The sequence below is a fragment of the Kitasatospora sp. NPDC127116 genome, from assembly GCF_042677365.1.
GTDB classification, from domain to species: domain Bacteria; phylum Actinomycetota; class Actinomycetes; order Streptomycetales; family Streptomycetaceae; genus Kitasatospora; species Kitasatospora lactacystinica.
Window position 1 is genome coordinate 1 of record NZ_JBHXTL010000016.1, and the last position, 57196, is coordinate 57196.

The window sequence follows — 57196 nt, forward strand, 5'->3', positions numbered from 1 at the left end:
GCCGCCCCCCCCCCCCGCGGCCGGGGCGGGGCCGCCGTCGTGTCCGGGTCCTCGCGGCAGCGGCGGTCCTACACTGGCCCGCTGTGAACGAAACACTCGGGGACGCCGCGCTCGTCCTCGTCTTCATCCTGCTGGGCGGGTTGTTCAACGTCGCCGAGATCTCGCTGATCTCGCTGCGCGAGGGCCAGATCCGGACGCTGGAGGGGCTCGGCACCCGGCGCGCGGCGCGGGCCGCGCACCTGGCGGCCGACCCCAACCGCTTCCTGGCCGCCGTCCAGGTCGGCGTGACCTGCATGGGCTTCCTGTCGGCCGCCTTCGGCGCGGACACCCTGTCCGGCAAGGTCGCCCCGCTGTTCGTCCGGGCCGGGCTGTCCGCGGGCGTGGCCGACGCGGTGGCCCTGGTCGGTCTCACCCTGGTGATCAGCTACGCCTCGCTGGTGCTGGGCGAGCTGACCCCCAAGCGGATCGGCCTGCAGCGCGCCGCGTCCATCTCGGTCATCGCCGCCCCGGTGGTGGACGTGATGTCGGTGGTGCTGCGGCCGGTGATCTGGCTGCTCGGCCACTCCACCAACCTGATGGTCCGGCTGCTCGGCGGCGACCCGGCGGCGGGCCGCGGCTCGATGAGCTCCGAGGAACTGCGCGGCCTGGTCGCCGCCAACACCGAACTCGGAAGCGACGAAAGGGCGTTGATCGCCGATGTGTTCTCCGCCGGAGAGCGTCAGCTGCGCGAGGTGATGGTCCCGCGCACCGAGGTGACCTTCCTGGACGCCGAGCGCCCGCTGGCCGCCGTGCGGCACCAGGCCGACACCTCCCCGCACTCGCGCTACCCGGTGGTCGAGGGCAGCGCCGACGCGGTGGTCGGCTTCGTCCACGTCCGCGACCTGTACGGCGCGCGCGGCGAGCAGGCCGTCAAGGTCCGCGACCTGGCCCGCCCGGTCAAGCTGCTGCCCGGCACCAAGCTGGTGCTGGAGGCGATGGGCGAGATGCGCCGGGAGGGCCACCACCTGGCCATCGTGGTGGACGAGTACGGCGGCACCGCCGGGATCGTCACCCTGGAGGACCTGGTCGAGGAGGTGATCGGCGAGATCCGGGACGAGTACGACCGCCCGGAGGCCGCCCCCACCCGCCGGCTGGCCGGCGGCGGCGTCGAGCTGGACGGCCTGCTCAACCTCGGCGACTTCGCCGAGGAGACCGGCGTCTCCCTGCCCGAGGGTCCGTACGAGACGGTGGCGGGCTGCCTGGTCGCCGCGCTCGGCCGGCTGCCCCGGGACGGCGACCAGGTGCGCGTTCCGGTCGAGGGCGGCGGCGGGGTGCTGCTGACGGTGGCCAAGGTCGAGGGCCGGCGGATCGCCCGGGTCGGGGTGAGTGCGGTCACACTGGCCGAACCTCCGGGGGCGGAGGTTTCCTGAGCGAGCGGTGGAACTGGAACAATGGCGCGCATGGTCAACGCAGCGGTCACCGGTCCGGCCAAGGACCGTCCCCGGGTGCTCTCCGGCATCCAGCCCACTTCCGGCTCGTTCCACCTCGGCAACTACCTGGGCGCGGTGCGCCAGTGGGTCGACCTGCAGAAGGAGAACGACGCCTTCTACATGGTCGTCGACCTGCACGCGATCACGGTGCCGCAGGACCCGGCGACGCTGCGCGAGAACACCCGGATCTCCGCCGCCCAGCTGCTCGGCGCGGGCCTGGACCCGGACCACTGCACGCTCTTCGTCCAGTCGCACGTGCCCGAGCACGCCCAGCTCGCCTGGGTGATGAACTGCCTCACCGGCTTCGGCGAGGCCTCGCGGATGACCCAGTTCAAGGACAAGTCCTCCCGGTACGGCTCCGAGAGCACCACGGTCGGCCTGTTCACCTACCCGATCCTCCAGATCGCGGACATCCTGCTCTACCAGGCGGACGCCGTCCCGGTCGGCGAGGACCAGCGCCAGCACGTCGAGATCACCCGCGACATCGCCGAGCGGTTCAACTCGCGCTACGCCCCCACGTTCACGATCCCGAAGCCGTACATCCTCAAGGAGACGGCGAAGATCATGGACCTCCAGGACCCGGGCATCAAGATGAGCAAGTCGGCCTCCTCGGCCAAGGGCCTGGTCGGCCTGCTGGACGAGTCGAAGGTCAGCGCCAAGAAGTTCAAGAGCGCCGTCACCGACACCGGCACCGTCGTCTCCTACGACGAGGAGGAGAAGCCGGGCGTCTCCAACCTGCTGCGCATCCACTCCGCGCTCAGCGGCCGGTCGGTGGACCAGCTGGTCGAGCACTTCGAGGGCAAGATGTACGGCGCCCTGAAGACCGAGCTGGCCGAGCTGTTCGCCGAGTGGGTCACCCCCTTCCAGGAGCGCACCCGGGTGTTCCTGGACGACCCGGCGGAGCTGGACCGGGTGCTGGCGATCGGCGCCGAGAAGGCGCGCGCGGTGGCGTCGGTGACGCTGGAGACGGTGTACGACCGGATCGGCTTCCTTCCGGCCGCCAAGCGGTGACTCCCCTCACGCACCTGCCCGGTGGTGGCGACCTCCCCGAGGTCGTCACCATCGGCGTGTCCGTGAGCGTCCCGGACCCGTACGGCGCGGCGGTCCAGGACGCCCGGGCCGGGCACGGCGATCCGCTGGCCCGGTCGATACCCACCCACGTCACCCTGCTGCCGCCGACCGAGGTGCCCGCCGAGGCGCTGCCGAAGATCGAGGAGCACCTGGCGGCGGTGGCGGCCGCGCACCGCCCGTTCCGGATGCTGCTGCACGGCAGCGGGACCTTCCGCCCGGTCTCCCCGGTGGTGTACGTCCGGGTCGAGGAGGGCGCCCAGGAGTGCCGGCTGCTGGAGGCGGACATCCGCTCCGGCCCGCTGGCCCGCGAGCTGGCCTTCCCGTACCACCCGCACGTGACGGTCGCCCACGGACTGTCGGACGACGTGCTGGACCAGGCGTACGAGCAGGCGCGCGACTTCCGGGCGGACTTCCCGGTGGAGGGCTTCGGCCTCTCCCGGTTCGGCGCGGACGAGGTCTGGCGGCCCTGGCGGAGCTACCCGTTCGGGTGAACCTGGGCGTCTCCTGGCCCCGCATTCCCGCCTAGCCCCGCCGCCCGGCCTCCCCGCCCGGCCCCGCCTCCCGGCCTCCCCGGCCGCCGAGTTCGAGCATCCGGTCGACCACCCGGCGGGCCGCGCGGCCGTCGTCCAGGGCGCAGTGCTCGGCCCGGAAGCGCCGGTAGCGCTCGGCGTAGTCGGGCGGCGGTCCGCCGTCGCCGTCGGCGAGTCCGCGCAGCGCGCCGAGCAGTTCGGCCGAGGTCGGCACCAGCGGGCCGGGGGCGTTCGCCTCGAAGTCGAAGGAGAAGCCGCGCAGGGTGTCGCGGTAGTGCTCCAGGTCGTAGGTGAAGAAGTACATCGGACGGCCGGTGATGGCGAAGTCGAACATGATCGACGAGTAGTCGGTCACCAGGACGTCCGCGACCAGCAGCAGTTCCTGCGGGTCGGGGTAGTCCCCGCAGTCGTACAGGAAGCCGTCGCCGGCGCCGGGCAGCGGTTCGCGCACGTGCGCGTGCGGGCGGACCAGCAGCACGTGGTCCGGCCCGAGCAGGCGCCGGGCGTGGTCGAGGTCCAGCCGCAGGTCGAGCCGGAAGCCCTCGCCGTCGCCGCGCTGCTGGTCCTCGCGCCAGGTCGGTGCGTACAGCACGATCCGCCGGCCCTCGGGAACGCCGAGCCGGCGGCGGACGGCGGCGACGGTCCGCGGGTCCGGTCGGGCGAGCACGTCGTTGCGCGGGTACCCGGACTCCAGCAGCTCGCCGGCGTAGCGGAAGGCGCGCCGCAGGATCGGGGTGGCGAACAGGCTGGGGGAGAGCAGCAGGCTCCACTGCGGCGTCTCCCGGTCGAGCGCCGCCAGGTAGCCGCGGTCGGCCAGCCAGGGGCTCTCGACGTCGTGGGCGATCCGCTTCAGCAGGGAGCCGTGCCAGGTCTGCACGACGACCTGGCCGGGACGGCGCTCCAGGAAGTCCGGGAAGTGGGTGTTGCCGACCAGGTACCGGCAGGTGGCCAGCGCGCGGTACCACTCCGGGCTCCAGCTGCGCACCGGGACGATCCCGGGCGGCACCTCGGCCTGGGCGTCGTCGACCACCCACAGGTGCTCCAACCGGGCGTTGCGGCGCACGAGTTCGGTGTGCACCGCGCGCGGGGAGTCGGCGTAGCCGCGGCCGCCGAACACGTCGTACAGCACCGCCTCGCGCAGTGGCGCGCGGCGGGCGGCCGGGTAGCGCTCGGTGCGCAGCCGGCGCTGCGTCCAGGCGCTGCGCTCGGTGGCGGTGAGCACCGGGGTGGAGTCCACCACCAGGGTGTCGTGCCACCGGCGCTGCAGCAGGACCCGCTTGCCGCCGGCGGTGGTGGCGGCGGGGACGGCGGACAGCGCGGCGGGGGCGGCGAGCAGCGGCCGGCCGTCCCCGGGGCGGGCGACCGGCTCCAGGGCGGCCTCCCAGACGCCCTTGCGCAGCGGCAGCGCGACGCCGTCCGAGCCGGTCCGGGCGGCGGGCACCCGGACCCGGAAGCGGCCGTCCGGGCCGGTGGCGACCGGGGTGCGGACCTCGCTCGCGGAGCCGGCGTGCCGCAGCACCAGTTGCAGCCGGTCCGCGGCCGGGTCCGGGCAGCGGCCGGACAGTTCGAAGCCGCCGTCCCGTACGGCGATCCGGTCGACCAGGCCGGCCGCGGGCTGGACGCAGAGCTGGAGCCGGCCGTCGGCGAGGTGCTTGAGGTAGAGCACCCGGTCCGGGACGCCGGGCAGCGGGTGCTGGCCGGCCACCGGGCCGCCGCGCTCGTCGAGGCAGAGCTGTTCGGTGCCGCCGTCGGGGCGCAGCAGTTCGGCGTCCCAGTGCTCCAGCCTGCCGCTGCCCCGCCCGTCGGCGGTGAACGGCCGGTACGGCACCCGGACGGTGAAGGTGTTGCCGGTGCGGGCGAGCGGCTGCTCGACCACCGCGTCGCTCTCCCGGTGGCGCAGCCGCAGCACGGTGCCGGAGGGGCAGGCGTCGGCGACCCCGCCCAGGTCCAGGCCGTCGGGGGCGGGGGTGGCGCGGGTGATCCGGACGGCCGGGCGCTCCAGCCGCAGCCGCAGCCGGCCGTCGGCGAAGAACGGCTGGAGCCGGACGCCGTCGTCCACCCAGTGGGCCGGCGGGTACTCGCCGGAGCCGCACCAGTGCGGGGCGAGGGCGCCGTACCGGCGGCGCACCCGGGCGGGGCGGGGGCGGGTGAAGAGCGTGGCCTCGATCCGCCAGTCGCCGAGCAGCCAGTGGTCCCCGCGGCGCAGCCGGCCGGGTGCTATCAGCGCGGTGAAGCCGGACCAGTCGTGGTTGTGCTCGGACTGGGCGCTGTCGTCGGTGACCTCGGGCATCCGGCGGGGGCGGGAGCGCAGGTGCAGCGGCGGCTGGGACCGGTTCTGGTGGCGCAGGGTCAGCCAGGTCCAGGCGGAGCCGGGGCGGGCGGTGTCCTGGCCCTTCGGGCGGGCGAAGCCGGTGAGCTCCAGGCCGCGGCCGTGCCAGCGGGCGCGCAGCAGCCCGAAGACGACGTCCTCGTCCTCGGCGGGGCGGCCGGCGGTCACCCGGGGGGCGGCGTGCGGCAGGACCAGCCGCGTGAGCACAGGCATGGCGGTGGGAGCCCTTCGGAAGGGAAGTCAACATCCCATCCAGAAATGGCGCCGGGGTCAATTGCACGCTTTTTCGAATGCCCCGGGGAATGCATTTCCGGGAACGCCGGTTCGAATTCGGATCCGGTGTTCCGGTCCTTTCCGCCGGGCCCTTTTCGGTCCCTTCCGCCCGGACGCACAGGTGCCCGGACACAAGCGGGCGCGGCGGCTACTCCTTGCGGAGCATCGCGTCGACCACCCGGGCGGCGGCCTTGCCGTCGTCCAGGTCGCAGTACGCCTCGCGGAACGCGGTGGCCCGGTCCGCGTACTCGGCCGTGATCCCGTCCACCCGGCCGAGCACGGAGACGAGTTCCTCGGAGGTGGCCGGCATCGGGCCGGGCGCCTCGGCCTCGAAGTTCAGGCTGAAGCCGCGCAGGTTGTCCCGGTAGTGCTCCAGGTCGTAGGTGAAGAACACGATCGGCTTGCCGGTCGCCGCGAAGTCGAACACGCTCGCCGAGTAGTCGGTCACCAGCACGTCGGCGATCAGCAGCAGCTCCGCCATGTCGGGGTAGCTGCCGACGTCCCAGATGTAGCCGTTGCCGGCGCCCGGGATCTGGCCGCACATCAGGTGGTGCCGGCGCACCAGCAGCACCTGGTCGTCGCCGAGCGCGGCCCTCGCCGCCGCCAGGTCGATCCGCAGGTCGATCTGGTAGCCGTCCTGCGGCCGGCGCCGGTCCTCGCGCCAGGTCGGCGCGTAGAGCACGACCTTCTTGCCCTCGGGCAGGCCGAGCCGCTCCCGGACCTGCTCGGCGGTCTTCTCCCGGTCGGAGGCGAACAGCAGGTCGTTCCGGGGCGAGCCGCTCTCCAGGATCTCGCCCTTGAAGTCGAAGGCGCGCCGCAGCACCGGGGCCGACCAGCGGTTGCCGGCCACCAGCAGGCTCCAGTTCGGGACCTCCCGGGCCAGGCTCTTGAGGTACTTGGAGTCGGTGAACCAGACCTTCTCGAAGTCGAAGCCGATCTGCTTCAGCGGGGTGCCGTGCCAGGTCTGGACGACCACCTGGTCGGGACGGCGGACGAAGAAGTCGGGCAGGTGGGTGCTGGCCACCACGTACTTGGCGGTGGCCAGCGCCTCGTACCACTCCGGGCTGCGGTACCGCAGCGCGGTCGCGCTCTGCGGCAGCTCGGCCTGCATGTCGTCGTTGCCCCACAGGTGCTCCAGCGGCAGGCCGCGGCGGACCAGTTCCTCGTGGACGGCCCGGGGCGAGCCGGAGTACGTGCCGTACTTGCCGGTGTGGTACACCACCGTGTCGCGCACCGGCAGCCGTCGGGCGGCCGGGTAGTCCACGCTCTGCAGCTGGCGCTGGCGGAAACCGGCCCGCTCCTCGGGCAGCAGCACCGAGTCCGATTCCAGCGACAGGCCGTCGTGGTCGCGACGCTCCAGCAGTATCCGCTTGCCGCGGGACTCCACCACGACCGGCAGGACGTCGAAGCAGTCCGGGGTGACCAGCGCGGCGGCGTCCGGCAGTTCGGGCACCTGCACGCCGACCGGGCGGAAGACGACGTGCCAGGTGCCCCGGGAGAGCGGCACCCGGCCGGCGAAGGAGGCGGTCGGCACGGCGGGCAGCGCGGTGCGGAACCGGCCGTCGGAGATCTCCACCGGGTAGGCGTGCTCCTCCTCGCGCCACTTGTGACGGACCACCAGTTCCCAGCGGTGCGCGCCGGGCAGCGGGAACGAGCCGCTCAGCAGGAAGCCGTCGGCGCCGCGCGAGGACACGTCGTCCACCAGCGGCTGGAGCACCTGGTCGGTGAACTGGAGGTGCCCGTTGGGGGAGGGCTTGGAGTAGAGCGCCCGGCGCTCGGCCACCGGGGCCTGCGGGTTCAGCGCCAGGTGCAGCCGCTCGGGCGCGTTGCGGTCGTCCCAGGCCAGCGGGACGGTGCTGCCGTCGGCCAGCAGCAGGGAGCCGTCCCAGTGGTCGCGGCTGCGCTCGGCGGCCACCGGGTCCAGCTCGGCCCAGGCCTCGCGGACGGCGGTCAGCTCGGCGACCGGGGCGAGCGCGGTGAACGGCTGGAGCGAGCCGACCGGAGCGCCCAGCTCCAGCGGGAACGTCACGTGGCGGTCCGACTCGGCGTGGGTGAGCCGCAGCCGCGCCCCGGCGAAGCTCGGGCCGGAGCGGGCCGCGCCCGAGACCTCCAGCCGGTCGCCGTGCGCGGCCAGGCCGGTCACCCGGGCCTTGACCGTCTCCACCCGGAGGTAGACGAAGTTGTCCCGGATCCACGGCACGATCCGCACGTCCGGCTCGACCCAGTGCGACGGGAGGAACTGCGCGCTGTCGCTCCACCCGGCCGAGATCCGGCCCTTGTAGACCCCGCCCTTGCCGGCGCCGGCCACCAGGACGCGCCAGTTGCCGTCCTTCCACTGGCCGCGGTGCCTGAGCCTCTTCGGGTCGATGGCAACGTTGAAGCCGGACCAGTCGCAGCTGTACAGGTCGTGCTGGCAGCTCGCGGTGGCCTCGGGGCTGTACGTCGTCCTCATCGGCACCGCGATGACCCGGCGGCCCTTGGCCTCGCGCAGCACCAGGGTGCGGACCATGTCGTGCTTGCCGGCCGCGCCCAGCTGCTCCGGGTAGGCGTGCCCGGTCAGCCGCAGCTTCCCGTCCTCCCAGACGCTCCGGTACAGCCGACTGCGGATGACCAGCGAGTTGTCCAGCTTGAGCACCCCGGCCGGCACGCTCTTGCGCCCGCCGCGCAGGAACGGGTAGTCGGCGTACGGGCGCAGCAGGCCGCGGGCCTGGACGCCGCCGCCGCTCTCGCGCTCGTACGTGATCTGGTCGACCAGCTCGTCCATCCGGCCCGACAGGGTCAGGTGGTACTTCAGCCGCACCGGCGCGCGCAGCCGGCCGACGTGGTCGGAGCCGATCGCCCGGAGCAGCCGGCCGACGTGCTGGAGGTAGGCGTCCCGGTAGTCCTTGTCCCCCTCCACCAGGGACGAGAAGAACATCGGGATCTCCTCGACGAGGGTGTTCTCGTCGTAGGAGCGCAGGTACTCGGCGAAGCGCGGCTCGGTCTGCTTCATCAGCCAGGCGCGCACCAGCTCGACCGAGGCGACCCGGTCGATCAGGCCCTTGGGGTTGGTGCGCATCTGCGTGATCGACATCTCGCCGACCTCGCGCTCGCGCCAGTGGTAGATCGGCTCGGAGAGCACGTCCACGCTCTTGGCCAGGTAGTGGTGCGGCACGCTGACCGGCGCGTCCTCGTACAGGATGCCCTCGGGGTAGAGCAGGCCGGCGCCGTCGAAGAACGAGCGGCGGTACACCTTGTTCCACGCGGTGCGGTCGGTGACCAGCGCCGGGATCTCGGTGATGTGGGTCTTGAGCCTGGTCTCCTTGAACGGCTTCAGGTGGCCGCCGGACTGGTAGTAGCCCACGGCGCGGAAGCGCAGCACGTTGCCGGTGCAGAAGTCCGAGCCGGTCTCGTCCAGCGTGTTGATCATCAGCTCGTACGCGCTCGGCGGCATCGAGTCGTCGCTGTCCACGAAGCACAGGAACTCGGAGTCCGGGTCGATGTGCCGGATGCCGGTGTTGCGGGCCGCGCCGAGTCCCTTGTTCACCTGCCGGACCAGCCGGAACCGGGAGTCCTCGGCCGCGTACGCCTCGGCGAGCGCCGCGCTGCCGTCCTTCGAACCGTCGTCGACCATGACGCACTCGAAGTCCGTGAAGGTCTGGGCGGCGATCGAGTCGAGGCATTCGACGAGGTAGCGCTCGACGTTGTAGATCGGGACGACGATGGAGAGGCGGGGAGCCATCGGCTACGCAGGCCTTTCTCTGGAGGAGCGTGGCAGCCCGTACGGGGCCTGGCCGCACTTGGATCGGTGCGTACGTGCGCCCCCGATCCTACCTCCGGGGACCTCGCCCACCCCGGGACCACTACGCTGGGTCCGTGTCCCGTTTCAGCGTGATCGTCCCCGTGTACCAGGTCCAGGACTACCTCTCCGAATGCCTCGATTCGGTACTCGGCCAGGACGGCCCGGACTTCGAACTGATCGCCGTGGACGACCGCTCCCCGGACGGCTGCGGCGCCCTGCTGGACGAGGCCGCGGCCGCCGACGCCAGGGTCCGGGTGCTGCACCTGCCGGAGAACGTCGGCCTCGGCCGGGCCCGCAACGCCGGCCTGGAGGTCGCCACCGGGGACTACGTGATCTTCCTCGACAGCGACGACACACTCACCCCCGGATTGCTGAAGGGCATCGACGAGCGGCTCACCGCCACGGGTGACCCGGACATCCTGGTTTACGACTACGCCCGCACCTACGCCGACGGCCGGATCACCCGGGCCGCCTCCGCCCACGTCTTCGGCGCCGCCTCCCCGGACGTCTTCGACCTCGACGCCCGCCCCGACCTGCTCGACCTGCTCCAGGTCGTCTGGAACAAGGCCTACCGCCGCGGCTTCATCGCCGAACAGCGGCTGGTCTTCCCGGCCGGCTACTACGAGGACACCCCCTGGACGTACCCGGCGCTGCTCGCCGCCGCCCGGATCACCCTGCTCGACCAGGTCGGCGTGCACTACCGCCAGCGCCAGGAGGGCGGCAACATCCTGGCCACCGCCAGCCGCAAGCACTTCGACGTGTTCGCCCAGTACGACCTGGTCTTCGCCTTCCTCGACCGCCGCCCCGACCTGGAGCGCTGGCGCCCGGTCGTCTACGGCCGGATGCTGCACCACCTCAACACCGTGGTCTCCAAGCCCGGCCGGGTCCCGCCCGGCGACCGCCGCGAGTACTTCCGCCGGGCCGCCGGGCACTGCGCCCGGCTGCGGCCGGCCGGCTACCGGCCGCCGGCCGGCGTGGACGGCGTGCGCACCGAACTGCTCAGCCACGGCCGCTACGGGGCCTACCAGGCCGTCCGCGCCCTCGCCAAGGCCCGTCGACTCGTCAAGCGGTAGCCGCGGGGCGTCCTGCCGGTCCTCGCCGGGTCCGCCGAAACCCACGGGACACCCACCCGGGGCCTGACGCCCATTCGGGGGACAGGGCCGGTATAACCGGTGGGTGGACTTCCTGACCCGTCTGCCGGTCCTCGGCCCGCTCGTGGCCCGGGTGCTGCGCAGCCGCCCGTACCGGGTGTACGAGTACTTCTCCGCCGCCCGGGGCAACCGGCTGGCCGGCGCCGTCACCTTCTTCGGCTTCCTCGCCCTCTTCCCGCTGCTCACGGTGGGCCTGGCGATCGCCGCCGCGGCGCTCAGCGACGACCGGGTGCACGAGCTGCAGAAGCACATCTCCGACCAGCTGCCGGGGCTCTCGGACGCGCTCAACCTGCCGGCCCTGGTGTCCAACGCGGGCACCGTCGGGCTGGTCGGCGGGGCGCTGCTGCTGATCTCCGGCCTCGGCTGGGTGGACACCATGCGCACCTCGATCCGGGACCTGTGGCAACTGCCCCAGGAGGAGGGCAACCCGGTGCTGCGCAAGGCCTGGGACGTGGCGGTGCTGGGCGGCCTCGGCCTGGTCTCGCTGTTCTCACTGGCCGCCTCCGCCACCGGGACCACGCTGGCCGGCCGGATCGCCGACGCGATCGGCCTCAACAGCGGGTACCTGCTCACCGCCGTCGGCGTGCTGATCGCCATAGCGTGCGACATGCTGCTCTTCGCCTACCTGCTGGCGCCCTTCCCCGGCATCACCGACCAGCGCCGCCGGGACCTCGTGCAGGGCGCGCTGATCGGCTCCGTCGGCTTCGAGCTGCTGAAGATCCTGCTCGCCTCCTACCTGGGCTCGATCGCCGGACGGAGCCTCTACGGGGCGTTCGCCACGCCGGTCGCGCTGCTGCTCTGGATCAACTTCGTCTCCCGGCTGCTGATGTACTGCGTGGCCTGGACGGCGACGGCCGACCCGCAGGCCGCCCGGGAGCGGACCAGGGCGCACGGGCGGACGCTGCTGGAAGCGGCCGACAAGGCGGAGGCGGCGGCCCGGGCGGACGCCGCGGAGCAGGCCGCCCGGGCCCGGAAGAAGGAGAAGACGGAGGGAAAGGGAAAGGGGAAAGCCCGGCCCCAGGACTGAGGCCGGGCCCTGCCGCGGGCCGGAGTTCAGCTGCCGGATCAGCCGGTTCGGCCTCGTCGGCGGATCAGCCGGCGGAGCGGCGCCGCAGCACCAGCGCGCCGTACCCGAGCGCGACACCGGCGAGCACCACGGCCGACCAGCCGACGACGCCGAACCGGCCGCCCCCGCCCGCCGCGGTGGGCGCCGCGGCCGCCGGTGCGGCGGGGTGCGGCGGCGGCGCGGGCGTGCCGTCACCGCCGCCGGCCTGGCCGGTCGGCTCGGCGCCGCCGGGCGGGAGCTCGTCGACCAGCCGGCCGACCGGCTGGACCTTGCCGGCCGCGGCGAAGCCCCAGTCCAGCAGCGCGGCCGTCTCGTCGTACACCTTCTGGTAGCTCGACGGGTGCATCACCGTCACCAGCAGGGTGCGGCCGCCGCGTTCGGCGGCGCCGACGAAGGTCGAGCCGGCGTTGGTGGTGGTGCCGTTCTTCACGCCGATCAGGCCCGGGTACTTGCCCAGCAGCCGGTCGGTGTTGGCGATCCCGAAGCTGCCGCGCTGGCCGGTGTTCCGGTCGACGGCACCCGGGAACATCGCGTCCCGGGTCGCGCAGTACATCCGGAAGTCCGCGTTGCGCAGACCGGCCCGGGCGAACAGCGACAGGTCGTAGGCCGAGGACACCTGGCCGTCCATGTCGTAGCCGTCCGGGGAGATCACCCTGGTGTCCCGGGCCTGGAGCGTGTCGGCGCGCGTCTGCATCTCGGCGACGGTCTGCTGCACCCCGCCGTTCATGTGCGCCAGGACGTGCACCGCGTCGTTGCCGGAGCTCAGGAAGACCCCGCGCCACAGGTCCTCGACCCGGTAGTCCAGGTTCTCCTTGATGCCGACCAGGCTGCTGCCGGGGCCGATCCCCTGGATCTCCTCGTCGGCCACCCGGTGCACCGCGTTGCGGTCGAACTTGGGCAGCACGGTGTCCGCGAACAGGATCTTCAGAGTGCTCGCCGGGGGCAGCCGCAGATGCGGATTGCTGGCCGCCAGCACCTCCCCCGACGCCGCGTCGGAGACTATCCAGGACTGGCCGGTGAGGTCGGAGGGCAGCGGCGGAGCGCCAGCCATCGGGGCGACCTGCACCCCCGGGAGCCCGAGCCGCTCGCCGCCGATCGCGACCGACGGGGGCGGCTGCTGCGGGGCCGCGCCCGCCGGGGCGGCGAGCAGTACCGGCAGGGCCGCGGTGACCGCGGCGCACAGGCGCGCGAACGTGAGACGGGGTGTGGGCACCAGCAGACCGTACCCACTCACGGTTCCCGGCGCCCTCCCCCCGGGGCCCGTCCACCGCAGGAGGGGCCCGCCCTACGCCGATCGGCGGCCCGCGCATACTGGGGAAGCACACCGCCTTCACACGCCGAGGACCCCCATGAAGCTCAGCCGCCGCACCTCCTGGTTCCTGACCGCCTTCGGGGTCTGGTCGATCATCATCTGGACGACCTTCGTGAAGAACCTCTGGAAGGACTCCGGCGGCCAGGCCTTCACCAACGGGGACCACTCCCAGCCCACCGCCTTCTTCTGGGTCCACCTGCTCCTCGCCGTCACCTCCTTCGCCCTCGGCATCGCCGTCGGCACCATCGGCGTGCGCGGCCTTCGCGCCACCACCCGCCGCACCCCGGCCACCGACTGAGAATCCCCGTTGCCACTGTCGGCCCCCACTGGCAGGATCCTCACCGCTCGTGCACGTCTCGAACAGATCTGCCGACAGAGGGTGGGGATTCCTTGAAGAAGCACACGCGTTCACGCGGGCTCGGGGGGCTGGTCGCGGCGACCGTGGCCGCGGGCCTGCTCACCGTGCCGACGGCGGCCGTGGCCGACACGGCACCGACCGTCCTCGGGACGGAACAGGGCGGTGACTACGTCACCAGCGCCTGCGACTCGACCACCGTCCCGCTCTGGAGCGGACGGACCATGTACGGTCCGAAGCTCGTCGCGAACGTCACCGGCACCAGTGCCCGGTTCAGCGTCCGGGACGAGACCACGGGCGCCCAGGACCCGGTGTACACCGGCGAGGCCCGGGCCTACGGACAGTGGGCGAGCGTCAACGCCCCCGGTCTGCTGGACGGGCACAGCTACGCCTGGCACGCCTGGGCCCTCCAGGACACCCAGGCCTCCGCCCCGTCGGCGGACTGCCGCTTCACCGTGGACACCACGAGCCCGACCGTCACGGCCTCCTCGACCGACTTCCCGGCGAGCGGCCCCGCCACCAAGTACGCGGGCCAGACCGGCACCTTCGTCCTCACGGGGCTCGACCCGGCGCCGGCCGGCGGCCAGGCGTCCGGCGTCGCCTGCATCCGGTACGGCTTCCGCACGCTGGGCGTCGGCGGCTGCGACTCGTCCGACGCGGTCAAGCCGGCGGCCGACGGCACGGCGACCGTCGGTGTGCGTGTCCTGGACTGGGGCACCAACATCCTCAACCTCCAGGTGATCGACAACGCCGGCAACGTCAGCTACGGCAGCTACACCTTCTCCGCCCCCTCGAACCCGAACCCGCCGAGGGTTCCCGGAGACGTCGACGGGGACGGTGTTCCGGACGTCCTGCTGCCCGACTCCGCCGGCAACCTGCAGATCATCAGCACGGGCTCGGGCAGCACCGTGCCGTCCGCCACGATCCGTGCCGACTGGTCGCCGGACAGGACGTCCTGGGCCGGGCACCAACTCCCGCACCGCGGTTGGGACTCCAGCGCGCACGCGCCGATGGACGACCTTCTGATCCACGCGAACGGATCGACCGCCCTGTACTTCTACAGCAACCAGGACTACCTCTCGTTCACCCGGAGTCAGACGTCGGTGGGCCGGCCGACCAACTGCCAGAACGCCGCGGGTGCCGCCACCGCCTGCCCCACGACCTTCGCCTCCGACTGGGGCAAGGCCGACCAGCTGGCGCTGATCGGCTCGCTGGACGGCAGGACGGTCTCGTCACTGCTGACCGTCGAGGACGGCAACCTCTGGCTGTTCGCCAAACCGGGCTTCTCCTACCGTCTGTCCACCGCCCGGCAGCTCACCGACAACGGTTCGTGGGCCGGTTACGACCTGGTCGCCCCGGGCCCCGACTCCGTCGGCGACCTCGCCCTCTGGGCGCGCGACCGGGCCACCGGCGAACTGCACGCGTATCCGATCCCGAAGCAGGCCGACGGCAGCCGCGACTTCTCCGCGCTCGCCGACCCGAAGGCGAACGTCGTCGCCACCGGCTTCACCGCCGCCGCCTACCCGACGCTCGGCAGCTCGGGCGACCTGAACGCGGACGGCCGTCCGGACCTGTGGGCCGAGACCGCCGACCGGCACCTGCTGTACTTCTCCGGCTGGAGCGATCCGACCGACGTCGGCGCCCTGCGCTGAAACGGGCGAAGGCCCCCGCCCGATCGGAGGATCGGGCGGGGGCCTTCGGGGTGTCGGGCGGGGCTCAGAAGCGGCGGGTGACCAGCGCCCGCTTCACTTCCTGGATCGCCTTGGTGACCTCGATGCCGCGCGGGCAGGCCTCGGAGCAGTTGAAGGTGGTGCGGCAGCGCCACACGCCCTCACGGTCGTTGAGGATCTCCAGGCGCTGCTCGCCGCCCTCGTCGCGCGAGTCGAAGATGAAGCGGTGCGCGTTGACGATGGCGGCCGGGCCGAAGTACTGGCCGTCGTTCCAGAACACCGGGCAGGACGACGTGCACGCGGCGCACAGGATGCACTTGGTGGTGTCGTCGAAGCGCTCGCGGTCCTCGGCGGACTGCAGGCGCTCCCGGGTCGGCTCGTTCCCCTTGGTGATGAGGAACGGCATGACGTCCTTGTACGCCTGGAAGAACGGGTCCATGTCCACGACCAGGTCCTTGAGGACCGTCAGGCCCTTGATGGCCTCGATCGTGATCGGCTTCTCCGGGTCGACGTCCTTGATCAGGGTCTTGCACGCCAGCCGGTTGCGGCCGTTGATCCGCATGGCGTCGGAGCCGCAGATGCCGTGCGCGCAGGAGCGGCGGTAGGTGAGGGTGCCGTCCTGCTCCCACTTGATCTTGTTGAGCGCGTCCAGGACGCGCTCCTTCGGGTCCATCGTCAGCTGGTAGTCCACCCACACCGGGTCCGGGTGCTCCTCCGGGTTGAACCGGCGGATCCGGAAGGTGACGGTGATCGGCTGGACGGCACCGGCTTCGACCGCGTCCAGAGCGGCCGAGTGCTTCTCCACGGTCGGAGTGCTCATCAGTACTTACGCTCCATCGGCTGGTAGCGGGTCGTGACGACCGGCTTGTAGTCGAGGCGGATGGAGGTGGTGCCGTCGGCGGCAACCTCCTGGTACGCCATGGTGTGCTGCATGAACTTCACGTCGTCACGGGTCGGGAAGTCCTCGCGGTAGTGGCCGCCGCGGGACTCCTCGCGGGCCAGCGCGGAGACGGCCAGCACCTCGGCCAGGTCGAGCAGGTTGCCCAGCTCGACGGCCTCCAGCAGGTCCGTGTTGTACCGGAAGCCCTTGTCCTGGATGGAGACGTTCTTGTAGCGCTCCTTCAGCGCGGCGATGTCCTCGACCGCCTGCTTCAGGGTGGCGCCGGTGCGGTACACCATCGCGTTGGCGTCCATGGTCTCCTGCAGTTCCTTGCGGATCTGCGCCACGGACTCGGTGCCGGTGCTCTCGCGCAGGCCGTCGACCAGGGCCTGGACCTTCTCGGCCGGGTCCTCGGGCAGCTCGACGAACTCGTTGGCGTTGGCGTAGTCGGCGGCGGCGATGCCCGCGCGACGGCCGAACACGTTGATGTCCAGCAGCGAGTTGGTGCCCAGGCGGTTGGCGCCGTGCACGGACACGCAGGCGACCTCGCCGGCCGCGTACAGGCCCGGGACGACGTCGGTGTTGTTGCGCAGGACCTCACCCTCGACGTTGGTCGGGATGCCGCCCATGGCGTAGTGCGCGGTGGGCTGGATCGGGATCGGGTCCGTGTAGGGCTCGATGCCGAGGTAGGTGCGCGCGAACTCGGTGATGTCCGGCAGCTTGGCGTCCAGCTGCTCCGGCGGCAGGTGGGTCAGGTCCAGGTAGACGTGGTCGCCGTCCGGACCGCAGCCGCGGCCTTCGCGGATCTCGGTGTAGATCGCGCGGGAGCAGACGTCACGGGACGCGAGGTCCTTCATGACGGGGGCGTAGCGCTCCATGAAGCGCTCGCCGTCCTTGTTGCGCAGGATGCCGCCCTCGCCGCGGGCGCCCTCGGTGAGCAGGATGCCCATGCGCCAGATGCCCGTCGGGTGGAACTGGAAGAACTCCATGTCCTCCAGCGGCAGGCCGCGGCGGTAGACCAGGGCCTGGCCGTCACCGGTGAGGGTGTGGGCGTTGGAGGAGACCTTGAAGAACTTGCCGGTGCCGCCGGAGGCGAAGACGACCGACTTGGCCTGGAAGACGTGGATCTCGCCGGTGGCCAGCTCGTACGCGACGACGCCGGAGGTCTTGCCCTCGCTGATCAGCAGGTCGAGGACGTAGAACTCGTTGAAGAACTCGACGCCGTGCTTGACGCAGTTCTGGAACAGCGTCTGGAGGATCATGTGGCCGGTGCGGTCGGCCGCGTAGCACGAGCGGCGGACCGGGGCCTCGCCGTGGTTGCGGGAGTGACCGCCGAAGCGGCGCTGGTCGATCCGGCCCTGCTCGGTGCGGGAGAAGGGCAGGCCCATCTTCTCCAGGTCGAGGACGGCGTCGATGGCCTCCTTGCACATGATCTCGGCGGCGTCCTGGTCGACCAGGTAGTCACCGCCCTTGACCGTGTCGAAGGTGTGCCACTCCCAGTTGTCCTCCTCGACGTTGGCGAGGGCGGCGCACATGCCGCCCTGGGCCGCGCCGGTGTGGGACCGGGTCGGGTAGAGCTTGGTCAGGACGGCGGTGCGGCTGCGCTGCGTCGACTCGATGGCCGCTCGCATGCCGGCGCCGCCGGCGCCGACGATGACGGTGTCGTACTGGTGAATCTGCATGGGGGGTTAACTCGCCTCTGGCCTCTGCCGATGGTCGATGGTGCTCGCGGCTCAGATGTTGGGGTCGAAGGTGAAGATCACCAGGGTGCCGAGCAGCACGGTGAAGACCGTGGCGGTGCCCATGAGCCCCTTGAGCCAGAGCCGGGTCGAGTCCTTCTCGGCGTAGTCGTTGATCACCTGACGCATGCCGTTGGCGCCGTGCAGCATGGCGAGCCAGAGCATCAGGAGGTCCCAGCCCTGCCAGAACGGCGAGGCCCAGCGGCCGGCCACGAAGGCGAAGCCGATCTTGGAGACGCCGCCGTCGAGCACCAGCATGATCAGCAGGTGGCCGAGGATCAGCACGACCAGAACGACACCGGACAGGCGCATGAAGAGCCAGGCCAGCATCTCGAAGTTGGTGCGGGTGCGACGCGGGGTCTTCTTGGTCCGCTGGCGCGGAGGCTCGATGACGAACGCGTCGGCGGGGTTGCCGGTGCCCAGTCCCCTGCCGGTGTGCGCCTGCTTGGAGGGGACGACGATGGCGTCGGAGTATTCCGTGGACATGTCTCGGCTCACTTCCCGAACCAGGAGATCAGCGTGTGCTGGAGGATCCCGTAGAAGGAACCGGCCATCAGGACGACCCAGACGCCGACGACGGTCCAGAGCATCTGCTTCTGGTACTTCGGGCCCTTGGACCAGAAGTCCACTGCGACGACGCGCAGGCCGTTGAGGGCGTGGAACAGGATGGCGGCCACCAGGCCGTACTCCATCAGGTTCACGAGCGGAGTCTTGTACGTCTGGATGACGGTGTCGTAGGACTCCGGCGACACTCGCACGAGGGCGGTGTCCAGGACGTGGGCGAACAGGAAGAAGAAGATGAGGACGCCGGTGACTCGATGAGCCACCCAGCTCCACATGCCTTCCCGGCCGCGGTACAGCGTTCCAGCCGGCACGGAAAAACCCTCCGGAAGCGATTGGGGGCTCGGCCGGCTTCGGTGTCGGTCAGCCCGGCCGGGTACGGTCCACCGGCCGCCAGCATCCTATCGACGCCTTTCCGTGAACCGCCTCCGGGGGCCCCAGGTGTGATCAATCAGGCACTTCTGGCCTAGCGGGGCGGGAACCAAACCCGAGGGTGTCACGATGCGTGACGACATGCCCGCACCCCGTGCCGGAGGGTGAGGGGCGCGGGGCGGGGCGGGTTCGGATTCGGTGGCGGTTCGGATCGGATGGTGCCGTGGCCTCACTCGTCCGGGCGGTTTCGCGGGCGGGATCACCCGCGAGGGTGAAGAGGAGTGGGTGAGGCGGGGTGGGTGATGTGCGCTCAGCGCGCCGCGGCCTCCGAGGGGGTGGCGACCAGGTGCTCCAGGCGGGTGAGGGCGATCCGGCGGAGTTCGTCGGACGCGATCAGCCGCTCCTCGTCCGGGTCGTTGGCGAGGCGGGTGCGGATGGAGGAGAGCACGGTGTCGAGCATCTCCTCCGGGGCGACCCCTTCCAGGCAGACCACGAAGACGTGGCCGAACCGGGCCTCGTACGCGGCGTGCGCGGCCCGCAGCGCGGTGTGCGCGGCCTGGCTTCCGGGAGCCCGCATGCCGAGCAGCGGCTGCGGCATCCAGCTCTCGTCCGCCAGCGCCTCGGTGAGGTCGGCCGGGCGGAGGTCGTAGGAGGCCTCGCTGGCGGCGGCCAGCAGGGACTCGATGTCGGGGTAGGGCCGGTGTGCGGTGAGCCGCAGGGCCCAGCGGTGGCTGCCGCAGCAGGCCAGCAGGGCCTCCTCGGCAGCGCCGGCGTCGGCTTCGTTGAAGCGGTGCAACCCGAGGAGGGTCGGCTCTGTTCTGACGTCGAGCCGCTGTGACGGGATGTCGCTGGCCAGCGGGTCCTCCTCGTGAGGGCGGGAAGGTGCCGGTGGAGTGGGGTGGTGAACGGGTGGGATGGGGGCTGCCGAGGGGCGCGTTGGCGCCGGTCGACCTGCGCCTCAAAGGTAGTTGAGCGGTCATCAGTTGGGGAGGGCGCGCGCCGAATTCATCCGGACGAGCTATCAAGTTGTGACGTTGACACCTGCGCGTCAGCGCCCTCCCCGCGTCCTGCCGCCGGCCGCGGCGCCGCCGTCCACCGAGGACCGGGCCGGGCCGGTCCGGTCCGCGGGACTCAGTCGCAGCGGGTGCCCGGGGCCGGCATCGTGCCCTCGGTCAGGTAGGCCTCCATGGCCCGGTCGATGCAGGTGTTGCCCTTCCCGAAGGCGCCGTGCCCCTCACCGACCCGGGTGAGCAGGGTGGCGTTGGCGAAGCCCTTGGCCAGCGCCTCGGCCGAGGCGTACGGGGTGGCCGGGTCGCCGGTGCTGCCGACCACCAGGATCGGCGCGCTGCCCTCGGCCCGGACGGTGTGCGGCGTCTCCTGCGTCCTGAACGGCCAGTAGGCGCAGCCGGCCTCGCTGAAGTCGTCCACCGTGACGCCCCTGGACATCAGCGGCGCCTCGGCGAGCAGCCGGTCCACGGCGGCCCTGGCGTGCTCGGGGGTGGGCGCGGGGCGGGCGGCGTCGGCGCAGCCGATCGCGTTGTTGGCCTCGTCCACCGGGCTGTAGTGGCCGTCCGCGTCCCGGCCGTTGTAGTCGTCGGCGAAGGCCATCAGGTAGTCGCCCTTGTCGCGCACCATCGCCCAGCCGAGGGCGGCGCGCAGGTACTTCCAGGAGGTCGTCTCGTCGCCGTAGAGGAGCGAGATGGTGCCGGTCCAGGCCTGGTCGCGGCCGAGCTTGCGGCCGTCCTTGGTGGTCAGCGGGTGGTCGTACAGCCCGTCGAGGAAGTCGGCGGCCTTCTTGGCGGCCTTGGTGCCGTCCTTGCCGAGCGGGCACTCGTCGGCGTGGTTCTCCACGCAGTCGGCGGCGAAGCGCTCGAAGGACTTCTCGAAGCCGACCTGCTGGTCGACCCCGTGGTCCAGCCGGTCCTGGCCGGGGTCGACCGCGCCGTCCAGGATCAGCCGGCCGGTGTTCTTCGGGAACTCCTCGGCGTAGAGCGCGCCGAGGTACGTCCCGTAGGAGATGCCGAGGTAGTTGAGCTGCTTGTCGCCGACCGCGGCGCGCAGCACGTCCAGGTCGCGGGCGGTGTTGCGGGTGCCGACGAAGGGCAGCAGCCTGCCGGACCTGGCCTGGCAGGCGGCGGCGTGCTCGGTGGCCTGCTTGACGTGCTCGGCCTTGCGGACGGCCGGGTCGAGGGAGGCGTCCGTCTGGTTGACGGCGTCGTGCTGCTTGTCGTCGTAGCAGACGACCGGGGAGCTGTCGCCGGTGCCGCGGGGGTCGAAGCCGACCACGTCGAAGCGGTCGTGCAGGGTGCCGGCGAACTGCTTGGCGCCGTACTTGACCATCCCGACGCCGGATTCGCCGGGGCCGCCGGGGTTGACCATCAGCGAGCCGATCCGCTGGTCCGGCTTGGCGGCCGGGTACTTGACCAGCGCGAGGTCGAGGGCGTCGGTGGCGGGGGCGGCGTAGTCCAGCGGGACGTGCAGCGTGCCGCACCGCAGGCCGGATATGTCGATCTTGGCCTTCTCCGCCCGGGCGTCGGCCGGGCAGTCGGCCCAGGTGATCTGCTGGCCGTAGAAGGGCTTGAGTGCCGGGTCGGCCTCGCCGGTGGGCCTGGGCGTCGGTGTCGGGGTGGCCGTGGGGGTGGCGGCGGCGGGCGCGGTGGTGCCCGCGGCCCGGTCCTGGGCCGGCGCGGCGGTGTCGTCGCAGGCGGAGGCGAGGAGCAGGGTGCCTGCCGCCAGCGCGGTCAGCAGGACCCGTGGGCGGGCGGCCCGGAAGGTTCTCATCGCACGTGTGTACCACCGGGGGGTGACGTGTTCGATCTTGGCCCCTGCTCCGGGGCCGCCCGCCGGGCCGGGCTCAGGCGCGGTGGACCTTGTGGTTGGCGGCCTGCGCCCGGGGGCGGACCACCAGCAGGTCGATGTTCACGTGCGAGGGCCGGGTGACCGCCCACGCCACGGTGTCCGCGATGTCCTCCGAGGTGAGCGGTTCGGCCACGCCCGCGTACACGGCGGCGGCCTTCTCCTCGTCGCCGCGGAAGCGGGTGACCGCGAAGCCCTCGGACTTCACCATGCCGGGCGCGATCTCGATCACCCGGATCGGCTCCCCGCACAGCTCCAGCCGCAGCGTGGCGGCGATGGTGTGCGCGGCGTGCTTGGCGGCGACGTACCCGCCGCCGCCCTCGTACGCGGCCAGCGCGGCGGTCGAGGAGAGCACCAGCACCGTGCCGTCGCCGGTGGCCCGCAGGGCCGGCAGCAGGGCCTGCGTCACGTGCAGCACGCCGAGCACGTTCACCTCGTACATGGCCCGCCAGTCGGCCGGGTCCCCGTGCTCGACGCTCTCCGCGCCGATCGCGCCGCCGGCGTTGTTCACCAGGACGTCGACCCGGCCGACCGCGGCGGCGAAGGCGTCCACCGCGGCCCGGTCGGTGACGTCCAGGGTGACCGCGCGGGCCGAACCGCCCCGGGCGGCGATCTCCTCGGCCAGCGCCTCGACGCGGTCGGTGCGCCGGGCGGTCAGCACCACGTCGAAGCCCTCGGCGGCCAGCCGGCGGGCGGTCGCCGCGCCGATTCCGCTGCTGGCACCGGTGACCACGGCCACCTTCTGCTCGGTCATTGCCACTCCCTGGGGCTCATCGGTCGTTCACCCGATCATCTCAACCGCGTCGCCGCCGCGGCGGGCCGGTCGGGCCCTACATTGCGAGGACCCGCTCCCCAGCTCCGGAGGAGGCACCCCCGTGACAGCCGAACCGCGCCGCGCCGAGTCGGGTTTCGCGATCGAGCCGCTGTACGGTCCCGAGTCCCTGGCCGGCCGGGAGGCCGGCGCCCGGCTGGGCCGGCCGGGGGAGTACCCCTACACCCGGGGCGTCTATCCGACGATGTACACCGGCCGCCCCTGGACGATGCGCCAGTACGCGGGCTTCGGCACCGCCGCCGAGTCCAACGCCCGCTACCGGCAGCTGATCGCGGGCGGCGGCACCGGCCTCTCGGTCGCCTTCGACCTGCCCACCCAGATGGGCTACGACTCGGACGCGCCGCTCGCCGCCGGGGAGGTCGGCAAGGTGGGCGTCGCCGTGGACGGCGTCGAGGACATGGCGGTGCTGTTCGACGGCATCCCGCTCGGCGGGGTGTCCACCTCGATGACCATCAACGCGCCCGCCGCCCTGCTCCTGCTCCTCTACCAACTGGTCGGCGAGGCCCAGGGGGTGGCGCCGGCCGCGCTCACCGGCACGGTCCAGAACGACGTGCTGAAGGAGTACATCGCCCGCGGCACCTACATCTTCCCGCCGCAGCCCTCGCTGCGGCTGGTCGCCGACGTGTTCCGGTACTGCCGGGCCGAGATCCCGCGCTGGAACACCATCTCCATCTCCGGGTACCACATGGCCGAGGCCGGGGCCGATCCCGCGCAGGAGATCGCCTTCACGCTGGCCAACGGCATCGCCTACGTCCGCACCGCGATCGCCGCCGGGATGGCCGTGGACGACTTCGCCCCCCGGCTCTCGTTCTTCTTCGTGGCCCGCACGACGCTGTTGGAGGAAGTGGCCAAGTTCCGTGCGGCACGCAGGATTTGGGCCAGAATCATGCGCGACGTGTTCGGTGCCCGGAACCCGCGCTCGCAGATGCTGCGCTTCCACACCCAGACCGCCGGAGTGCAGCTCACGGCCCAGCAGCCCGAGGTCAACCTGGCCCGGGTCACCGTGCAGGCGCTCGCCGCGGTGCTCGGCGGCACCCAGTCGCTGCACACGAACAGCTACGACGAGGCGATCGCGCTGCCCACCGAGAAGGCCGCCCGGCTCGCCCTGCGCACCCAGCAGGTGCTCGCGTACGAGACCGACGTGACCGCCACCGTGGACCCGTTCGCCGGCTCCTACGCCGTCGAGTCGCTCACCGACGAGGTGGAGGCCGCGGCGCGGTCGCTGATGGACCGGATCGAGGAGCAGGGCGGCGCGGTGGCCGCGATCGAACGGGGCTACCAGAAGGGCGAGATCGAGCGCACCGCCTACCGGCTCCAGCAGGAGACCGACTCCGGGGAGCGGACGGTGGTCGGGGTCAACCGCTTCCGGTCGGACACGGAGGAGCCCTACCAGCCGCTGCGGGTGGACCCGGCGATCGAGGAGCGGCAGGCGCGGCGGCTGGCCCGGCTGCGGGCCGAGCGCTCCGCCGGCGCCGTCACCCGGGGGCTGGACGCGCTGCGCCGCACCGCCGAGGGGACGGGGAACGTGCTGTACCCGATGAAGGAGGCGCTGGCCGCCCGCGCCACCGTCGGCGAGGTGTGCGACGCGCTGCGCGGAGTGTGGGGGACGTACTCCCCGGTGGAGCGCTTCTGACGTCCTGCTGAACGGCCGTCAACCCGTCGGTGTCGTCGGGGAAGTGGCGGGCCGTGACCGTCGGCCGGGGTGGTCGTTGCACAGGGCACGCAACCCGGGGAAGGCGGCTGAAACAAGATGTCATACCCACGTGTCCGGCCGGTATGCACCCATCCGGGGACTAGTTTTCCGGAAGTCGGGCCAAATCCCCCCAACAGGCCTACGATTGGCGAGATGAACCGTCCTGAGCCCGCTCAGCCGGGCACCACTCTCGCCGTCCCACGCCCCGCCGCCGATCTGCGCGACCGGGTCCGGGCGCTGGAGCCCGAGCTGATCGCCTTCCGTCGTGATCTGCACCGGCACCCGGAGCTGGGCCGCCAGGAGTTCCGAACCACCGGGCTGCTGCGCGACCGGCTGGCGGCCGCCGGGCTCGAACCCCGGGTGCTGCCCGGCGGCACCGGCATGCTCGTCGACATCGTCCCGCCCGGCACGGCCCCGGGGACGGAGTTCCTGGCCTTCCGCGCCGACATCGACGCGCTGCCGATCGACGACGCCAAGACCGACGTGCCGTACCGCTCCACCGTCCCCGGCCGGGCCCACGCCTGCGGCCACGACGTGCACACCTCGGTGCTGCTCGGCACCGGCCTGGTGCTGGCCGAGGCCGCCCGCGCCGGTGAGCTGCGCCGCCCCGTCAGGTTGGTGTTCCAGCCCGCCGAGGAGGTCATGCCGGGCGGCGCGCTGGACGTCATCAAGGCCGGCGGGATGGCGGGTGTCGGGCGGATCTTCGCGGTGCACTGCGACCCGAAGGTGGAGGTCGGCCGGATCGCCCTGCGGGTCGGGGCGATCACCTCGGCCTGCGACCGCCTGGTGCTGCACCTGGACGGTCCCGGCGGGCACACCGCCCGTCCGCACCTGACCACGGACCTGGTCACCGCGGTCGCCAGGACGGCCGCCGACCTCCCGGGGGCGCTGGCCCGCCGGATGGACCCGCGCTGGGGCGTCAGCCTGGTCTGGGGGCGGATCGCCTCCGGCTCCGCGCCCAACGTCATCCCGCAGCACGCCGAGCTGGAGGGCACCGTCCGCTGCCTGGAGCTGGACGGCTGGCGGGAGGCGCCGGACCTGCTGCACGAGCTGATCGCCAAGCTGTCCGAGACCCACCGGGCCAAGTGGACGCTGGACTACCACCGCGGGGTGCCGCCGGTGGTGAACGAGGCGGTCTCGGTCGCCCTGCTGGACGGGGCGATGCACGCCCGCTTCGGCGGGGACGGCGCCGTGGTGGTGGAGGGCACCGAGCAGAGCCTGGGCGGCGAGGACTTCTCCTGGTACCTGGAGCACGCCCCGGGCGCGCTGGCCCGGCTCGGCGTCCGCGCCCCCGGCGACGCCACGGTCCGGGACCTGCACCAGGGCCGGTTCGACGTGGACGAGCGGGCGATCGGCATCGGCGTGGAACTGTTCTCGGCGCTGGCCCTGGAGGCGGACGGCAGCTGACGGCAGGTCCGGGGGCGGTGCGGCCGGAGCGAAGCGGAACGGCCGGATCCGGGGTCCCGTCGGGGTTACGTAAACTGACCGAACCGACCTCGGATCACCGTCCGCGCGGGGGATAGAGCCCCGGGGAGAACATCAGACCACGGTTTGATAACAACCCGTATGCTCCGGCACCCCGTAACACAACCGTGTTCTACGCGCGTTACGGTGGCGTCCGACCACGCCAAACGGTTGCGTGTAGAAGGAGATATCCCCTTGCGCCGTTCAATGAAGCTCGCCGCGGTTGTGCTCTCGGGTTCCCTGGGCATGGCCTCGCTCGCCGCTTGCGGCGCAAAGAGCACCGACTCCTCCTCCTCCGGCTCGGGCGACGGTTCGCTCAAGGTCGGCATGGCCTACGACATCGGTGGCCGCGGCGACCAGTCGTTCAACGACTCCGCCGCCCGTGGCCTCGACAAGGCCAAGTCCGAGCTGGGCGTTGGCGTGACCGAGGCCGAGGCCAAGCAGGGCGAGGCCGAGGCCGACAAGGAGACCCGTCTCAAGAACCTGATCGACGCGGGTTACAAGACGATCATCGCGGTCGGCTTCGTCTACCAGCCGGCGGTCAACAAGATCGCCAAGGACAACCCGACGGTCAAGTTCGCGATCATCGACTCGAACGACAAGGACCAGCCGGCCAACGTCACCTCGCTGCTCTTCGCCGAGCAGGAGGGCTCGTACCTGGCCGGTGTCGCCGCCGCGAACAAGTCGAGGGCCAAGCACGTCGGCTTCATCGGCGGTGTGCAGTCCGAGCTGATCAAGAAGTTCGAGGCCGGTTACACGGCGGGTGTGAAGTCCGTCGACCCGAGCATCACGGTCGAGACCACCTACCTGACCACCCCGCCGGACTTCACCGGCTTCGCCTCGCCCGACAAGGGCAAGGAGGCCGCGCAGGGTCAGCTCGACAAGGGCGCGGACGTCATCTACACCGCCGCCGGCTCCTCCGGCAACGGCGCCATCGAGGCCGTCGCCAACAAGTCGGGCGCCCTGGCCATCGGTGTCGACTCCGACCAGGCCAGCCAGCCGGCCCTGGCGAAGTACAAGAACAGCATCCTGACCTCGATGGTCAAGAACGTCGACACCGCGGTGTTCTCGTACGTCCAGTCGGTCAAGCAGGGCCAGAGCCCGACCGGCGTCAAGCTGTTCGACCTGAAGGCCGAGGGCGTCTCGCTCGCCACCACCGGCGGCAAGATCGACGACATCCAGGACAAGCTGAAGGTCGCCGCCGACGCGATCAAGTCCGGCGCCACCACCATTCCGACCGCGCCGGTCAAGTAAGCACCGCGCGTCCCGGACGCCGCAGAGCCCGCCGCCTGCCCGGCAGGGCGACGCATCCACACAGTTCACGGGAGGGGCCCGGCAGGGTGCGCTCAACGCGTACCCCCGGGCCCCGTTCCGTCTCTCCGTTCCCCCTTGGCCCTCCGAGCGCAACGACGCGCCTCCAGACCACCAGGAGACCGCCATCACCGCATCCGACCCCGTCCCCCTGCGCAAGGACGGCACCCCCAGCGCGGGGACGGCGACACCGGCCGTCGAACTGCGCGGCATCACCAAGCGCTTCCCGGGTGTCGTGGCCAACCACGACATCAACCTCACCGTCCGCACCGGGACCGTGCACGCCCTGATGGGTGAGAACGGCGCCGGCAAGTCGACGCTGATGAAGATCCTCTACGGCATGCAGAAGCCGGACGAGGGCACCATCGCGATCAACGGCGAGCCGTGCGAGTTCAACACCCCCGGCGACGCCATCTCCCGCGGCGTCGGCATGGTGCACCAGCACTTCATGCTCGCCGACAACCTCACGGTGTGGGAGAACGTCGTCCTCGGCGGCGAGAAGCTCCACGGCATCGGTGCCAGGGCGAAGGCGAAGATCAAGGAGATCTCCGACCAGTACGGCCTGGGCGTGCGCCCGGACGTCCTGGTCGAGGACCTCGGCGTCGCCGACCGCCAGCGCGTCGAGATCCTCAAGGTGCTGTACCGCGGCGCCAAGATCCTGATCCTCGACGAACCCACGGCCGTGCTCGTCCCGCAGGAGGTCGACGCGCTGTTCGACAACCTGCGCGAGCTCAAGTCCGAGGGCGTCACCGTCATCTTCATCTCGCACAAGCTGCACGAGGTGCTCGCGGTGGCCGACGCGATCAGCGTCATCCGGCGCGGCACCACGGTCGGCGACGCCGACCCGAAGGCCGTCACCGCCCGGCAGCTCGCCGAGCTGATGGTCGGCGCCGAGCTGCCCTCCCCGGAGAGCCGCGAGTCGACCGTCACCGACGCCGTGATGCTCGACGTCGAGGGCCTGCGGATCGCCAAGACCGACGCCGAGGGCATCGAGCGCGTCGTCCTCGACGACATCTCGCTGCGCATCCACAAGGGCGAGATTCTGGGCATCGCCGGTGTCGAGGGCAACGGCCAGGCCGAGCTGGTCGAGGCCGTCATGGGGATGCTGCCGCTGAACGCCGGCACCGTCACCCTGGACGGCAAGGACCTCTCCGGCACCCTGACCCGGGCCCGCCGCGAGGCCGGCATCGGCTACATCCCCGAGGACCGCCACAAGCACGGCCTGCTGCTGGAGGCCCCGCTCTGGGAGAACCGCATCCTCGGCCACGTCACCGAGGCGCCCAACTCCAAGGGCGTGCTGCTCGACCCGGCCGCCGCCCGCACGGACACCTGGCGGATCGTCGAGGAGTACGACGTCCGCACTCCCGGCATCGAGGTCACCGCGGCCTCGCTCTCCGGCGGCAACCAGCAGAAGCTGATCATCGGCCGCGAGATGAGCCACCAGCCCAAGCTGCTGATCGCCGCCCACCCCACCCGCGGTGTGGACGTCGGCGCGCAGGCGCAGATCTGGGAGCACATCCGGGTCGCCCAGCGGGCCGGCCTGGCCGTCCTGCTGATCTCCGCCGACCTGGACGAGCTGATCGGCCTGTCCGACACCATCCGGGTCATCTACCGCGGCCGCCTGGTCGCCGATGCCGACCCGGCCACCGTCACCGCCGAGGACCTCGGCACCGCGATGACCGGTGCCGCCAGCGGCCACCTGGAGTCCGAGCCGGAGGCCGTCGCCGAGGCGCAGGCCGTCGCGGCCGAGGGCACCGAGGCCGAGGCCGGGCACCAGCCCACCGACACCGCCGACGACCCGCAGGCGGGGGAGTAACCCATGACCAGTCCCAACCCCGCCGCCGCGAAGCCCGGCCTGGCCCAGCGGTTCAGCGGTGAGCGGATCGTGCTCGCGCTGGCGGCGCCGGTGCTCGCGGTCCTGCTCTCCATCGCGATCTGTTCCGTCCTGCTGGCGACTTCGGGCAAGAACCCGTTCGACGCCTGGAACGTGATGATCACGTACGCCGGCAAGTCGGACGGCCAGGTGGGCATCCTCAACCGGTCCACCACCTACTACCTGGCCGCCGCGGCCGCCGCGTTCGGGTTCCGGATGAACCTGTTCAACATCGGCGTCGAGGGCCAGTACAAGGTCGCGGCACTGTTCGCGGCCTTCGTCGGCGCCAAGGTGGACCTGCCGGCCTTCATCCAGATCCCGCTGCTGCTGGTCACGGCCATGCTGGTCGGCGGTCTGTACGCGAGCATCGCCGGTCTGCTGAAGGTCTACCGCGGCGTCAGCGAGGTCATCTCGACCATCATGCTGAACTCGATCGCGACCGCGATCATCGGTCTGCTGCTCGTCCCCGGCATCTTCGCGCCGAAGACCAGCGGCACCACCAACTCGATCCAGACCGAGCCGATCTCGCAGTCCAGCCACTTCTTCTCGCTGGAGACGGCCGGCGGAACGCTCTGGGGCTTCATCTTCGTCGCCGCCCTGGTCGGAGTGGTCTTCCAGTTCGTGCTGACCCGCACCCGCTTCGGCTTCGACCTGCGCGCCACCGGCCGCTCGGAGTCCGCGGCGACCGCCTCCGGCGTGAACGTCAAGCGCATGGTGGTCATCTCGATGGTGGTCTCCGGAGCCATCGCCGGTCTGATCGGCCTGCCGGAGCTGCTGCAGAACTCGTACTACTTCGGCCAGAGCTTCCAGCCCGGTCTGGGCTTCCTGGGCATCTCGATCGCCCTGCTCGGCCGGAACAGCCCGATCGGCATGGCCTTCGCGGCGCTGCTGTTCGCGTTCCTGGACGTCACCGGCTCGGTGCTGCCGCTCCAGGGCGGCTTCCCGTTCGAGATCGTCGACGTCATGAAGGGCACCATCGTCATCTGCGTCGTCGTCGCGTACGAGCTGGTGCGCCGCTACGGCCTGAAGCGTCAGCAGCAGAAGGTCGGCGCCCAGCTCGCCGCCCAGGCTGCCGCGAACAGTGAGAAGAAGGAGGTGTCCGCATGAGCACGGCAACGGCTGCCCGTCCGAAGGCGTCGGGCGCACCCGCGAAGAAGCGCAAGCTGTCCTGGCCGGTCGTCCTGCTCCTGATCGCGGGCGCCCTGATGCTGTTCTCCGCCGTGGGCCTGGCCACCGGCAACCACTCGTTGACCTCCTCCGGGCAGGTCACCGCCGCGCTCGGCGCCGCCGTGCCGATCGGCATGGCCGGTCTGGGCGGTCTCTGGTCCGAGCGGGCCGGTGTGGTCAACATCGGTCTCGAAGGCATGATGGTCGCCGGCACCTTCTGCGGCGCCTGGGCGGGCTACCTGGTCAACCCGTGGGTCGGCCTGCTGGCCGGCATGCTGGGCGGGGCGGTCGGCGGCCTGCTGCACGCGGTCGTCACGGTCACCTTCGGCGTCGACCACATCGTCTCCGGCGTCGGCATCAACCTGCTGATCCCCGGCATCTGCGCGTACGTCAACCGGATCTACTACAAGGACTACGTCTCGGTCGGTGCCGGCCAGAACCAGTCCCCGCCGGCGGACCCGCTGCCGTACATCACCGTCCCGGGCCTGTCCTCCGGGCTGAAGAGCATCGAGAGCCACCACTGGTTCTTCGTCTCGGACGTCGCGGGCGTGCTCGGCGGCCTGGTCACCAACATCTCGGTGGTCGTGCTGCTGGCCGGCGCGCTGATCGTGGTCAGCTACTTCGTGCTCTGGCGCACGGTGTTCGGCCTGCGGCTGCGCTCCTGCGGTGAGAACCCCACCGCCGCCGAGTCGCTGGGCGTCAACGTCTACAAGTACAAGTACCTCGCGGTCATCGCCTCCGGCGCCTTCGCCGGCCTCGGCGGGGCGTACCTCTCGCTGGTCGCGGCGCACTTCTACAAGGACGGCCAGACCCTCGGCCGCGGCTTCATCGGCCTCGCCGCGATGATCTTCGGCAACTGGATGCCCGGCGGCCTCGCCATGGGCGCCGGCCTGTTCGGCTTCACCGACAGCCTCCAGCTGCGCGACCCGGAGTCGGTGCACGTGCTGATCCTGATCGTCGGCATCGCGATGATCCTGTTCGCGCTCTGGCAGCTGTACCGCCGCAAGTACACCGCGACGGTGGTCTCCTTCGTGGTGGCCGGCGGCCTGATCGCCTGGTACTCGCTGACCGACGAGGTGCAGCGCCCGCTGATCGTCGCCACGCCGTACCTGATCACCCTGGTGGTGCTCTCGCTGGCCTCGCAGCGCCTGCGGATGCCCAAGGCGGACGGCCAGATCTACCGCAAGGGCCAGGGCAAGTGACCACCCCCGCGCCTGCGGCGCCGCCCGCGATCGACTGGGAGCTGCTGCGCGCGGCGGCGCGCGAGGCCATGGGCCGCGCGTACGCGCCGTACAGCAGGTTCCCGGTCGGCGCGGCCGCCCTGGTGGACGACGGCAGGGTGGTCACCGGCTGCAACGTCGAGAACGCCTCGTACGGGCTCGGGCTGTGCGCCGAGTGCGGGCTGGTGTCCGCGCTGCACTCCTCCGGCGGCGGCCGGCTGGTCGCCTTCACCTGCGTGGACGGCGCCGGCGAACTGCTGATGCCGTGCGGGCGCTGCCGCCAACTGCTGTACGAGCACGGCGGGCCGGGGCTGCTGGTCGAACTGGCCTCGGGCGTGAAGCCGATGAGCGAGGTCCTTCCCGACGCGTTCGGGCCGGAGCGGCTCTAAGGGCCCGGTTGGCCCTAGCCGCAGCAATTGTTACGCGCGTAGAGTGTCGCGAGTGGGCCGGAACCCGGTCATCTCGCGACACTCTTCGCTTTTGAAACCCCTCTTGGAGCACGCATGGACGCCATCTCCGTCATCAGGACCAAGCGCGATCGCGGAGAGCTGAGCGACGCTCAGATCGACTGGGTCATCGACGCCTACACCCGCGGTGAGGTCGCCGACGAGCAGATGTCCGCGCTGGCGATGGCGATCCTGTTGAACGGGATGAAGCCGCGCGAGATCAGCCGCTGGACCGACGCCATGATCCGCTCCGGCGTCCGGATGGACTTCTCCTCGCTGCCGCTGCCCACCAGCGACAAGCACTCCACCGGCGGCGTCGGCGACAAGATCACCCTGCCGCTCGCCCCGCTGGTCGCCGCCTGCGGCGCCGCCGTCCCGCAGCTGTCCGGCCGCGGCCTCGGCCACACCGGCGGCACCCTGGACAAGCTGGAGTCCATCCCCGGCTGGCGCGCCCTGCTCTCCAACGAGGAGATGATGGACGTGCTGGGCTCCGCCGGCGCGGTGATCTGCGCCGCGGGCGACGGCCTCGCGCCGGCCGACAAGAAGCTGTACGCGCTGCGCGACGTCACCGGCACCGTCGAGGCCATCCCGCTGATCGCCTCCTCGATCATGTCGAAGAAGATCGCCGAGGGCACCGGCGCGCTGGTCCTTGACGTCAAGGTCGGCTCCGGCGCGTTCATGAAGAACCTGGACGACGCCCGCGAACTCGCCCGCACCATGGTCGGCCTGGGCACCACCGCCGGGGTCAACACCGTCGCGCTGCTCACCGACATGTCCACCCCGCTCGGCCTCACCGCGGGCAACGCGCTGGAGGTCCGGGAGTCCCTGGAGGTGCTCGCGGGCGGCGGCCCGGCCGACGTCGTCGAGCTGACCCTCGCGCTCGCCCGCGAGATGCTCGCCGCGGCCGGCGTGCAGGGCAAGGACCCGGCGGACGCGCTGCGCGACGGCTCCGCGATGGACCACTGGCGCCGCATGATCGCCGCCCAGGGCGGCGACGTCGACGCCCCGCTCCCGGTCGCCCGCGAGCAGCACGTCATCCCGGCGCCCGCCTCCGGCGTGCTCACCGCCCTGGACGCCTACGCGATCGGCGTCTGCGCCTGGCGCCTGGGCGCCGGCCGCGCCCGCAAGGAGGACCCGGTCCAGGCCGGCGCCGGCGTCGAGATGCACGCCAAGCCCGGCGACACCGTGGTGGCCGGCCAGCCCCTGCTGACCCTGCACACCGACACCCCGGAGCGCTTCGACTACGCCGTCGAGGCCCTGGCCGGCGGCATCGAGGTCGCCCCGGCGGGCACGGCCTTCACCCCGAACCCGATCGTCCTCGACCGCATCGCCTGAGGGTCCTGAGGTCTGCTCACGTACGCCGGATCAGGCGTACGTGAGCAGACCGCTGGTGTCGAGCGTCCAGGGGCCGACGGCGATCCTGTCGCCGAAGACGAACTTCTCCCGGGCCTCGTAGCCGGGTTCCGAGTGCACGATGCCCGTGCCCGTGCGGGGATCGACGAGCAGGTAGAACGGAATCCCCATGGCCGAGTAGTCGCGAACCTTGTCGTGGTAGTCGTTCTCGGGGTTCGACTTGGAGACGACTTCCACGACCAGCAGCACCTCGTGCGGGAGGACCGCCCGCTGTTCGCCCTCCAGGGTCGCCTCGGGGAACACCATCAGGTCCGGGTTGCGCAGTTGGCCGAGCCCCGCGTCCTGGAGATCCGCACCGTGATACGCGATGTGACCGGGGTGGGTGGCCGACAACTGGGCGTTGATCTGTCGGGAGAGGCGCAGCACGGCGAGTTCGTGACGCTTCACGGGCGACATCATCATGACGATCTGGCCGTCGGCGATCTCGATCTTCCCTATCCCCGGCACCTTCGGCAGCTGATCCGCGATCTCGAGCAGCCTGGCGTACACAGCAGGATCGATGCTCATGTTCCGGAGTGTATCCGTGGCGGCTGTCAAGCGTTCGCGACCGTTCGGCGGGCCGCGTGGGCCCGGTGGGTGGCGTAGAGGGTGACGGCGGCGGCGAGGGTCATGGCGGCGAGCCCGACGGTGGCGGCGCCGGGCCAGCCGGTGGCGTGGTAGGCGTCGGCGCCGAGGGTGCCGCCGAGGCTGTTGCCGAGGTAGTAGGCGATCAGGTAGAGGGCGGAGGCCTGGGCGCGGCCCTCGGTGGCGGTGCGGCCGACCGAGGAGGAGGCGGTGGCGTGGCCGGCGAAGAAGCCGGCGGTGATCAGGACCAGGCCGAGCAGGGCGCAGACCAGGGACTCGGCGAGGGAGAGCAGCAGGCCGGCCGCGGTCACGCCGATGGAGACGTAGAGGGCGCCGCGCCGGCCGAGGCGGCCGGAGAGCCGGCCGGCCGCGGCGGAGGTGCCGGTGCCGACCAGGTAGACCACGAAGATCGAGGCGGCGATCGACTCCGGCAGGTGGAACGGCGCGGAGATCAGCCGGTAGCCGACGGTGTTGTAGACCGCGCCGAACACGGCCATGAACAGCATCCCGAGCGCGTACAGCCGCACCAGCAGCGGGTTGCGCAGGTGCCGTCCGACGGTCCGGGCGAGCGCGCGGGCGTCCACCGGGGCGGGGGTGAAGTGCCGGGCCGCGGGGATCAGCAGCCGGAAGGCGAGCGTGGCGAGCAGGGCGAGGACGGCGGAGGTGGCGAGGCCCCAGCGCCAGCCGAGTCCGGCGGCGGTCCAGCCGGAGAGCAGCCGGCCGCCCATTCCGCCGATGCTGTTGCCGGCCACGTACAGGCCCATCGCGGAGGGCAGCGCACTGGGGTGGACCTCCTCGGCGAGGTAGGCCATGGCGGTGGCGGGGAGCCCGGCGAGGGCGGCGCCCTGGAGGACCCGCAGGGTGACGAGGGCGGTGAGGTCCGGCGCGAAGGGCAGGGCGAGCGCGAGGGCGGAGGCGGCGAGGGTGGAGGCCGTCATCACCGCGGTGCGGCCGTACTTGTCGGAGAGCGCGCTGGCCGGGAGCAGCCCGAGGGCGAGGCCGAGGGTGGCGGCGGAGGCCGTCCAGCTGGCCTGGCCGGGGGTGAGGTCGAGGTCGGCCGAGAGGATCGGCAGCAGGCCCTGGGTGGAGTAGAGCAGGACGAAGGTCGCGACCCCGGCGGCGAACAGGGCGAGGTTGGCGCGGCGGAAGTCGCGCTGGCCGGGGCGGTGGCGGTCGTCCGCGGTGGCGGCGGAGGGGGCGGTGGCGGGGGCATCCGGGGTGGTCACGGATGCCCCGGTATCGGCGGGCTGCATGTCGTCGACCGTAGGCCTGGCGCCGTTGATGCGTCCAATGCATGGAGCGTGGATGATCGATGCACTGGCGTATGAGTCGAGGTGGTGGCGCGATGTCCGGTCCGGAGTCGGCGGACGGCGGCGAGCAGCGGTACCGGGTGGCCGAGTTGGGCCCGCGGGAGCCGGCGGTGCTGCTGGCGCCCCGGCTGGCCCGGTTCGCGGCGGTGGCCCGGCTGGAGCACGTGACCCAGGCGGCCGCGCTGCTCGGGGTGCCGCAGCCGACGCTGTCGCGCTCGGTGGCCCGGCTGGAGGAGGAGCTGGGGGTGGACCTGCTGGCCCGTCAGGGCCGTACGGTGCAGCTGACCCGGGCGGGCCGGCTGCTGCTGGCCTCGGTGGAGCGGGCGCTGGCCGAGGTCGAGCGCGGTGCGGCGGCGGCCCGGGCGGAGGCGGACCCGGAGGCGGGCCTGGTGGCCTTCGGCTTCCTGCACACGATGGGGCCGGACGCGGTGCCGGCGCTGCTGCGCGGCTTCCGCGCGGCGCACCCGCGGGTGCGGTTCCAGCTGGTGCAGGACTACGGCGCGGCGATGCTGGAGCGGCTGCGGGCCGGGGAGTTGGACCTCTGTCTGGTCGCGCCGCTGCCGGAGGACCCGGCGTTCGCCGCCCGCCCGCTGGACGAGCAGCGGCTGCACCTGGTCGTCCCGGCGGACCACCGGCTGGCCGGGCGGCGGCGGATCCGGCTGGCGGAGGTGGCCGAGGAGCCGTTCGTCGGGCTGGAGCAGGGGTACGGGCTGCGCGCGATCACGGACGGCTTCTGCGCGCAGGCCGGGTTCGTCCCCCGGCTGGCGTTCGAGGGGGAGGAGGCGGAGACGCTGCGCGGGCTGGTGGCGGCCGGGCTGGGGGTGGCGCTGCTGCCGCCGGCCCTGGTGCCGCGACCGGGGGTGGTGGAGCTGGAGGTGACGGCGCCGCGCACCCGGCGGGCGATCGGGCTGGCCTGGGCGGCGGGGCGGCCGCTGACCCCGCCGGCGCGGACCTTCCGGGACTTCGTGCTGTCCCGGCGGGGGCGGCTGCTGCAGCACGACTGACGCCCGCTCGGCGGCGGTCCGGCGTTTTGGCGGATCGTATGGACCGGGCGGTGGAATTCCGCGTGGAGTTTGGACCATCCGGTGGTGTTCGCGGTGGTCGGTCTACGCGCGTAGGGGCTATATTTCCGCAATGGAACAGCAGATCCCCGTCACCACCGCGGGCACCGGCCCGCGCATCCCCACCGCCGACCAGATCCGCCGCGCGCCGAAGGTCCTCCTGCACGACCACCTGGACGGCGGGCTGCGCCCGGAGACCGTGGTCGAGCTGGCCGCCGCCTGCGGCTACCAGGGCCTGCCCACCACCGACGCCAAGGAGCTCGGCGAGTGGTTCCGCGAGGCCGCCGACTCCGGCTCGCTGGTCCGCTACCTGGAGACCTTCGCGCACACCTGCGCCGTGATGCAGACCCGTGAGGCGCTGATCAAGGTCGCCGCGGACTGCGCCGAGGACCTGGCCGCCGACGGCGTCGTGTACGCCGAGGTCCGCTACGCCCCCGAGCAGCACCTGGAGGCCGGGCTGAGCCTCGACGAGGTCGTCGAGGCCGTCCAGGAGGGCTTCCGCCTCGGCGAGGCCAACGCCCGCGCAGCCGGCCACCGGATCCGCATCGGCACCCTGATCACCGCGATGCGGCACGCCGCCCGCTCGCAGGAGATCGCCGAACTGGCCAACCGCCACCGGGACTCGGGCGTCGTCGGCTTCGACATCGCCGGTGCCGAGGCCGGCTACCCGCCCACCCGCCACCAGGCCGCCTTCGACTACCTCAAGGGCGAGAACAACCACTTCACCATCCACGCGGGCGAGGCCTTCGGCCTGCCGTCGATCTGGGAGGCCCTGCAGTGCTGCGGCGCCGACCGGCTCGGCCACGGCGTGCGGATCGTCGACGACATCACGGTCGGCGAGGACGGCACGGTCGAGCTCGGCCGGCTGGCCGCGTACGTGCGCGACAAGCGCATCCCGCTGGAGATGTGCCCGACCTCCAACATCCAGACCGGCGCCGCGGCCTCGTACGCCGAGCACCCGATCGGGCTGCTCAGCCGGCTGAAGTTCCGGGTCACCGTGAACACCGACAACCGGCTGATGAGCGGCACCAGCATGAGCCGGGAGTTCGGCCACGTGGTGGAGGCCTTCGGCTACACCCTGGGCGACCTGGAGTGGTTCACCGTGAACGCGATGAAGTCCGCGTTCCTGCCCTTCGACGAGCGGCTGGCGATGATCAGCGACGTGATCAAGCCGGGCTACGCCGAGCTGAAGGCGGAGTGGCTGTTCAGCGCGGGCACCGGCGGCAACTGAGCCGCCGGGGCGGTGCCCCGGGCCCGCCCGGTCGGATGAACGCCGTGTTCCCGCAGGAGAGTTGGCGTTCATCCGACTACTCACTCGGGTGAGTGAACGCCCTTTGGTTCCCGGGTGACCGGCTCACTACGGTGTGCCCGTCATTGCCGATACGGCTCGGCGGCGGTCGCCCGTCCGTCGGTCCCGTGCGTGAAGTCGGCCACCGACGAGGACCCAAAGGGGACCCACCATGAAGCAGGCTCTCAAGGCCGCAGGCACCGCGGCGCTCGGCATCGCCATCGCGGCGGTCGGCGCCGGTACCGCCTCCGCGGCCGACGGCCAGGCGGCCGGCGGCCTCGGGCTGCCCACCGGCGCGCTGACGAACCCGGCGGTGACCGGTGCGGTCACCGACACCGCCGCCAAGCTGCCCGCCACCGGCAAGGTGACCGAGACGCTGGGCACCCTCGCCCCGAGCGTGGGCAAGGCCGTCCCGGCCGGGGAGACCCCGCTGGCCGGCGTCACCCAGCAGCGTGCCGCCCTCCCGACCGTCCCGGGTCTGGACAAGACCCCGATCGGCGCGCTGACCAGCACCCTGCCGGCCCTCCCCGGCCTGACCGGCTGAAGTCCGGGGCGCGCCCGACCGGCACGCCCCGGCCCACGGCACGGCGACGGGCCGCCGGGCTCACGGCTCCTGGGGGAGCAGCAGCCAGAGGGCCAGGTAGAGGAGGAACTGGGGGCCGGGCAGCAGGCAGGAGAACAGGAAGATCAGCCGGACGGTCCACGGGGTCAGGCCGAAGCGTTCGGCGATCCCGGCGCAGACGCCGGCGATGACGCGGTTGTGGCGGGGACGGGCGAGGCGCGCGGTCATGGTCTTCTCCGTGTGGTGGCGGCCCGGTCCGGCCGGTCCGGCGGGCTGCTTCCATACTCCGTCGCCGGCGGCCCCCGGTCCTCCGTCCGGCAGGTGATTCTCCGCCCCGAAGGGTCACCGGGTAGGCGTAGCCGGACGTCGGGGTAGCCCTCAGGGTGACCCCGAGGGCCGAGGGCCGGAACGTGCGCCCGGGCCCGTCCGAAGGGGCCCGGCCGGCTCGGTAGGATGCTGCCGATCGCAGTCGGCCGGGGGGCGGACGAAGAGCCCGACTTCGTTGTGGAACAACCTCTCGCGCAAGCGATTTCACGTCCTGATGGGTTCTGTCCCGCATTCTCTCGTGAGGTTGAATTGCGCATTCGGCATCGCAGATTCCTGACCGCGACCGCCGCCGTCACGCTGGCCTCCGGCCTGGCCGCCGTCGAGGGCCCGGCCGTCCTCGCCGCGCCGCAGGCCGTCGCGGTGGTCCCGGGCACCCGGACCCGTCCCTCGCCGGTCACGATCACCTTCGGGGGCCTTCCCGGCACCGTCACGGCGGGTGGCCCGGCGGTGGAGTTCACCGCGACGCTCCGGAACACCGCGGACCACCGGCTGGACGTCCCGTCCTCGTTCTTCGGCCTCGCGGACACCGGCGTCGGCGTCGGCGTCGGCGTCGGCGCCGACGCCGGGCAGGGCCACTTCAGGCTGGAGTACCGGTCGCCCGGCGCCGCCCAGTGGCAGGACGCCAGGGTGAACGCCGCGGGGACCGGCGCCCGCTGGGCGCTCGACCAGCCCGCCGCGCTGTCGCTGGCGGCCGGCGCCGAGGCCGTCTACCGGCTGCGGCTCACCGTCACCGCCGACGCCCCTGCCGGGCGGGTGACGCCGGGCTTCGACTCCGTGGTCTCGGACCCGGCCCTGCCGCCGGAGCAGCGCACCACCGGTGCGGAGAGCGGCCACCCGGACCTGGTCGTCGCCCCGGCGGCGGCGCCGACCACCGTGCCGACCGCGGCGCCGGCCACCCCGGCGGCCACCGTGGAGGTCGGGTTCGAGGGCGTGCCCACCTCGTTCACGGTGGGCGGGGAGGCGAAGCCGTTCACGCTGGTCCTCACCAACCGGAGTGGCAAGGACCTGCGGGTCGTGCCCGCGGCCGTGTTCCAGGGGGCGGCCGAACTCCCTTCGAGCACCGTCAAGTTCGAGTTCCGTGCCGTCGACGGGCAGTGGCGGGAGGCCACCCTGGCCGACAGCCCGGGGCACCCGGCCTGGCTGTGCCTCGGGCTGCGGACCGGGGACCGGGACGCCGACGTCATCGCGCTGGCGAAGGGCGGGAGCCGCACCGTCGAGGTCCGGCTGGCCTTCACCAGGGACGCGCCGATCCTGTTCGAGTCCCTGGTCGCCGTCGCGGACACCCTGCCGGAGCCGGGCGAGAGCGCGGCCGAGGCGGTCGGCGCCGCGGCCGACTTCATCACCGTGCCCGCGACGGGTCCCACCGCCAGGGCCGCTCCGGCGTTCCAGGAACCCGCCCCGGGCCCGGAGGTGCCGGAGCCGTCCGCCGCCCCGGTCGTCCCGGCGGCGGCTCCCCCGATGGCGCCGAGCCCGGCGACGGGCGGCTCGCGGACGGTGGCCGCCCCGGCCGCCGACACCCGGCTGGCCTCCACCGGTGGCGGCACGGCCGCGGAGCCGATGGCGATCACCGGGGCGACCGCGATCGCCATGGGCGTCGGCACCCTGGTGGTGGCGCGGCGCCGCAACCGGCTGCGGGGCGGTGCCGGGAACCGGCCCTGACGTGCCGGAAGGCCCGTCCGCCCCCGCTGTCGTGCGGGGACGGGCGGGCCTTCCGGTGCGTACGGGCCGGTGGCGCGGTCAGCCGACCGGGTTCTGCGGCGGCTGCGGCTGCGCGTACGGGTTGTCCGCCACCGGCTGCGGGGGGACGCCCGGCTGGTACGGCGCGCCGCCCTGCGGCGGGGCGGGCGGAGCGGCCTGCGGCGCGACCGGGGGAACCGGGGCGCCGGCCGGCGGCGGGCCGGGCGCGCCCGGCTGCTGGGCGTACGGGGTCTGCGGGGCGTTCGGGTTGAACGGGGCCTGCGGGGCGTTGGGGTTGAACGGCGCGTTCGGGTTGAAGGCCCCCTGCGGCGCGTTGGGGTTGAACGCGGCGGCCGCCTGGGCGGACTGCTGCTGCTTGGCGTTGCCGCGTTCGACGAGCGCCTTCACCGAGGCGACGATCATGCCGACCGGCAGGATGAACACCTTGAAGAAGATGTAGTAGGTGCCGCCCTCGAAGACGAACGCCAGGTAGTAGGCGTACCCGAGGAAGCCGAGGCCGAGGACGACGTTGAGGACGCGCAGGCCGACCTTCAGCCCGCCGGCGGCGGCCCCGAGGGCCACCATGATGACGCCGCTGAGCGCCAGCAGTACGACGTACCAGGAGAAGAGCGGTTCGGCGCTGAAGTCCAGATTGTTCAAAGCGGTTTCCTGGGGAAGGGAAGAAGAAAAACGGCAGGCGCCGTTCGGGGACGAGAGCGCACAGTACTAAAGGCGGCCGACATTCGTCGCCGCCTTTGTGTCACGGTGTCATTGCGCTGTGCCGCAGCGGCAGTCGACGAGGTGGGAAATGACGGATTTTGAGGTGCTGCGGGTCTTTTGCGGGCCGGACGGCGGGCACGGCAACGCGCTCGGCGTGGTGCGCGACGGCGCCGCCGTGCCGGGGCGCGCGGACCGGCAGCGGATCGCCCGCGAACTGGGCTTCAGCGAGACGGTGTTCGTCGACGACCCGGAGCGCGGGGAGATCGACATCTACACCCCGTCGGTGCGCCTGCCGTTCGCCGGCCACCCGTGCGTGGGCGCGGCCTGGCTGCTCGGGGTGGACCGGCTGGTCACGGCCGCCGGCGAGGTGGCGGTGCGGCGCGCGGACGGACTGACCCGGATCGCGGCCCGGCCGGAGTGGGCCCCGGGGCGCACTCTGCGGCGGTACGGTTCGGCGGCCGAGGTGGAGGCGCTGGAGGTGCCGCCGCCGGGGGAGTGGGTCTACGCCTGGGCCTGGCAGGACGAGGCGGCCGGCACCGTACGGGCCCGGGCCTTCCCCGGGCGGGGCGACGGGATCGACGAGGACGAGGCGACGGGAGCGGCCGCCCTGCTGCTGGCCGCGAGCCTGGGGCGGGCGCTGACCGTCACCCAGGGCCGGGGCTCGCAGCTGCTGGCCGGACCGTGCCCGGGCGGGCTGGTGGAGGTCGGCGGCCGGGTGGTCCGGGCCCCGGGGCCGGCTCAGCGGGCGGGCGGCGTCGGTTCGGCGTAGGCGCGCCGGCGGGCGGTGGGTGCGACGGCCGTGACCGGGGTGACGGCGGCCACCGGCGGCACGGAGAGCACCGGCATCCGGGGCGCCCGCGGCCGCCGGTCCCGCAGCAGGTGCCGCAGGCCGGGGACGAGCGCGAGGTGGGCGACGGCCACGCCGGCCACGGCGAGCAGGATGTGGTCCACGTTGAGGACGTGCCCGGGCGCCCAGGACGAGAGGAACTCCAGCGCGGTCGCCAGCAGCGCGGAGACGCCGGTGGTGCGCAGGAAGGAGGGCAGCCAGGGGGCCCGGAGCCGGCCGCCGGCCAGCGGCAGCAGGACCCCGAGCGGGGCCAGCAGCAGGAGTTCGCCGACCACCTGCCAGCCGCTGGAGGAGCGGAGCGAGGCGAGCGGCGTCAGGTTGGCGTCGTACACCCAGGCCACCGGCAGTGGTCTCAGCACCAGCCAGAGCGCCAGTGCCAGGTGGCCGGTGAGGCCCGCCAGCCCGGCCAACCGGAGGGGACGGTGGACGGCCGCCGCCGGGCTGCTCTCGGTCCCCGCGCCGGAACGCTCGTCGCGTGTCCTGGTGCCATCTCGCTGCACGGGGGGAAGGACGTGGGCCGACGGCACGTCGGTTCCACACCCGGCGTGAACATTCCCAAACGCGCCCCCCGAGGCCCGTCCGCTCCCTCCTCCCCGGCGTCGCGCACCCAGCGGGAATTGTCAGACACGCCCTAACGGCAGGGCGAGGTCGTCGGCACCGCGCCGAACACGTTGTCCGGCGGCGGGCTGCCCGGCGTCACCGGGGTGGGCGACGGGCTCGGACTCACGGCCGCCTTGGTGCCGCGGGTCGGGGTCACGGTCGGGGCCGGTCCCGGCGGGGTGGCCAGGGCCGCCGGTATGTGCGGCGTGGTCGGGCAGGCCGTCCGGCTGGCGGGCGCGCCGGCGTCGACCGGTACGGCGGTCGGCCGGATGCCGCAGCCGGAGGCCAGCGCGAGCAGCAGCAGCACGCCGGCGCCGCGGCGCAGGACGGTGCGGGGGACGGCGGTGTCGGTGGGGGCGGTCACGTGGTGTCCTTGTCCTCGGCGGCGTCGCCGGCGGGGCCGCCCTCGGCCCCGCCCGCTGACGGCGGAGGCGGCGGGGCCAGCGGCAGGGTCAGGGTGAACACCGCGCCGACCTCCCCGTTCGCCGCCGTGATCGTCCCCCCGTGTATCTGCGCGTTGGCCATCGCGATCGACAGCCCGAGGCCGCTGCCCTCCGAGCGCGCCCGCCCGCGGTCCGCCTTGTAGAAGCGGTCGAAGACGTGCGGCAGCACGTCCTCCGGGATGCCCGGACCGCTGTCGGAGACCTCGACCACGACCGACTCCCCGTCCTGCCGGACCCCGACCCGCACCGGCGAGCCGCCGTGCTTCAGCGCGTTGCCGATGAGATTGGCGAAGACCACGTCGAGCCGGCGCGGGTCGACCACGGCCAGGATTCCGCGCGGGGCGTCCAGTTCGACCGCGTCGTACCAGGCCCGCCCGTCGATGCAGGACATGATCAGGTCGGCGATGTCCACCTCGTCGGCGACCAGCCTGGCGGTACCGGCGTCGAAGCGGGTCACCTCCATGAGGTTCTCCACCAGGTCGGACAGCCGCCGGGTCTCGCTGACCACGAGCCGGACGGCCGGCTCGATCATCGGGTCCAGCGACTCGGCCTCGTCCTCCAGGATGTCGGTCACGGCGGTCATCGCGGTCAGCGGGGTGCGCAGCTCGTGCGACATGTCGGCGACGAACCGCCGGCTCTGCGCCTCGCGCGCGCTCAGCTCCTCGACCTGCTCGTGCAGCGACTCCGCGGCCCGGTTGAAGGTCCGCGCCAGGTCGGCGAGTTCGTCCGAGCCCTCGACCTCCAGCCGGGTGTCCAGGTGCCCCTCGCCGAGCCTCCGGGCGGCGTCCCCGAGCCGCTTGACCGGCCGCAGCACGGTCGCCGAGGCGGCCTGGGCGAGCAGCGCCGAGCCGATCAGCGCGAGCAGCGTGGCGATGGCCAGCGACCAGCCCAGCGTGTTGAGGTCGGCCCGCTCGTTCTCCAGCGACTTGAACATGTACGCCGTCGGGCCGTTCGGCACCACCTTGGTGCCGCCGATCACGAACGGCCGGCCCTCCAGGTTCTGCCGCTGCCAGTACAGGTGGTACGGGTACGGGTTGTTCTCGGTGATCTCGCGCGGCTTGGCGACGGTGGACTGCAGCGCCGCCGGGACGTCCGCCAGCGTGAAGTTCGCGGGGTCGGAGGAGGCCGTGCACTCCGGGTGCGCCGCGTCGACCACCACCACGTCGTACGTCAGCCCGGAGCTGGCCACGTTGGACGCCAGCGCGGCCAGTTCCGGGCAGCTCGCGTTCAGCGGCAGCTCGGAGACGTTGCGGGTGAGCGAGACCCGGAAGTCGTTCAGCGCGGTGTCCTGGGCGCGCTTGAGCACCGCGTCGCGGTTCAGCCAGTACGCGATGCCGGAGGCCGAGACGGCGGCGAGCAGCGCGACGGCCGCGAACACCGCGATCAGCCGCACCCGCAGGGAGCGCAGCCGACGCCACCGGCCCGTCGGGAACCGCCGGGCAGTCGTCTGATGGTCAGTCACAAGAGCCTGTCGTGGTACGGGAGTTCAGGGGCGGGTGGGGCTGGTCGGAGGCGTTCGGGGTCAGGCCGGCGGGTCCAGCCGGTAGCCCACCCCGCGGACGGTGCGGATCAGCGTCGGCGCGGACGGCACGTCCTCGACCTTGGCCCGCAGCCGCTGCACGCACGCGTCCACCAGGCGGGAGTCGCCGAGGTAGTCGTGCTCCCAGACCAGCCGCAGCAGCTGCTGGCGGGAGAGCGCCTGGCCGGGGCGGCGGCTGAGCTCCAGCAGCAGCCGCAGCTCGGTCGGGGTGAGTTGGAGGTCCTGTCCGTCCTTGGTGACGGTCATCGCCGCGCGGTCGATCACCACGCTGCCGTAGGCGGAGGAGTCCGAGCTCTCCCGCTCGCCGCGGCGCAGCACCGCCCGGATCCGGGCGTCCAGCACGCGTGGCTGCACCGGCTTCACGACGTAGTCGTCCGCGCCGGACTCCAGGCCCACCACCACGTCGATGTCGTCCGAGCGCGCGGTGAGCAGGATGATCGGCAGCTGGTCGGTGCGGCGGATCCGGCGGCACACCTCGAAGCCGTCGATGCCGGGCAGCATCACGTCCAGCACGATCAGGTCGGGCCGCTGCTCCTTGAAGAGCCTCAGGCCGTCCTCGCCGGAGGCGGCGGTGGCCACGCGGTGGCCCTGGCGGGTGAGAGCGAGTTCGAGGCCGGTCCGGATGGCGTCGTCGTCCTCGATCAGAAGGAGGAAAGGCACGGCCCCATTTTGGCCCACCGGCCGCGCCGAATCACCCCCCGGATCACCCACCGTCCCTCCGGGAACCGGAACGGACGCCACCGGCGTCCGGTACGGAGGGAGGCGGTCCGGGATGTTCGGGCCCCTCCTGTGACACCCCTGTGACAGTCGGCGGACAGCGCCATCACAACCGGCGGGCAGGATTTTCCATGTCGCCGCAGGACAGCGGGCCGCAAGGCCGGCTGAAGGGCGGCTACCGGAACCGCTCGTACCGACCCAGGGGGCGCACGATGAACGCCATGCTTCAGACCCGGACCAACCCGGCTGTCCGCACCGCGCGTTCGTCAGCCACGTCCCACCGGACCCGGTACGAGGTCAGGACCGACGAGAACTCCGGTGCCGTGACCGTGCGGGGGTGCGCGCACAGCACCGGTGGAAACCCTGGCGCCCGTCGGGTGAGCGGCGGCGGCAGGACGGGGGAGCTGTACGGGATCGGCCGTCTGGGGAGTTCGGCCGACTCCGCCAACACCCTCACGCTGCGGGGGATCCTCCCCGTCCGCGTCGAGGGCAAGGACGCCCCGGGGGGTAACCGGGGGACCGGGGGGAACGGTCTGCGGACGGTCGGTTCGGGGGAGCCGACCGGTCGTGAGGCCGCCGGTGCGACGCTGCTGCGGCTGAACCCCGCCGCGGCCCGCACCACCGAGGCGGGACAGGGAGGCGCGCAGGGGGAGCACCCGGCCGTCGCGGAGGACCACATCACGGAGTTCACCGCGTACGTGCGCGAGCGCCGCGCCTCCCTGTACGCCACGGCCTACCACCTGACCGGTGACCGCTACGAGGCCGAGGACCTGCTGCAGAGCGCGCTCTTCAGCACCTACCGGGCCTGGGGCCGGATCACCGACAAGGCCGCGGTCGGCGGGTACCTCCGCCGCACCATGACCAACCTGCACATCTCCGCCTGGCGGCGCCGCAAGGTCAACGAGTACCCGACCGAGGAGCTGCCGGAGACGGCCGGCGACACCGACGCGATGGGCGGCACCGAGCTGCGCACCGTGCTCTGGCAGGCGCTGGCGAAGCTGCCGGAGAACCAGCGCACCATGCTGGTGCTGCGGTACTACGAGGGCAAGACCGACCCGGAGATCGCCGACGTGCTGGGGATCAGCGTCGGCACGGTCAAGAGCAGCATCTGGCGCGCCCTGCGCCGGCTGCGCGAGGACGAGCACCTGAACAAGTCGGGCGACACCGTCCGGGCGTTCGGCGAGCTGGTCGCGTAACGAGGACTCCCGTCGGGGGACGGGAAGCGGACGGTCACGGTCCGGGGGCAGCGGCTCGGGGGAGCACGCCCGTGGGGGAGCCGAGGACCGTTCGGGGAAGGCGAAGGGCCCGGTGCGGGGGAGACGCACCGGGCCCTTCGTCATGTCCTGGGTGTCACGGCCCCGCGGCGCGGGCCGGTCCGGGCCGCGGGATCCGGCCCCGGGGTTCAGGCCGCGGAGAGCTCGGTGGTCCGGGCCGCGGCGCGGATCCGCCGCTCGGCCTCCGGGCCGGCGCACGCGTACGAGCCGAGCGCGACCTGCCGCCCGACGATGGACCGCTCGGCCCGCATCAGCCGCAGGCCCCGGCGCAGCAGCACCGGCAGCGACTTGCGGCCCTCCCGGACGTCCCGGCGCAGCCGGCGCCAGGCCGTGGTGAGCGCGCCGTTGCGCAGGCACAGGGCGTCGCCCAGCAGGCCCTGGTCGGCGCACTCGGCGGTGATCTCGGCGGCGAATATGCCCTCCGCGATGAACGCGCCCGCCCCGCCCAGCTCCAGGCCGCGGGTGCCGATCCGGCCGTTGTCCGGGATCGAGTACACCGGGACGTCCGTGCGCCCGTGCTCGTGCAGGGCGCGGATCGCGGCGACGGCCTGGTCGCGGTGCCAGGCCAGCGGGGAGTCCCAGTCGACGGCGCCGTCCGGCAGCCGCGGCAGGGTCGGGTCGTCCCCGTCCTTGTAGAAGTCGTCGAGCTGGAGCACCGGCAGGCCGCTGCGCTCGGCCAGCGAGGACTTCCCCGACCCGGAGGGCCCGGAGAGCAGGATCACCCGGGCATGCCCGGTCGGTGCGGGGTTCATGGGGGAGTCACTCACGGGACATCAGTCTGACGCATCCCGGCCGGTTGCCGAAACCGGTCGGCTCAGACCTTCTGCCGCGGCTTCGGGCCGGACAGGGCGGACCGGACCATCGGCAGGCAGCGGCTGTCCACCTGGAGGTACACCGGCTCCCCGCCGCCGGGCGGCCGGTACGCGGTGGCGGCCCAGTCCTGGTCGTGCCAGGTGTCGGGCTCGGGTTCGTGGAAGGTGCCCCCGACGGGCAGTTCGAGCGGGTCGGCGCCGCGCGCGCGGAAGCACGCGGTGGCGGCCCCGGGGGTGATCCCCAGCGTCCCGTTGACGTAGCCGGGCCGTCGGCCGGGCCGGTCGGAGCGGGCCGAGCAGGGCAGCCGCACCGCCTTCCCGGCGGCCAGCCGGCGGCGGGCCCGGGCCACCCGCCACCGGCGCAGCACGCCGTCCGTGACGAGTGCCATCAGCTCGCCCAGTTCTTCCATCGCGCCCCCTCGGCCGGTTCCGTCCCGACGATCATGGTCCGGACGCGTACGGACCGGGAGCCCCGAAAGTCGGCCCGGGCGGCGACGAAAGTCGCGGGAACGCCGACGGACCCGCGCCAGGGGGGGAGAGGCGCGGGTCCGTCCAATGACCGTCCGGGCCCTGGGGGGGTGAGGGCACTGGGGACGGCCAGCTTGTGGAGTTGTTACTCGGAGCGGGGAGGTCAGATCCCCATCGGGTGCCAGACCGTCTTCGTCTCCAGGAACGAGAGTAGCCGGTCCGTACCGGGCGCATTGGTCCAGTCCTGGGCGAACGGGTCCAGCACCGGACGGACTACCCTCTTCAGGGTATCCGCGGCGGCCGCTTCCAGCGCCTGCGGCGCGCCGGGACCGTCGACGGCGATGGCTCCGGTGAGGTCCAGCGCGTTGACGTCCTGGTGCGAGGCCAGGGTGGGGGCGATGTCCGCCGTCCGGCCCGAGACGATGTTGACCACGCCGCCCGGGACGTCCGAGGTGGCCAGCACCTCGCCCAGCGACAGCGCGGGCAGCGGGGCGTCCGCGGCGGCCGCGACCACGACCGTGTTGCCGGTGGCGATCGCCGGGGCGATCACCGAGACCAGGCCGAGCAGCGAGTGCCCGTACCCGGCCTGCGGGGCGACGATCCCGACCACGCCGGTCGGCTCCGGGGTGGAGAGGTTGAAGAACGGCCCGGCGACCGGGTTGGCGCCGCCCGCGATCTGGGCGACCTTGTCGGTCCAGCCCGCGTACCAGACCCAGCGGTCGATCGCGGCGTCCACCAGCGCGGCGGCCTTCTTCGGGCCGATGCCCTCGGAGACGGCCACCTCGGCGGCGAACTGCTCGCGTCGGCCCTGGAGCATCTCGGCCACCCGGTACAGCACCTGGCCGCGGTTGTACGCGGTGGTGCCGGACCAGCCCTTGACCGCCTTGCGGGCGGCCACGACGGCGTCGCGGGCGTCCTTGCGGGTGCCCAGCGGGACGTTGGCGAGCCACTCGCCCTTTGCGTCGGTCACCTCGTACACCCGCCCGCTCTCGGAGCGCGGGAACTTCCCGCCGACGTACAGCTTGTAGGTCTTGAGGACGTCAAGACGCTGGAAGGTCGTGTCAGACATCTCAGGCCTCGACATTCAGGTAGGGCTCCAGACCGTGGCGGCCACCCTCGCGGCCGTAGCCCGACTCCTTGTAGCCGCCGAACGGCGAGGTGGGGTCGAACTTGTTGAAGGTGTTGGCCCAGACCACGCCGGCCCGGAGCCGGTTGGCCATCCAGAGGATGCGCGAGCCCTTCTCCGTCCAGATGCCGGCGGAGAGGCCGAACGGGGTGTTGTTGGCCTTCTCGACCGCCTCGGCGGGGGTGCGGAAGGTCAGCACCGACAGGACCGGGCCGAAGATCTCCTCCTGGGCGATCCGGTGGGCCTGGCTCACGCCGGTGAACAGGGTCGGCTTGAACCAGAAGCCGGTGCCCGGGAGTTCGCACGCCGGCGACCAGCGCTCGGCGCCCTCGGCCTCGCCGGCCTCGGTCAGCGCGGTGATCCGGGCCAGCTGCTCGGCCGAGTTGATGGCGCCGATGTCGGTGTTCTTGTCCAGCGGGTCGCCGACCCGCAGGGTGGCCATCCGGCGCTTCAGGGCGTCCAGCAGCTCGTCCTGGATCGACTCCTGGACCAGCAGGCGCGAGCCCGCGCAGCAGACGTGGCCCTGGTTGAAGAAGATGCCGTTGACGATGCCCTCGACCGCCTGGTCGATCGGCGCGTCGTCGAAGACGATGTTCGCGGCCTTGCCGCCCAGCTCCAGCGAGAGCTTCTTGCGGGTGCCGGCCAGCTGCTTGGCGATGGCGCGGCCGACCGGGGTGGAGCCGGTGAACGCGACCTTGTTGACGTCCGGGTGGGAGGTCAGCGCGGCGCCGGTGCGGCCGTCACCGGTGACGATGTTGACGACGCCCTTCGGCAGACCGGCCTGGCGGCAGATCTCGGCGAAGCGCAGCGCGGTCAGCGGGGTGGTCTCGGCCGGCTTCAGGACGACCGTGTTGCCGGTCGCCAGCGCGGGCGCGATCTTCCACGCCAGCATCAGCAGCGGGAAGTTCCACGGGATGACCTGGCCGGCCACGCCCAGCGGCTTCGGGTTCGGGCCGAAGCCGGCGAAGTCCAGCTTGTCCGCCCAGCCCGCGTAGTAGAAGAAGTGTGCGGCGACCAGCGGCAGGTCGACGTCGCGGGTCTCGCGGATCGGCTTGCCGTTGTCGATCGACTCCAGCACGGCCAGCTCGCGGCTGCGCTCCTGGATGATCCGGGCGATCCGGAACAGGTACTTGGCGCGCTCGCTGCCGGGCAGCGCCGACCAGTCGGCGAATGCCTTGCGGGCGGCGGCGACCGCGCGGTCCACGTCCTCCTCGGTGCCCTGGGCGAACTCGGCGAGCACCTGCTCGGTGGCCGGGTTGACCGTCTTCAGGGCCTCGTTGCCGGAGGAGTCGACGAACTCGCCGCCGATGAAGTGGCCGTAGGAGGTGGCGATGTCGCCCGCGGCGGCGGGGGACTCCGGGGCCGGGGCGTAGGCGAAGAGGCCGCCGGCGGGCTTGGCCACGGGCTCCTCGGTGTTCTTCTTCTTGGCCATGGTGATCAGTCCACCGTCACGTAGTCGGGGCCGGAGTAGCGGCCGGTGGCCAGCTTCTGGCGCTGCATCAGCAGGTCGTTGAGCAGGCTGGAGGCGCCGAAGCGGAACCAGTGCGGGGTCAGCCAGTCGTCACCGAGGGTCTCGTTGACCATCACCAGGTACTTCATGGCGTCCTTGGTGGTGCGGATGCCGCCGGCGGGCTTGACGCCGACCTGGACGCCGGTGGCCGCGCGGAAGTCGCGGACCGCCTCCAGCATCAGCAGGGTGACCGGCGGGGTCGCGTTGACGGCGACCTTGCCGGTGGAGGTCTTGATGAAGTCGGCGCCGGCCAGCATCGCCAGCCAGGAGACCCGGCGGACGTTGTCGTAGGTCTGGAGCTCGCCGGTCTCGAAGATCACCTTGAGGTGGGCGGAGCTGCCGTCGGGGCGCTCGCACGCCTCCTTGACGGCCGTGATCTCGTGGAAGACGTCGAGGTAGCGGCCGGAGAGGAAGGCGCCGCGGTCGATCACCATGTCGATCTCGTCGGCGCCCGCGGCCACCGCGTCGGCGGTGTCGGCGAGCTTGACCGGGAGGGCGGCGCGGCCGGCCGGGAAGGCGGTGGCCACCGAGGCGACCTGGATGTCGGTGCCCTTGAGGGCGGCCTTCGCGGTGGCGACCATGTCCGGATAGACACAGATGGCGGCGACGCGGGGGATGGTCGGGTCGGTCGGGTCGGGGGTCCTGCCCTTGGCGCACAGCGCGCGCACCTTGCCGACCGTGTCCGCGCCCTCCAGCGTGGTCAGGTCGATCATCGAGATCGCCAGGTCGATGGCGTACGCCTTCGCCGTGGTCTTGATCGAGCGGGTACCGAGAGCGGCGGCACGCGCCTCCAGGCCGACCTGGTCGACGCCGGGCAGGCCGTGCAGGAATCGGCGGAGCGAGGCCTCGGACGCCGCAACGTCCTGAAGGCCGCTGCCCGCAACGCCGGGGGCATTGGCTGCAACAGTGGACATAGTCACCAGGGCAGCATATCTACGCGCGTAGCAAACCGCTAGGGCGCTCGCCATTCGTGGCCGGACCGAGACCTCGGGGTGAGGGGCATGGGGCAGAATCGACGTCATGACCGATTCCGACGGCAAGCCCCACCAGGGCCCCGCCGCCCCCGACGGGGAGCCCGAGTACGCCGACCGCGTGTACCGCTCTGTCCCCGGTGTGATCTCCGGAGTGCTGCTGCTGGTCGTGGCGGCCTGGCTGATCGGCGACGCGGTGGTGAGCGGGACCGGGAAGACCCCGTACGTCTCGCTCGCGGCGGTGCCGGTGTTCGCCTTCCCGGTGATCGCGTACACGCTGCGCCCGGCCGTGACGGCCGGCCGCGACCGGCTGGTGGTGCGCAACCCGTGGCGGACCGTCGTCGCGCCGTGGGCCTCGGTGGACGCGCTGCGCGCCGGGTACTCGGTCGAGCTGCTCGCCGGCGGGAAGAAGTTCCAGCTCTGGGCCGTGCCGGTGTCGCTGCGGCAGCGCAAGCGGGCCACCCGGGCGCAGAGCCCCAGCGCCGCCGAGCACGCCTCCAGGACCGGCCTGGGGCTGGGCATGGCCAAGCGGACCAACCCGGTCGTCCAGGGCTCGCCCGACCCCACCCGCGCCTGGTCCGACCAGGTCACCGCCGTCCTCCAGGAGACGGCCGAGCGCAACGCCGCCCGACCCTCCGCCACCGGCCCGGTCGAGGTCCGCTGGTGCTGGTGGGTCATCGCCCCCACCCTGGCCGGCCTGATCGCGCTGATCACCGTCATCGCGGTCTGACCCCGCCGACCGCACGAAGGGGCCCGCCGGTCACGACCGGCGGGCCCCTTCACGTGTGCGCGGACGTCAGGCGGTGATGCCGGCGGCCTCGGCGAGGTCGTGCTTGACGGTGGCGAGGAGGGCGGCGGCGCGCTCGCGGGCGGGACCGAGGTCGGCCGCGGAGGCGACCGGGAGGACGACCTCCAGGTAGCACTTGAGCTTGGGCTCGGTGCCCGAGGGGCGGACCACGATGCGGGCGGAGCGGACGCCCTCGCCGGCCAGGTAGTAGCGCAGCCCGTCGGTGGGCGGCAGGTCCGCGGAGCCGGCCGACAGGTCGTCGGCGCGGGTGACCCGCAGACCGGCCAGGACGGTCGGCGGCTGCTCGCGCAGCCGGCGCATCGCGTCGGCGATCAGCGTGAGGTCCTTGACCCGGACGGAGAGCTGGTCGGTGGCGTGCAGGCCGTGCTCCAGCGCCAGGTCGTCCAGCAGGTCGGACAGGGTGCGGCCGGACTTCTTGAGCGTGGCGGCCAGCTCGGCGACCAGCAGGGCGGCGGTGATGCCGTCCTTGTCCCGGACGCCCTGCGGGTCGACGCAGTAGCCGAGCGCCTCCTCGTAGCCGTAGCGCAGGCCCTCGGCGCGGGAGAGCCACTTGAAGCCGGTCAGGGTCTCCGCGTAGCCCAGCCCCGCCGCCTCGGCGATCCGGCCGAGCAGGGTGGCGGAGACGATGGTGGTGGCGAAGGTGCCCTCGGCCTTCTTCGCGACCAGGGCCGAGCCGAGCAGCGCGCCGACCTCGTCGCCGCGCAGCATCCGCCAGCCGGCCGCGCCGGCGCCGCCGCCGGCCGCGTTGCCGTTGGCGGGGACGGCCACCGCGCAGCGGTCGGCGTCCGGGTCGTTGGCGATCACGATGTCCGGGCCGACGGTGGCGGCGGTGCGGAACGCGAGGTCCATCGCCCCCGGCTCCTCCGGGTTGGGGAAGGCCACGGTCGGGAAGTCCGGGTCGGGCTCGGCCTGCTCGGCGACCACGGTGGGCGCGGGGAAGCCCGCCCGGCGGAACGCGGCGACCAGGGTGTCGCGGCCGACGCCGTGCATCGGGGTGTAGACCACCTCCAGGTCGCGCGGGCCGTGCTCGTCGATGATCGAGACGGCCCGGGTCAGGTAGGCCTCGACGACCTCCTCGCCGAGCACCTCCCAGCCCTCCTCGGCGCGCGGGACCTCGTCCAGCGAGCCGATCGCGTCGATCTCGGCGGCGATCCCGGCGTCGGCCGGCGGGACGATCTGCGAGCCGTCGCCCAGGTAGACCTTGTAGCCGTTGTCCTGCGGCGGGTTGTGGCTGGCGGTGACGGTGACGCCGGCGGCCGCGCCCAGGTGGCGGACGGCGAAGGCGAGCACCGGGGTCGGCAGCGGGCGCGGCAGCAGCGCGGCGCGCAGGCCGGCGCCGACCACCACGGCGGCGGTGTCGCGGGCGAAGTCGTACGACTTGTGGCGGGCGTCGTAGCCGATGACGACCAGGTCGCCCAGGCCCTGCTGCTTGACGTAGGCGACCAGGCCGGCGGCGGCCCGGATCACCACGGCGCGGTTCATCCGCATCGGGCCGGCGCCGAGTTCGCCGCGAAGGCCGGCGGTGCCGAACTGGAGCCGGTCGGAGAACCGCTCGGCCAGCTCCGACCAGGCGAGCTTGGCGTCGGTCTCGGCCTCCGGGCCCTCGGCCAGGGCCAGCAGCGCGGCGAGCTCCTCGCGGGTCTGCGGGTCGGGGTCCTCGGCCAGCCAGGTCCGGGCCCGGGCGAGGAGATCGGGGTTGAGTGCCTGCGTCATGCCAGCTCCATCGGGAGTGCGTCGGTGTGTCGGCCGGAGGTTCCGCGGTTGATCGGGAGGAGGGTTTCCGCTGTGACCGGAGGGTTCCGCAAGAAAAGGGGTCGCGCATGCGGACGGGGCCCACGGGAGGGCGTGATCAGCGGATCACGCCGCCCGTGGGCCCCGTCGGTCATGATTCTGCGCCTGGTGGGCGTCAGATCCGCTCAAGGACCTTCGCCAGCAGTTCGCCCATGCGCTCGGCGGAGGCCTTGCCGGCCTCCAGCACCTCGGCGTGGTTGAGCGGCTCGCCGGTCATGCCGGCGGCCAGGTTGGTGACCAGGGAGATGCCGAGCACCTCGGCGCCGGCCTCGCGGGCGGCGATGGCCTCCAGGGTGGTGGACATGCCGACCAGCTCGCCGCCGATCACCCGGGCCATGTTGACCTCGGCCGGGGTCTCGTAGTGCGGGCCGCGGAACTGGACGTAGACGGCCTCGTCCAGGGACGGGTCGACCTCGCGGCAGAGCGCGCGCAGGCGCTTGGAGTAGAGGTCGGTGAGGTCGACGAAGTTGGCGCCGACGATCGGGGAGTCCGCGGTCAGGTTGATGTGGTCGCTGATCAGGACCGGCTGGCCCGGGGTCCAGCCCTGGCGCAGACCGCCGCAGCCGTTGGTCAGCACGATGATGCCGCAGCCGGCCGCGGCGGCGGTGCGCACGCCGTGGACGACGGTGGCGACGCCGTGGCCCTCGTAGTAGTGGTTGCGGCCGAGGAAGATCAGGGCGCGCTTGTCGCCGATCTTCACCGAGCGGATCGTGCCGGCGTGGCCGGCGACGGCGGGGGCGGGGAAGCCAGGGAGCTCGGTGACCGGGAACTCGGCCACGGTCTCGCCCAGGGCGTCGGCGGCCGGCACCCAGCCGGAGCCCATCACCAGGGCGACGTCGTGCCGCTCGGCACCGGTCAGCTCGCGCAGGCGCTCGGCGGCGGCCTGGGCGGCGGCGTAGGGGTCGGCGGAGACGACCGACTGAGGAGAAGCGTTCACGGGTCCGAGGATAGACGGGAATCGGCTACGCGCGTAGAAATTCCGCCGCGGCATGCCGGATCGTTACCCGGATGACCCGAAAACACAGCTCGGCGGCGGTTCCGGGCCGCCCGGTTCGTCGGTTCCCACACAGACGGTGCTCCGCGCCCTCCGTACCCGCACGCCCGGCGCGCGGCCCGCAGGCGCACGGAGCCCCGGGAACCCCTCAGCAGGGGCGGCGGCGCAGGTCCATCACGTAGTCGTGCGGGGCGCCGGCGCTCTCCGCGGCGTCGGCGATCAGGCCGAGGTAGCGGGCCGCGGGCAGGCCGCCCTCGTAGTCGTTGAGCACGTACGTCCAGACCGGGATGTCCCCGTCCAGGGTCTGCGCGCGCAGCTTGATCTTGCGGTAGATGCCGAGCTGGACCCCCTCCCAGCGGTCCAGGCCCTCCTCGTCCATCGGCGCGACGTCGTACAGCGAGACGAAGACCTGGTCCTTCTCGTCCTCGACCACGGTGGCCAGCGAGCCTTCCCAGCCGAGCTGCTCGCCGCCGAAGGTGAGCCGCCAACCGGCTAGCCACCCCGTGCCGCGCAGCGGGGAGTGCGGGGCTCGGCGGGTCATCTGCCGGGCATCGAGGTTGGTGGCATACGCGGCGTAAAGGGGCATGGGGGCCAGCGTAGCCCGGGCGGCGGGCGGGCCGGGGCTACTGGACGAACGTACGGGAGCCCGGACCCCGGCGTGGCGGCCGTCCCGGCGTGCGGGACAATGGGGAGCGTGACTCGGATCGTGATCATCGGTGGCGGACCCGGCGGCTACGAGGCGGCGCTGGTGGCCGCTCAGCTCGGCGCGGAGGTGACCGTCGTCGACCGCGACGGTCTGGGCGGATCGGCGGTGCTCACGGACTGCGTTCCGTCGAAGACCCTGATCGCGACCGCGGAGGTGATGACCACCTTCGACAGCTCGTACGAGGAGCTGGGCATCCTGGTCGCGGACGACACTCCGCCGGTCGAGCAGGCGGCCCGGGTCATCGGCGTCGACCTGGGCAAGGTCAACCGCCGTGTGAAGCGCCTGGCCATCGCGCAGTCCCACGACATCACCCAGTCCGTCACCCGGGCCGGCGTCACCGTGCTGCGCGGCCGCGGCCGGCTCGGCACCGGCGGGCAGGCCGCGGACGGCTCCCGCGAGGTGCTGGTGGACGCGCCCGACGGCACCGTGCAGTCGCTGCGCGCCGACGCCGTGCTGATCGCCACCGGCGCCCACCCGCGCGAGCTGCCGGACGCCCAGCCGGACGGCGAACGGATCCTCACCTGGACCCAGGTGTACGACCTGGAGGAGCTGCCCCGCGAGCTGATCGTGGTCGGCTCCGGCGTGACCGGCGCCGAGTTCGCCGGCGCCTACCAGGCGCTCGGCTCCAAGGTGACCCTGGTCTCCAGCCGCGACCGGGTGCTGCCGGGCGAGGACCCGGACGCCGCCGAGGTGCTGGAGGACGTCTTCCGCCGCCGCGGCATGAACGTGATGGGCCGCTCGCGCGCCGAGAGCGTCAAGCGGATCGGCGACCGGGTCGAGGTCATGCTGGCCGACGGCAAGGTGATCGAGGGCACCCACTGCCTGATGGCGGTCGGCTCGATCCCCAACACCTCCGAGATGGGCCTGGAGGAGGCCGGGGTCAAGCTCAACGACTGGGGCCAGATCCAGGTCGACCGGGTCTCCCGCACCAGCGCCCCCGGCGTGTACGCGGCCGGCGACTGCACCGGCGTCTTCATGCTCGCCTCGGTGGCGGCCATGCAGGGCCGGATCGCGATGTACCACGCGCTCGGCGACGCGGTGCAGCCGCTGAACCTCAAGACCGTGGCCTCCAACGTCTTCACCGACCCGGAGATCGCCACCGTCGGCTACACGGCGGCCGACGTGGAGTGCGGCAAGATGGACGCCGTCGTGGTCAAGCTCCCGCTGCGCGGCAACCCGCGGGCGAAGATGCAGGGCATCCGGGACGGCTTCGTGAAGCTGTTCTGCCGCCCGGGCACCGGCATCGTGGTCGGCGGCGTGGTCGTCGCCCCGCGGGCCAGTGAGCTGATCCACTCGATCTCGCTCGCGGTGGACGCCAATCTGACGGTCGAACAGGTGGCCAGCGCCTTCACCGTCTACCCGTCCGTCTCCGGTTCGACCGCCGAGGCCGCCCGGCAGCTGCACATCCGCAAGCGGGCCGACGGCGAATCCTGAGCGTCCGGCGCACAGTTGAGGGCGGTCGCCGATCGGCGGCCGCCCTTCGCGCGGGCATGGCCGTCACCCGGACGGCGGGCGCGGTTCCGGGGGCATGGGCGGCGCGTATTCTACGGTCACGCGCCGCTCGTGCGTGAGCAATTCCCGCTACTAGCTGCAAACGCCTGAAAGCAGACGGTCACGCAGGTTACCGTCGGTTCTGTGTTTGCAGCAGAACGTCGCCAGTTGATCCTCGAAATGGTGCGCGCCAACGGAGCCGTCTCGCTCCGGGAATTGGCCCGCGTCGTCCAGACCTCCGAAGTGACCGTGCGCCGTGACGTGCGGGCGCTGGAGGCAGAAGGGCTCCTCGACCGCCGGCACGGCGGCGCGGTGCTCCCCGGCGGCTTCAGCCGCGAACCCGGATACCCGCAGAAGACCCACCTGTCCGCGGCGGAGAAGAGCGCCATCGCGGACCTCGCCGCCGGCCTGGTGGAGGAGGGCGACGCGGTGGTGGTCGGCGCCGGCACCACCACCCAGGAGCTGGCCCGCAGACTGGCCCGGGTGCCCGGGCTGACGGTGGTCACCAACTCGCTGCTGGTCGCCCAGGCGCTGGCGCACGCCAACCGGGTCGAAGTGGTGATGACCGGCGGCACCCTGCGCGGCTCCAACTACGCGCTGGTGGGCAGCGGCGCGGAGCAGTCCCTGCAGGGGCTGAGGGTCACCAAGGCCTTCATCTCCGGCAGCGGGCTGACGGCCGAGCGCGGGCTGTCGACGGCGAACATGCTGTCCGCGAGCGTGGACCGGGCCATGGTGCTGGCGGCCGCCGAGGTGAT

The 57196-nt window shown here is 72.6% G+C and carries 50 protein-coding genes (1 of these 50 cut by a window edge); 24 read left to right on the forward strand and 26 right to left on the reverse strand.

Features of this window, described 5'->3' with window-relative positions; genetic code table 11:
* Positions 1-83 precede the first annotated feature (83 nt).
* The 3 genes from ACFVHV_RS10015 (at position 84) to ACFVHV_RS10025 (ending at position 3031) form a co-directional block, all read left to right on the forward strand.
* A complete protein-coding gene (locus ACFVHV_RS10015; RefSeq protein ID WP_359915475.1) occupies positions 84-1409 on the forward strand; it encodes a hemolysin family protein in 1326 nt (441 codons plus the stop codon).
* Between the two features lie 75 nt (positions 1410-1484).
* Complete coding sequence (gene trpS, locus ACFVHV_RS10020) at positions 1485-2480, forward strand: tryptophan--tRNA ligase (protein ID WP_359915480.1); 996 nt, start codon at positions 1485-1487, stop codon at positions 2478-2480.
* Entirely contained in the window at positions 2477-3031 is a 555-nt protein-coding gene (locus ACFVHV_RS10025) for a 2'-5' RNA ligase family protein (protein ID WP_359915476.1), read from the forward strand. Before trpS ends, ACFVHV_RS10025 begins: the two co-directional genes overlap by 4 nt.
* 31 nt (positions 3032-3062) lie before the next feature.
* On the opposite strand, the gene ACFVHV_RS10030 is transcribed toward ACFVHV_RS10025, so the two are convergent.
* Both ACFVHV_RS10030 and ACFVHV_RS10035 read right to left on the reverse strand, forming a co-directional pair.
* The gene (locus tag ACFVHV_RS10030) at positions 3063-5612 is read right to left on the reverse strand and encodes a CDP-glycerol glycerophosphotransferase family protein (RefSeq protein ID WP_380350500.1); all 2550 of its coding nucleotides are present in this window, start codon (positions 5610-5612) and stop codon (positions 3063-3065) included.
* Between the two features lie 208 nt (positions 5613-5820).
* The gene (locus ACFVHV_RS10035) at positions 5821-9393 is read right to left on the reverse strand and encodes a bifunctional glycosyltransferase family 2 protein/CDP-glycerol:glycerophosphate glycerophosphotransferase (RefSeq protein ID WP_359911579.1); all 3573 of its coding nucleotides are present in this window, start codon (positions 9391-9393) and stop codon (positions 5821-5823) included.
* A gap of 134 nt (positions 9394-9527) precedes the next feature.
* On the opposite strand from ACFVHV_RS10035, the gene ACFVHV_RS10040 reads away from it, so the two are divergent.
* Together ACFVHV_RS10040 and ACFVHV_RS10045 are read left to right on the forward strand one after the other, a co-directional pair.
* Positions 9528-10526: a glycosyltransferase family 2 protein gene (locus tag ACFVHV_RS10040; protein WP_359911576.1), complete on the forward strand. Its 999-nt coding sequence runs from the start codon at positions 9528-9530 to the stop codon at positions 10524-10526.
* A gap of 103 nt (positions 10527-10629) precedes the next feature.
* Positions 10630-11631 (forward strand): YhjD/YihY/BrkB family envelope integrity protein, encoded by a 1002-nt coding sequence (locus ACFVHV_RS10045; protein ID WP_359911574.1) that lies wholly within the window; start codon positions 10630-10632, stop codon positions 11629-11631.
* Between the two features lie 64 nt (positions 11632-11695).
* Here the strand turns inward: ACFVHV_RS10045 and ACFVHV_RS10050 are convergent, their stop codons facing one another.
* Positions 11696-12883, reverse strand: coding sequence for a D-alanyl-D-alanine carboxypeptidase family protein (locus ACFVHV_RS10050; RefSeq protein WP_380350502.1), 1188 nt, complete (start codon positions 12881-12883; stop codon positions 11696-11698).
* A 136-nt stretch (positions 12884-13019) separates the two neighbouring features.
* Here ACFVHV_RS10050 and ACFVHV_RS10055 point away from each other — a divergent pair, with 136 nt between their 5' ends.
* Together ACFVHV_RS10055 and ACFVHV_RS10060 are read left to right on the forward strand one after the other, a co-directional pair.
* Positions 13020-13280, forward strand: coding sequence for an SCO4848 family membrane protein (locus ACFVHV_RS10055; protein WP_359911571.1), 261 nt, complete (start codon positions 13020-13022; stop codon positions 13278-13280).
* Positions 13281-13372: 92 nt separating this feature from the next.
* Positions 13373-14989, forward strand: a complete 1617-nt coding sequence (locus tag ACFVHV_RS10060) for a hypothetical protein (protein ID WP_380350504.1) — start codon at positions 13373-13375, stop codon at positions 14987-14989.
* Positions 14990-15053: 64 nt separating this feature from the next.
* Here the strand turns inward: ACFVHV_RS10060 and ACFVHV_RS10065 are convergent, their stop codons facing one another.
* The 7 genes from ACFVHV_RS10065 to ACFVHV_RS10095 form a co-directional block, all read right to left on the reverse strand.
* Positions 15054-15827: a succinate dehydrogenase iron-sulfur subunit gene (locus tag ACFVHV_RS10065; RefSeq protein ID WP_359911565.1), complete on the reverse strand. Its 774-nt coding sequence runs from the start codon at positions 15825-15827 to the stop codon at positions 15054-15056.
* Complete coding sequence (sdhA, locus tag ACFVHV_RS10070) at positions 15827-17569, reverse strand: succinate dehydrogenase flavoprotein subunit (RefSeq protein WP_359911562.1); 1743 nt, start codon at positions 17567-17569, stop codon at positions 15827-15829. Before sdhA ends, ACFVHV_RS10065 begins: the two co-directional genes overlap by 1 nt.
* Before the next feature lie 51 nt (positions 17570-17620).
* Positions 17621-18112: a succinate dehydrogenase, hydrophobic membrane anchor protein gene (gene sdhD / locus ACFVHV_RS10075; RefSeq protein WP_359911559.1), complete on the reverse strand. Its 492-nt coding sequence runs from the start codon at positions 18110-18112 to the stop codon at positions 17621-17623.
* A gap of 8 nt (positions 18113-18120) precedes the next feature.
* Complete coding sequence (gene sdhC / locus ACFVHV_RS10080) at positions 18121-18501, reverse strand: succinate dehydrogenase, cytochrome b556 subunit (RefSeq protein ID WP_033332398.1); 381 nt, start codon at positions 18499-18501, stop codon at positions 18121-18123.
* 368 nt (positions 18502-18869) lie between these two features.
* Entirely contained in the window at positions 18870-19355 is a 486-nt protein-coding gene (locus tag ACFVHV_RS10085; RefSeq protein WP_359911557.1) for a 2-oxo-4-hydroxy-4-carboxy-5-ureidoimidazoline decarboxylase, read from the reverse strand.
* A 335-nt stretch (positions 19356-19690) separates the two neighbouring features.
* Positions 19691-21340 carry an alpha/beta hydrolase gene (locus ACFVHV_RS10090; protein WP_359911554.1) on the reverse strand — a complete coding sequence of 550 codons (1650 nt, stop codon included), beginning with the start codon at positions 21338-21340 and terminating at the stop codon, positions 19691-19693.
* Positions 21341-21413: 73 nt separating this feature from the next.
* Positions 21414-22169: an SDR family oxidoreductase gene (locus ACFVHV_RS10095; protein ID WP_359911551.1), complete on the reverse strand. Its 756-nt coding sequence runs from the start codon at positions 22167-22169 to the stop codon at positions 21414-21416.
* A 121-nt stretch (positions 22170-22290) separates the two neighbouring features.
* On the opposite strand from ACFVHV_RS10095, the gene ACFVHV_RS10100 reads away from it, so the two are divergent.
* From ACFVHV_RS10100 to ACFVHV_RS10135, 8 genes are all read left to right on the forward strand, one after another.
* The gene (locus ACFVHV_RS10100; RefSeq protein WP_380350508.1) at positions 22291-23880 is read left to right on the forward strand and encodes a methylmalonyl-CoA mutase; all 1590 of its coding nucleotides are present in this window, start codon (positions 22291-22293) and stop codon (positions 23878-23880) included.
* 213 nt (positions 23881-24093) lie between these two features.
* A complete protein-coding gene (locus ACFVHV_RS10105; protein WP_359911546.1) occupies positions 24094-25347 on the forward strand; it encodes an amidohydrolase in 1254 nt (417 codons plus the stop codon).
* 252 nt (positions 25348-25599) lie between these two features.
* The gene (locus ACFVHV_RS10110; protein WP_359911543.1) at positions 25600-26658 is read left to right on the forward strand and encodes a BMP family ABC transporter substrate-binding protein; all 1059 of its coding nucleotides are present in this window, start codon (positions 25600-25602) and stop codon (positions 26656-26658) included.
* A gap of 292 nt (positions 26659-26950) precedes the next feature.
* On the forward strand, positions 26951-28531 hold the full coding sequence (locus ACFVHV_RS10115; protein WP_380350510.1) for an ABC transporter ATP-binding protein: 1581 nt from the start codon (positions 26951-26953) through the stop codon (positions 28529-28531).
* 3 nt (positions 28532-28534) lie between these two features.
* Positions 28535-29695 (forward strand): ABC transporter permease, encoded by a 1161-nt coding sequence (locus tag ACFVHV_RS10120; RefSeq protein WP_359911540.1) that lies wholly within the window; start codon positions 28535-28537, stop codon positions 29693-29695.
* Complete coding sequence (locus ACFVHV_RS10125) at positions 29692-30957, forward strand: ABC transporter permease (protein WP_359911537.1); 1266 nt, start codon at positions 29692-29694, stop codon at positions 30955-30957. Before ACFVHV_RS10120 ends, ACFVHV_RS10125 begins: the two co-directional genes overlap by 4 nt.
* Positions 30954-31364 carry a cytidine deaminase gene (locus ACFVHV_RS10130; RefSeq protein WP_359911534.1) on the forward strand — a complete coding sequence of 137 codons (411 nt, stop codon included), beginning with the start codon at positions 30954-30956 and terminating at the stop codon, positions 31362-31364. The genes ACFVHV_RS10125 and ACFVHV_RS10130 overlap by 4 nt, the downstream gene beginning before the upstream one ends.
* Before the next feature lie 114 nt (positions 31365-31478).
* Positions 31479-32756: a thymidine phosphorylase gene (locus ACFVHV_RS10135; RefSeq protein WP_359911531.1), complete on the forward strand. Its 1278-nt coding sequence runs from the start codon at positions 31479-31481 to the stop codon at positions 32754-32756.
* A gap of 30 nt (positions 32757-32786) precedes the next feature.
* Here the strand turns inward: ACFVHV_RS10135 and ACFVHV_RS10140 are convergent, their stop codons facing one another.
* A complete protein-coding gene (locus ACFVHV_RS10140; protein ID WP_359911529.1) occupies positions 32787-33341 on the reverse strand; it encodes a Uma2 family endonuclease in 555 nt (184 codons plus the stop codon).
* A 26-nt stretch (positions 33342-33367) separates the two neighbouring features.
* Positions 33368-34651, reverse strand: coding sequence for an MFS transporter (locus ACFVHV_RS10145; RefSeq protein ID WP_380350514.1), 1284 nt, complete (start codon positions 34649-34651; stop codon positions 33368-33370).
* A 92-nt stretch (positions 34652-34743) separates the two neighbouring features.
* On the opposite strand from ACFVHV_RS10145, the gene ACFVHV_RS10150 reads away from it, so the two are divergent.
* From ACFVHV_RS10150 to ACFVHV_RS10160, 3 genes are all read left to right on the forward strand, one after another.
* On the forward strand, positions 34744-35712 hold the full coding sequence (locus ACFVHV_RS10150; protein ID WP_359911524.1) for a LysR family transcriptional regulator: 969 nt from the start codon (positions 34744-34746) through the stop codon (positions 35710-35712).
* Positions 35713-35842: 130 nt separating this feature from the next.
* On the forward strand, positions 35843-37000 hold the full coding sequence (locus ACFVHV_RS10155; protein WP_359911521.1) for an adenosine deaminase: 1158 nt from the start codon (positions 35843-35845) through the stop codon (positions 36998-37000).
* Between the two features lie 229 nt (positions 37001-37229).
* The gene (locus ACFVHV_RS10160; RefSeq protein ID WP_359911518.1) at positions 37230-37601 is read left to right on the forward strand and encodes an ATP-binding protein; all 372 of its coding nucleotides are present in this window, start codon (positions 37230-37232) and stop codon (positions 37599-37601) included.
* A gap of 60 nt (positions 37602-37661) precedes the next feature.
* Here ACFVHV_RS10160 and ACFVHV_RS10165 read toward each other — a convergent pair whose 3' ends face one another.
* A complete protein-coding gene (locus ACFVHV_RS10165) occupies positions 37662-37847 on the reverse strand; it encodes a PspC domain-containing protein (protein ID WP_359906026.1) in 186 nt (61 codons plus the stop codon).
* A gap of 348 nt (positions 37848-38195) precedes the next feature.
* On the opposite strand from ACFVHV_RS10165, the gene ACFVHV_RS10170 reads away from it, so the two are divergent.
* Positions 38196-39605 (forward strand): hypothetical protein, encoded by a 1410-nt coding sequence (locus tag ACFVHV_RS10170; RefSeq protein ID WP_380350517.1) that lies wholly within the window; start codon positions 38196-38198, stop codon positions 39603-39605.
* Positions 39606-39683: 78 nt separating this feature from the next.
* Here ACFVHV_RS10170 and ACFVHV_RS10175 read toward each other — a convergent pair whose 3' ends face one another.
* Positions 39684-40283, reverse strand: a complete 600-nt coding sequence (locus tag ACFVHV_RS10175) for a hypothetical protein (RefSeq protein WP_380350518.1) — start codon at positions 40281-40283, stop codon at positions 39684-39686.
* A gap of 148 nt (positions 40284-40431) precedes the next feature.
* Here ACFVHV_RS10175 and ACFVHV_RS10180 point away from each other — a divergent pair, with 148 nt between their 5' ends.
* On the forward strand, positions 40432-41112 hold the full coding sequence (locus ACFVHV_RS10180) for a PhzF family phenazine biosynthesis protein (protein WP_380350520.1): 681 nt from the start codon (positions 40432-40434) through the stop codon (positions 41110-41112).
* On the opposite strand, the gene ACFVHV_RS10185 is transcribed toward ACFVHV_RS10180, so the two are convergent.
* From ACFVHV_RS10185 to ACFVHV_RS10200, 4 genes are all read right to left on the reverse strand, one after another.
* Entirely contained in the window at positions 41082-41690 is a 609-nt protein-coding gene (locus tag ACFVHV_RS10185; RefSeq protein WP_359906038.1) for a VanZ family protein, read from the reverse strand. The genes ACFVHV_RS10180 and ACFVHV_RS10185 overlap by 31 nt on opposite strands.
* Before the next feature lie 131 nt (positions 41691-41821).
* Positions 41822-42154, reverse strand: a complete 333-nt coding sequence (locus ACFVHV_RS10190; RefSeq protein ID WP_359906041.1) for a hypothetical protein — start codon at positions 42152-42154, stop codon at positions 41822-41824.
* Positions 42151-43695 carry a HAMP domain-containing sensor histidine kinase gene (locus ACFVHV_RS10195; protein ID WP_359906043.1) on the reverse strand — a complete coding sequence of 515 codons (1545 nt, stop codon included), beginning with the start codon at positions 43693-43695 and terminating at the stop codon, positions 42151-42153. The genes ACFVHV_RS10190 and ACFVHV_RS10195 overlap by 4 nt, the downstream gene beginning before the upstream one ends.
* Before the next feature lie 60 nt (positions 43696-43755).
* A complete protein-coding gene (locus tag ACFVHV_RS10200; protein ID WP_030257458.1) occupies positions 43756-44433 on the reverse strand; it encodes a response regulator transcription factor in 678 nt (225 codons plus the stop codon).
* A 380-nt stretch (positions 44434-44813) separates the two neighbouring features.
* Here ACFVHV_RS10200 and ACFVHV_RS10205 point away from each other — a divergent pair, with 380 nt between their 5' ends.
* The gene (locus ACFVHV_RS10205) at positions 44814-45686 is read left to right on the forward strand and encodes a SigE family RNA polymerase sigma factor (RefSeq protein ID WP_380350557.1); all 873 of its coding nucleotides are present in this window, start codon (positions 44814-44816) and stop codon (positions 45684-45686) included.
* 206 nt (positions 45687-45892) lie between these two features.
* Here ACFVHV_RS10205 and ACFVHV_RS10210 read toward each other — a convergent pair whose 3' ends face one another.
* The 5 genes from ACFVHV_RS10210 to deoC form a co-directional block, all read right to left on the reverse strand.
* Positions 45893-46531, reverse strand: coding sequence for an ATP-binding protein (locus tag ACFVHV_RS10210; RefSeq protein ID WP_359906046.1), 639 nt, complete (start codon positions 46529-46531; stop codon positions 45893-45895).
* A 47-nt stretch (positions 46532-46578) separates the two neighbouring features.
* A complete protein-coding gene (locus ACFVHV_RS10215; RefSeq protein ID WP_359906049.1) occupies positions 46579-46986 on the reverse strand; it encodes a hypothetical protein in 408 nt (135 codons plus the stop codon).
* Between the two features lie 221 nt (positions 46987-47207).
* On the reverse strand, positions 47208-48113 hold the full coding sequence (locus tag ACFVHV_RS10220; protein WP_359906051.1) for an aldehyde dehydrogenase family protein: 906 nt from the start codon (positions 48111-48113) through the stop codon (positions 47208-47210).
* Between the two features lies 1 nt (position 48114).
* Entirely contained in the window at positions 48115-49602 is a 1488-nt protein-coding gene (locus tag ACFVHV_RS10225; protein WP_359906054.1) for an aldehyde dehydrogenase family protein, read from the reverse strand.
* A gap of 5 nt (positions 49603-49607) precedes the next feature.
* A complete protein-coding gene (gene deoC / locus ACFVHV_RS10230; RefSeq protein ID WP_380350524.1) occupies positions 49608-50594 on the reverse strand; it encodes a deoxyribose-phosphate aldolase in 987 nt (328 codons plus the stop codon).
* 106 nt (positions 50595-50700) lie between these two features.
* On the opposite strand from deoC, the gene ACFVHV_RS10235 reads away from it, so the two are divergent.
* Positions 50701-51381 (forward strand): PH domain-containing protein, encoded by a 681-nt coding sequence (locus ACFVHV_RS10235; RefSeq protein ID WP_359906059.1) that lies wholly within the window; start codon positions 50701-50703, stop codon positions 51379-51381.
* Positions 51382-51447: 66 nt separating this feature from the next.
* Here ACFVHV_RS10235 and ACFVHV_RS10240 read toward each other — a convergent pair whose 3' ends face one another.
* The 3 genes from ACFVHV_RS10240 to ACFVHV_RS10250 form a co-directional block, all read right to left on the reverse strand.
* On the reverse strand, positions 51448-53172 hold the full coding sequence (locus ACFVHV_RS10240) for a phospho-sugar mutase (RefSeq protein WP_359906061.1): 1725 nt from the start codon (positions 53170-53172) through the stop codon (positions 51448-51450).
* 193 nt (positions 53173-53365) lie between these two features.
* The gene (locus tag ACFVHV_RS10245; protein WP_359906064.1) at positions 53366-54187 is read right to left on the reverse strand and encodes a purine-nucleoside phosphorylase; all 822 of its coding nucleotides are present in this window, start codon (positions 54185-54187) and stop codon (positions 53366-53368) included.
* Positions 54188-54392: 205 nt separating this feature from the next.
* Positions 54393-54830 carry a gamma-glutamylcyclotransferase gene (locus ACFVHV_RS10250; RefSeq protein WP_224284955.1) on the reverse strand — a complete coding sequence of 146 codons (438 nt, stop codon included), beginning with the start codon at positions 54828-54830 and terminating at the stop codon, positions 54393-54395.
* Between the two features lie 99 nt (positions 54831-54929).
* On the opposite strand from ACFVHV_RS10250, the gene ACFVHV_RS10255 reads away from it, so the two are divergent.
* Together ACFVHV_RS10255 and ACFVHV_RS10260 are read left to right on the forward strand one after the other, a co-directional pair.
* Positions 54930-56384: an NAD(P)H-quinone dehydrogenase gene (locus tag ACFVHV_RS10255; RefSeq protein ID WP_359906067.1), complete on the forward strand. Its 1455-nt coding sequence runs from the start codon at positions 54930-54932 to the stop codon at positions 56382-56384.
* A gap of 237 nt (positions 56385-56621) precedes the next feature.
* A protein-coding gene (locus ACFVHV_RS10260) for a DeoR/GlpR family DNA-binding transcription regulator (protein ID WP_380350559.1) crosses the window boundary here: on the forward strand, positions 56622-57196 show its 5' portion. Its footprint extends 382 nt past the window's final position; only the first 575 of its 957 coding nucleotides appear in the window; the start codon lies at positions 56622-56624; its stop codon lies off the right edge, out of view.

Bases quoted from the DNA above. Each gene is read 5' to 3' on its own strand.
- ACFVHV_RS10030 (WP_380350500.1), bottom strand. From the start codon at position 5,612: ATGCCTGTGCTCACGCGGCTGGTCCTGCCGCACGCCGCCCCCCGGGTG.
- ACFVHV_RS10035 (WP_359911579.1), bottom strand. From the start codon at position 9,393: ATGGCTCCCCGCCTCTCCATCGTCGTCCCGATCTACAACGTCGAGCGC.
- ACFVHV_RS10055 (WP_359911571.1), top strand. From the start codon at position 13,020: ATGAAGCTCAGCCGCCGCACCTCCTGGTTCCTGACCGCCTTCGGGGTC.
- ACFVHV_RS10065 (WP_359911565.1), bottom strand. From the start codon at position 15,827: ATGAGCACTCCGACCGTGGAGAAGCACTCGGCCGCTCTGGACGCGGTC.
- sdhA (WP_359911562.1), bottom strand. From the start codon at position 17,569: ATGCAGATTCACCAGTACGACACCGTCATCGTCGGCGCCGGCGGCGCC.
- sdhD (WP_359911559.1), bottom strand. From the start codon at position 18,112: ATGTCCACGGAATACTCCGACGCCATCGTCGTCCCCTCCAAGCAGGCG.
- ACFVHV_RS10090 (WP_359911554.1), bottom strand. From the start codon at position 21,340: ATGAGAACCTTCCGGGCCGCCCGCCCACGGGTCCTGCTGACCGCGCTG.
- ACFVHV_RS10095 (WP_359911551.1), bottom strand. From the start codon at position 22,169: ATGACCGAGCAGAAGGTGGCCGTGGTCACCGGTGCCAGCAGCGGAATC.
- ACFVHV_RS10105 (WP_359911546.1), top strand. From the start codon at position 24,094: ATGAACCGTCCTGAGCCCGCTCAGCCGGGCACCACTCTCGCCGTCCCA.
- ACFVHV_RS10120 (WP_359911540.1), top strand. From the start codon at position 28,535: ATGACCAGTCCCAACCCCGCCGCCGCGAAGCCCGGCCTGGCCCAGCGG.
- ACFVHV_RS10125 (WP_359911537.1), top strand. From the start codon at position 29,692: ATGAGCACGGCAACGGCTGCCCGTCCGAAGGCGTCGGGCGCACCCGCG.
- ACFVHV_RS10135 (WP_359911531.1), top strand. From the start codon at position 31,479: ATGGACGCCATCTCCGTCATCAGGACCAAGCGCGATCGCGGAGAGCTG.
- ACFVHV_RS10140 (WP_359911529.1), bottom strand. From the start codon at position 33,341: ATGAGCATCGATCCTGCTGTGTACGCCAGGCTGCTCGAGATCGCGGAT.
- ACFVHV_RS10145 (WP_380350514.1), bottom strand. From the start codon at position 34,651: ATGCAGCCCGCCGATACCGGGGCATCCGTGACCACCCCGGATGCCCCC.
- ACFVHV_RS10150 (WP_359911524.1), top strand. From the start codon at position 34,744: ATGTCCGGTCCGGAGTCGGCGGACGGCGGCGAGCAGCGGTACCGGGTG.
- ACFVHV_RS10155 (WP_359911521.1), top strand. From the start codon at position 35,843: ATGGAACAGCAGATCCCCGTCACCACCGCGGGCACCGGCCCGCGCATC.
- ACFVHV_RS10160 (WP_359911518.1), top strand. From the start codon at position 37,230: ATGAAGCAGGCTCTCAAGGCCGCAGGCACCGCGGCGCTCGGCATCGCC.
- ACFVHV_RS10165 (WP_359906026.1), bottom strand. From the start codon at position 37,847: ATGACCGCGCGCCTCGCCCGTCCCCGCCACAACCGCGTCATCGCCGGC.
- ACFVHV_RS10180 (WP_380350520.1), top strand. From the start codon at position 40,432: ATGACGGATTTTGAGGTGCTGCGGGTCTTTTGCGGGCCGGACGGCGGG.
- ACFVHV_RS10215 (WP_359906049.1), bottom strand. From the start codon at position 46,986: ATGGAAGAACTGGGCGAGCTGATGGCACTCGTCACGGACGGCGTGCTG.
- ACFVHV_RS10220 (WP_359906051.1), bottom strand. From the start codon at position 48,113: ATGTCTGACACGACCTTCCAGCGTCTTGACGTCCTCAAGACCTACAAG.
- ACFVHV_RS10225 (WP_359906054.1), bottom strand. From the start codon at position 49,602: ATGGCCAAGAAGAAGAACACCGAGGAGCCCGTGGCCAAGCCCGCCGGC.
- deoC (WP_380350524.1), bottom strand. From the start codon at position 50,594: ATGTCCACTGTTGCAGCCAATGCCCCCGGCGTTGCGGGCAGCGGCCTT.
- ACFVHV_RS10235 (WP_359906059.1), top strand. From the start codon at position 50,701: ATGACCGATTCCGACGGCAAGCCCCACCAGGGCCCCGCCGCCCCCGAC.
- ACFVHV_RS10240 (WP_359906061.1), bottom strand. From the start codon at position 53,172: ATGACGCAGGCACTCAACCCCGATCTCCTCGCCCGGGCCCGGACCTGG.
- ACFVHV_RS10250 (WP_224284955.1), bottom strand. From the start codon at position 54,830: ATGCCCCTTTACGCCGCGTATGCCACCAACCTCGATGCCCGGCAGATG.
- ACFVHV_RS10255 (WP_359906067.1), top strand. From the start codon at position 54,930: ATGGGGAGCGTGACTCGGATCGTGATCATCGGTGGCGGACCCGGCGGC.